49 protein-coding genes and 1 pseudogene (1 of these 50 running past the window's edge) are annotated in these 57,671 nt (G+C 60.1%); 21 read left to right on the top strand and 29 right to left on the bottom strand.

All coding sequences use genetic code 11. The features are described 5' to 3' along the window. Positions 1-703, top strand: partial view of an anhydro-N-acetylmuramic acid kinase gene (locus K6U75_08740; protein ID MCL6475122.1) — the 3' portion only. Its footprint begins 476 nt before the window's first position; only the last 703 of its 1,179 coding nucleotides appear in the window; its start codon lies off the left edge, out of view; its stop codon occupies positions 701-703. Positions 704-708: 5 nt separating this feature from the next. On the opposite strand, the gene K6U75_08735 is transcribed toward K6U75_08740, so the two are convergent. From K6U75_08735 to K6U75_08670, 14 genes are all read right to left on the bottom strand, one after another. Then, positions 709-1,398, bottom strand: a complete 690-nt coding sequence (locus K6U75_08735) for a flagellar biosynthetic protein FliO (protein ID MCL6475121.1) — start codon at positions 1,396-1,398, stop codon at positions 709-711. Beyond that, the gene (gene fliN, locus K6U75_08730; protein ID MCL6475120.1) at positions 1,395-2,363 is read right to left on the bottom strand and encodes a flagellar motor switch protein FliN; all 969 of its coding nucleotides are present in this window, start codon (positions 2,361-2,363) and stop codon (positions 1,395-1,397) included. The genes K6U75_08735 and fliN overlap by 4 nt, the downstream gene beginning before the upstream one ends. 16 nt (positions 2,364-2,379) lie before the next feature. Further along, positions 2,380-3,441, bottom strand: coding sequence for a flagellar motor switch protein FliM (gene fliM, locus K6U75_08725; protein ID MCL6475119.1), 1,062 nt, complete (start codon positions 3,439-3,441; stop codon positions 2,380-2,382). A gap of 24 nt (positions 3,442-3,465) precedes the next feature. Next, the gene (locus K6U75_08720; GenBank protein MCL6475118.1) at positions 3,466-3,954 is read right to left on the bottom strand and encodes a flagellar basal body-associated FliL family protein; all 489 of its coding nucleotides are present in this window, start codon (positions 3,952-3,954) and stop codon (positions 3,466-3,468) included. A gap of 52 nt (positions 3,955-4,006) precedes the next feature. Then, complete coding sequence (locus tag K6U75_08715; protein ID MCL6475117.1) at positions 4,007-4,714, bottom strand: OmpA family protein; 708 nt, start codon at positions 4,712-4,714, stop codon at positions 4,007-4,009. Then, positions 4,680-5,498, bottom strand: coding sequence for a flagellar motor protein (locus K6U75_08710; GenBank protein MCL6475116.1), 819 nt, complete (start codon positions 5,496-5,498; stop codon positions 4,680-4,682). The genes K6U75_08715 and K6U75_08710 overlap by 35 nt, the downstream gene beginning before the upstream one ends. A gap of 16 nt (positions 5,499-5,514) precedes the next feature. After that, positions 5,515-5,709 carry a flagellar FlbD family protein gene (locus tag K6U75_08705; GenBank protein ID MCL6475115.1) on the bottom strand — a complete coding sequence of 65 codons (195 nt, stop codon included), beginning with the start codon at positions 5,707-5,709 and terminating at the stop codon, positions 5,515-5,517. Positions 5,710-5,793: 84 nt separating this feature from the next. After that, positions 5,794-7,035, bottom strand: a complete 1,242-nt coding sequence (locus K6U75_08700) for a flagellar hook protein FlgE (protein MCL6475114.1) — start codon at positions 7,033-7,035, stop codon at positions 5,794-5,796. Positions 7,036-7,152: 117 nt separating this feature from the next. Next, positions 7,153-7,518 (bottom strand): hypothetical protein, encoded by a 366-nt coding sequence (locus tag K6U75_08695; protein MCL6475113.1) that lies wholly within the window; start codon positions 7,516-7,518, stop codon positions 7,153-7,155. 16 nt (positions 7,519-7,534) lie between these two features. After that, entirely contained in the window at positions 7,535-7,939 is a 405-nt protein-coding gene (locus tag K6U75_08690) for a hypothetical protein (GenBank protein MCL6475112.1), read from the bottom strand. Positions 7,940-7,960: 21 nt separating this feature from the next. Further along, positions 7,961-9,313, bottom strand: a complete 1,353-nt coding sequence (locus K6U75_08685) for a flagellar hook-length control protein FliK (protein MCL6475111.1) — start codon at positions 9,311-9,313, stop codon at positions 7,961-7,963. A gap of 160 nt (positions 9,314-9,473) precedes the next feature. Continuing rightward, positions 9,474-10,118, bottom strand: a complete 645-nt coding sequence (locus tag K6U75_08680) for a ThuA domain-containing protein (GenBank protein MCL6475110.1) — start codon at positions 10,116-10,118, stop codon at positions 9,474-9,476. A gap of 15 nt (positions 10,119-10,133) precedes the next feature. Next, positions 10,134-11,237, bottom strand: coding sequence for a Gfo/Idh/MocA family oxidoreductase (locus K6U75_08675; GenBank protein MCL6475109.1), 1,104 nt, complete (start codon positions 11,235-11,237; stop codon positions 10,134-10,136). 77 nt (positions 11,238-11,314) lie between these two features. Then, complete coding sequence (locus K6U75_08670) at positions 11,315-13,057, bottom strand: ABC transporter ATP-binding protein/permease (protein MCL6475108.1); 1,743 nt, start codon at positions 13,055-13,057, stop codon at positions 11,315-11,317. A 195-nt stretch (positions 13,058-13,252) separates the two neighbouring features. Here K6U75_08670 and K6U75_08665 point away from each other — a divergent pair, with 195 nt between their 5' ends. Continuing rightward, on the top strand, positions 13,253-14,812 hold the full coding sequence (locus K6U75_08665) for a hypothetical protein (GenBank protein MCL6475107.1): 1,560 nt from the start codon (positions 13,253-13,255) through the stop codon (positions 14,810-14,812). Between the two features lie 45 nt (positions 14,813-14,857). Here K6U75_08665 and K6U75_08660 read toward each other — a convergent pair whose 3' ends face one another. After that, a complete protein-coding gene (locus K6U75_08660) occupies positions 14,858-16,048 on the bottom strand; it encodes a hypothetical protein (protein MCL6475106.1) in 1,191 nt (396 codons plus the stop codon). A 353-nt stretch (positions 16,049-16,401) separates the two neighbouring features. Here K6U75_08660 and K6U75_08655 point away from each other — a divergent pair, with 353 nt between their 5' ends. The 3 genes from K6U75_08655 (at position 16,402) to rpmB (ending at position 24,436) form a co-directional block, all read left to right on the top strand. After that, positions 16,402-19,584, top strand: coding sequence for an Ig-like domain repeat protein (locus K6U75_08655; protein ID MCL6475105.1), 3,183 nt, complete (start codon positions 16,402-16,404; stop codon positions 19,582-19,584). Positions 19,585-20,103: 519 nt separating this feature from the next. Beyond that, a complete protein-coding gene (locus tag K6U75_08650) occupies positions 20,104-24,093 on the top strand; it encodes a S8 family serine peptidase (protein MCL6475104.1) in 3,990 nt (1,329 codons plus the stop codon). A gap of 127 nt (positions 24,094-24,220) precedes the next feature. After that, positions 24,221-24,436 carry a 50S ribosomal protein L28 gene (gene rpmB, locus K6U75_08645; protein MCL6475103.1) on the top strand — a complete coding sequence of 72 codons (216 nt, stop codon included), beginning with the start codon at positions 24,221-24,223 and terminating at the stop codon, positions 24,434-24,436. Positions 24,437-24,524: 88 nt separating this feature from the next. On the opposite strand, the gene K6U75_08640 is transcribed toward rpmB, so the two are convergent. Further along, entirely contained in the window at positions 24,525-25,025 is a 501-nt protein-coding gene (locus K6U75_08640; protein MCL6475102.1) for an Hsp20/alpha crystallin family protein, read from the bottom strand. 208 nt (positions 25,026-25,233) lie between these two features. Here K6U75_08640 and K6U75_08635 point away from each other — a divergent pair, with 208 nt between their 5' ends. From K6U75_08635 to K6U75_08625, 3 genes are all read left to right on the top strand, one after another. Further along, the gene (locus K6U75_08635) at positions 25,234-26,070 is read left to right on the top strand and encodes a YqiJ family protein (protein MCL6475101.1); all 837 of its coding nucleotides are present in this window, start codon (positions 25,234-25,236) and stop codon (positions 26,068-26,070) included. After that, positions 26,067-27,938 (top strand): hypothetical protein, encoded by a 1,872-nt coding sequence (locus K6U75_08630; GenBank protein ID MCL6475100.1) that lies wholly within the window; start codon positions 26,067-26,069, stop codon positions 27,936-27,938. The genes K6U75_08635 and K6U75_08630 overlap by 4 nt, the downstream gene beginning before the upstream one ends. Positions 27,939-28,157: 219 nt before the next feature. After that, complete coding sequence (locus K6U75_08625; GenBank protein ID MCL6475099.1) at positions 28,158-30,029, top strand: hypothetical protein; 1,872 nt, start codon at positions 28,158-28,160, stop codon at positions 30,027-30,029. Between the two features lie 17 nt (positions 30,030-30,046). Here K6U75_08625 and K6U75_08620 read toward each other — a convergent pair whose 3' ends face one another. The 7 genes from K6U75_08620 to K6U75_08590 all read right to left on the bottom strand — a co-directional run bounded on the left by K6U75_08620 (position 30,047) and on the right by K6U75_08590 (position 36,154). Next, positions 30,047-30,412, bottom strand: a complete 366-nt coding sequence (locus K6U75_08620; protein MCL6475098.1) for a nucleotidyltransferase domain-containing protein — start codon at positions 30,410-30,412, stop codon at positions 30,047-30,049. 5 nt (positions 30,413-30,417) lie between these two features. Then, complete coding sequence (locus K6U75_08615) at positions 30,418-31,419, bottom strand: TIGR03790 family protein (GenBank protein ID MCL6475097.1); 1,002 nt, start codon at positions 31,417-31,419, stop codon at positions 30,418-30,420. An 11-nt stretch (positions 31,420-31,430) separates the two neighbouring features. Continuing rightward, complete coding sequence (locus K6U75_08610; protein ID MCL6475096.1) at positions 31,431-32,561, bottom strand: type IV pilus twitching motility protein PilT; 1,131 nt, start codon at positions 32,559-32,561, stop codon at positions 31,431-31,433. Beyond that, the gene (locus tag K6U75_08605; GenBank protein ID MCL6475095.1) at positions 32,558-33,196 is read right to left on the bottom strand and encodes a hypothetical protein; all 639 of its coding nucleotides are present in this window, start codon (positions 33,194-33,196) and stop codon (positions 32,558-32,560) included. Before K6U75_08605 ends, K6U75_08610 begins: the two co-directional genes overlap by 4 nt. Before the next feature lies 1 nt (position 33,197). Then, positions 33,198-34,274, bottom strand: coding sequence for a type IV pilus twitching motility protein PilT (locus K6U75_08600; protein MCL6475094.1), 1,077 nt, complete (start codon positions 34,272-34,274; stop codon positions 33,198-33,200). An 81-nt stretch (positions 34,275-34,355) separates the two neighbouring features. Next, positions 34,356-35,414: a type IV pilus twitching motility protein PilT gene (locus K6U75_08595; protein MCL6475093.1), complete on the bottom strand. Its 1,059-nt coding sequence runs from the start codon at positions 35,412-35,414 to the stop codon at positions 34,356-34,358. A gap of 5 nt (positions 35,415-35,419) precedes the next feature. Beyond that, positions 35,420-36,154: a hypothetical protein gene (locus K6U75_08590; protein ID MCL6475092.1), complete on the bottom strand. Its 735-nt coding sequence runs from the start codon at positions 36,152-36,154 to the stop codon at positions 35,420-35,422. Between the two features lie 314 nt (positions 36,155-36,468). Between K6U75_08590 and K6U75_08585 the strand changes: the two genes are divergently transcribed. The 10 genes from K6U75_08585 to K6U75_08540 are packed head-to-tail and all read left to right on the top strand — an operon-like array spanning position 36,469 to position 44,878. Further along, positions 36,469-37,614, top strand: coding sequence for an acetate kinase (locus tag K6U75_08585; GenBank protein ID MCL6475091.1), 1,146 nt, complete (start codon positions 36,469-36,471; stop codon positions 37,612-37,614). A gap of 30 nt (positions 37,615-37,644) precedes the next feature. Continuing rightward, positions 37,645-38,181 carry a DUF177 domain-containing protein gene (locus K6U75_08580; protein ID MCL6475090.1) on the top strand — a complete coding sequence of 179 codons (537 nt, stop codon included), beginning with the start codon at positions 37,645-37,647 and terminating at the stop codon, positions 38,179-38,181. A gap of 47 nt (positions 38,182-38,228) precedes the next feature. After that, entirely contained in the window at positions 38,229-38,447 is a 219-nt protein-coding gene (rpmF, locus tag K6U75_08575) for a 50S ribosomal protein L32 (protein ID MCL6475089.1), read from the top strand. Between the two features lie 32 nt (positions 38,448-38,479). Then, positions 38,480-39,526, top strand: coding sequence for a phosphate acyltransferase PlsX (gene plsX / locus K6U75_08570; GenBank protein ID MCL6475088.1), 1,047 nt, complete (start codon positions 38,480-38,482; stop codon positions 39,524-39,526). Position 39,527: 1 nt separating this feature from the next. Then, positions 39,528-40,511, top strand: a complete 984-nt coding sequence (locus K6U75_08565; GenBank protein ID MCL6475087.1) for a ketoacyl-ACP synthase III — start codon at positions 39,528-39,530, stop codon at positions 40,509-40,511. A gap of 4 nt (positions 40,512-40,515) precedes the next feature. Beyond that, positions 40,516-41,457 (top strand): ACP S-malonyltransferase, encoded by a 942-nt coding sequence (fabD, locus tag K6U75_08560; protein ID MCL6475086.1) that lies wholly within the window; start codon positions 40,516-40,518, stop codon positions 41,455-41,457. A 44-nt stretch (positions 41,458-41,501) separates the two neighbouring features. Next, entirely contained in the window at positions 41,502-42,254 is a 753-nt protein-coding gene (fabG, locus tag K6U75_08555) for a 3-oxoacyl-[acyl-carrier-protein] reductase (GenBank protein MCL6475085.1), read from the top strand. Between the two features lie 55 nt (positions 42,255-42,309). Then, positions 42,310-42,549 carry an acyl carrier protein gene (locus K6U75_08550; protein ID MCL6475084.1) on the top strand — a complete coding sequence of 80 codons (240 nt, stop codon included), beginning with the start codon at positions 42,310-42,312 and terminating at the stop codon, positions 42,547-42,549. A 15-nt stretch (positions 42,550-42,564) separates the two neighbouring features. Next, a complete protein-coding gene (gene fabF / locus K6U75_08545; GenBank protein MCL6475083.1) occupies positions 42,565-43,806 on the top strand; it encodes a beta-ketoacyl-ACP synthase II in 1,242 nt (413 codons plus the stop codon). Between the two features lies 1 nt (position 43,807). Beyond that, on the top strand, positions 43,808-44,878 hold the full coding sequence (locus tag K6U75_08540; GenBank protein MCL6475082.1) for a hypothetical protein: 1,071 nt from the start codon (positions 43,808-43,810) through the stop codon (positions 44,876-44,878). Positions 44,879-44,899: 21 nt separating this feature from the next. Here the strand turns inward: K6U75_08540 and K6U75_08535 are convergent, their stop codons facing one another. The 3 genes from K6U75_08535 to K6U75_08525 are packed head-to-tail and all read right to left on the bottom strand — an operon-like array spanning position 44,900 to position 49,652. Continuing rightward, on the bottom strand, positions 44,900-45,841 hold the full coding sequence (locus tag K6U75_08535) for a COX15/CtaA family protein (protein MCL6475081.1): 942 nt from the start codon (positions 45,839-45,841) through the stop codon (positions 44,900-44,902). A 17-nt stretch (positions 45,842-45,858) separates the two neighbouring features. Then, positions 45,859-47,742, bottom strand: coding sequence for a hypothetical protein (locus K6U75_08530; GenBank protein ID MCL6475080.1), 1,884 nt, complete (start codon positions 47,740-47,742; stop codon positions 45,859-45,861). Next, on the bottom strand, positions 47,730-49,652 hold the full coding sequence (locus K6U75_08525) for an acetylxylan esterase (protein ID MCL6475079.1): 1,923 nt from the start codon (positions 49,650-49,652) through the stop codon (positions 47,730-47,732). Before K6U75_08525 ends, K6U75_08530 begins: the two co-directional genes overlap by 13 nt. 120 nt (positions 49,653-49,772) lie before the next feature. Here K6U75_08525 and K6U75_08520 point away from each other — a divergent pair, with 120 nt between their 5' ends. Continuing rightward, positions 49,773-50,288, top strand: coding sequence for a hypothetical protein (locus K6U75_08520; GenBank protein ID MCL6475078.1), 516 nt, complete (start codon positions 49,773-49,775; stop codon positions 50,286-50,288). A gap of 39 nt (positions 50,289-50,327) precedes the next feature. Here K6U75_08520 and K6U75_08515 read toward each other — a convergent pair whose 3' ends face one another. After that, positions 50,328-51,095, bottom strand: coding sequence for a DUF1559 domain-containing protein (locus K6U75_08515; protein ID MCL6475077.1), 768 nt, complete (start codon positions 51,093-51,095; stop codon positions 50,328-50,330). Positions 51,096-51,252: 157 nt separating this feature from the next. Here K6U75_08515 and K6U75_08510 point away from each other — a divergent pair, with 157 nt between their 5' ends. Further along, on the top strand, positions 51,253-51,765 hold the full coding sequence (locus K6U75_08510) for a nucleotidyltransferase domain-containing protein (GenBank protein ID MCL6475076.1): 513 nt from the start codon (positions 51,253-51,255) through the stop codon (positions 51,763-51,765). 88 nt (positions 51,766-51,853) lie between these two features. On the opposite strand, the gene K6U75_08505 is transcribed toward K6U75_08510, so the two are convergent. Beyond that, positions 51,854-52,696, bottom strand: a complete 843-nt coding sequence (locus tag K6U75_08505; protein ID MCL6475075.1) for a phytanoyl-CoA dioxygenase family protein — start codon at positions 52,694-52,696, stop codon at positions 51,854-51,856. 380 nt (positions 52,697-53,076) lie between these two features. On the opposite strand from K6U75_08505, the gene K6U75_08500 reads away from it, so the two are divergent. Continuing rightward, on the top strand, positions 53,077-55,650 hold the full coding sequence (locus tag K6U75_08500; GenBank protein ID MCL6475074.1) for a hypothetical protein: 2,574 nt from the start codon (positions 53,077-53,079) through the stop codon (positions 55,648-55,650). 404 nt (positions 55,651-56,054) lie between these two features. On the opposite strand, the pseudogene K6U75_08495 reads toward K6U75_08500, so the two are convergent. Further along, a pseudogene (locus K6U75_08495) lies at positions 56,055-57,425 on the bottom strand (methylcrotonoyl-CoA carboxylase). Positions 57,426-57,671 lie beyond the last annotated feature (246 nt).

The following is a 57,671-nucleotide window of genomic DNA, read 5'->3' as shown; positions in this document are numbered from 1 at the left end:
TCTGGTTCCGTATGTGGATTATCTGCTCTTTCGTCACCCTGAAGAGGGGCGCATTCTGCTGAATATCGGCGGCATTGCCAACCTCACCGCCATCGCTGCGAACGCCTCGCCGGAGCAGGTGGTTGCCTTCGACACAGGACCCGGCAACGCATTGATTAACGTGGCGATGGAGATTGCCAGTGGGGGCAAATACCGATACGACCCCGAAGGCTCCTTCGCGCAGAGGCACCCGGTGCGCGAGGAGTGGCTGAACGAACTGTTGCGGCATCCTTACTTTGCGCAACCACCACCGAAGTCTACCGGACGCGAGACCTTCGGCGAGGCAATGGTGCGCAAACTGCTGCGCCGCTACAAGACTGCTAACGCCGAACTGCTGGTGCCCGTTCTTACCGAACTCACCGCCCGCAGCATCGCCGACGCCGTCCGCCGATTCGTTTTCGTGAAGATGCCAGCCAGTCGGCTGATAGTCTCCGGGGGTGGCGTGCACAACCGCACACTCATGAAGCGATTGCGCGAACTGTTGCCTGAACTGCAGGTCGAGACCAGCGACCGCTACGGCATCCATCCCGATGCGAAGGAGGCGGTGGCTTTTGCGGTGTTAGGCTACCAGCGGATGCGGGGACGGACGAATAATCTGCCTGCAGCAACGGGGGCGCAACGTGCCGTCATCATGGGCAAACTCTGCCTGCCCTCCCCGAAATAGCGCGGTTACCCCTCCAGTCGCTGACGTGCCTGCTGCAATCGCTGTTGAACGTCGCGGAGCACCTGTCGGGTCTCATCGGTTTCGTCGGCAAGCGTTGGCTCCGGCGTGAAAGGTCTGGACTGGGCAAGCACCTTGTCAAACGCGGACGCGGAGTCCGGCTGTTCGGTGAGGTCCATCAACAGGTTCACCTGCTGCGCTGTGGAGCCGATAAGCAGCGTTCTTCCCCGCACAGTGATGAGATGCACCGCTCCCGCTCCTAAGAAGCGGGTATCCAGCACGGTAATAGTGCCTTCGCTTTTCGGAGGGGCAAGGCGGGTAAACCACTGCACAATCTGCCCTTTGTTACCGCCGTTGAGGGCGCGTGGTAGCCCCCATTTGATGAGAGCCAGCGCAACCGCCAGCCCAACCAGCCAGCGCCACGCCTGGCTGGTCGGAGACCCTACCGGTTCAGGCAGGGTTTCGCGTCGCAGGGCATCCCAGCCGTCGCGGGAGTTTTGCGCACCCTGTGGGCGAGGCGAAGCGAGCGCGGCATCGTTGGGTCGCGTCTCCGGGTGCGCTGTTGCCAGCGGCGACGATGTGAGGTGCAGGCTGGGAACGCCGGAGGCGGGGGGCGGAGAGAAAAGCGCCTCAGGGGGCGAAGCCACCCCCTGCCTCACCACGACCGTCAGGACGAAGATGAGATATACTCTCCTCATGCCACCGCTCTCCGGCTAATCTCGACTAACTGCTCCTGCGGGTTGATAATCTCGGTGATGCGGATGCCGAAGTTGTCCTCGATAACCACCACCTCCCCGCGTGCCATGATGCGTCCGTTCACCAGAACATCCACCGGCTCGCCCGCTATCCTGTCGAGTTCCACAATGGAGCCGATGGTCAGCTCCAGCACTTCCTTGATAAACATCCGTTTGCGCCCCAGCTCGACGGTGAGCTCGAGGGGAACGTCCAGTATCAGTTCAATGCCTGCGGGCAGCGTCTGGGAAGCCGCTTGAGCCAGCGGCACAAAAGGCTGAGAGGATGCGGTTGTTGCCTCATCCAATGTCTGGAAGGGGCTGGCTCCGGCAACGGCATCTGCCTGTGCCGACGGCGAGTCGGTCTCTTCGCCTGCCAGCCACAGGGCGAACCGCTCATCGCCAAGCACAGCCATCGCGCCGATAGGGCTGCCGTCGATGTGTAACACCGCGTCCAGACGCACCAGATTGTCCTGAGTGAGCCACTCCACAGGCGGCTCAACAGGCTCATAGCGACACTCTACCTGCAATATGTTACATTCATTGTTTGTCAGATTAGCGAATGACTGTGCCAAACCGTTCGCAATCACAAACAGCACCTGTTGCAGGATCTGCAGACCGCCTTCATCGATCTCCTGCGGCGGGCTGGAACCGTCCCCTCCGGCAGCGATGTCCGCCAGCAACTCAGCAGAAGAAGTCTCCAAAACGATGAGCAGAGTGTAGGCACTGGTGGTCTGCAAAGTGGCTACGCCGTAGACGCGCTTGCCTGCAAAAGCGTTTTCTAACTCTGAAACCGGAAGCAGGGTGGTGAGAGGGGACGAAAGGGTCGCCTGTCGGTTAATCGCTTCCGACAGTGCTATCGACACCGTCCCCCACAGGCTATCCTGCTTGCCGGTGATTGTGTTGATATGTTCCAGGTTCAAAGATGCCATCTGCTACCCTTCCTCCTCAGGCGGATGAAGCTGCTGTCTTCGTTTTTTCAGCGGTGTGGTTCGCCACGATGCTTTCTATCTGCACAACGACTTGTTTGCCGCGCAAGCCCGGACGTGCCCGAAACTTCACCCTGTTGCCCACCATCACGTCAATCGGCTCGTTGGTGCGCCGGGTGAGCAGTATCACGTCGCCTTCCTTCAGGTCTAGCACCTGTCTCAGCATCAGACGAGTGCTTCCGAGTACCGCCACCAGCGGCACGCGCGTGTGTTGAATCTGCTGAGCGATCAGAGCCGTATGTTGCGAAGAGGAACGTTTACTGCCCGAGAACCATCGCTGTGCGCTGAGCTTGGACAGGATGGGTTTGAGCAGCAGGTAGGGAATGCACAGGCTCATGGCGCCGTGTGTTTCCCCGACGCGGATTTCAAACAGGATGGAGACCACAATATCGTTCGGAGGCACAATCTGCACAAACTGCGCACTGGTTTCCATGCCCTCGCGCACGGGTGTGAAGCTGACAATCCCTTCCCAGGCGGTGCGCAGGGAACCCAGCGCACGGTCCACCACACTTTCCACCAGCGGTCGCTCAATATCGGTGAGAGCGGGCTGAGGACGCTTGACCACCGTGCCGGGCCCTCCCAGCAAGCGGTCAATCATACTGATAACCACATCGAACTCGATTTCCAGCAACGCCTGTCCGGACAGGGGTTGCATACTGAAAATATTGATGAGGCTGCTGGTAATCGCCCGGATGTACTCGTCGTAAGGGATTTGCTCTACCGAGATGAGGTCGATATGCACCGGTGCGCGCAGGTGAGCGGCAAGCGTGGAGGAGAACAGCCGCGCGAAGGTCTCGTGTAGCATCTGCATGGTGCGCAGCTGGTCCTTGGAGAACTTGTCCGGGCGGCGGAAATCGTACACCTCGTAGGCAATCGGAGTACGACGGTCCGCCTTCCCTGCGCCGACAGGCGAGACAGCAGCCCCCGGCGTGCTGGCAGGGGCAGCCGCTGCAGTCTCTTCGGAGCTGGTCAGCAATGCCAGAAGAGCCTCTATCTCCTCTTGCGACAGTATCTCCACCATTTCCGCTTACACCTGCTACCTGCGCTACTGCAACGTGAGTGCGGTAAAGTAGACCTCCTTTACCACCTCTTTACCCAGCAACTCGTTCAACTTCTCCTTGAGCTCCTCTTTGAGCTTCGCCTTGCCCTCACTGCTGACCAGCTGTTCCATGCTCTTGCTGGACAGCACCGTGATGACCGTATCCCGGATAGGCGCAAGTATCTTTGCGTCCAGTTTGCCGTGTTCACCGCCGCCTTCCATCGGCTTCTCCAGACCCAGCGCGATGGACACCTTTGCGTAATGCGAGCCGTCGGCGAGGTTCACCACAAACTCGTCCAGCTCAATGGTGTGTTCGGGCAGGGTTTTCTCCTCTTTCTTTTCCCCTTTGTTTTTGCCCAGAATCATCGTGCTCGCCCCGAACGCTACTACTGCTCCGAGCACAACGCCGATGACCAGGAAGATAATCGTCTTGCTCTTTCCGCCACCAGAAGCACCTTCCGCGCCTGCTTTCTTTGCTGCCATAACGACCTCCATGTCAGAAGTTATCACGAGAATAATGAGCGTCTCCCCGTATCCTATTGTCGGCTCAGCGCGAACCGAATCTTAGAGCGTTCTGCGAGGTTTTGAGGATGGCGATATCCACGCGACGGTTCTGCGCACGGTTCGCCGGCGAGTTGTTCGGCACCAGAGGACGTGTGTCGGCATAGCCTGCGGCAATCAGACGCTGTGAGGGGATGCCCCCTTTCTGCACCAGATAGCGCAGCACCCGTGCGGCGCGTGCCGCCGAAAGCTCCCAGTTGGACGGATATTGCGCGGTGCGGATGGGCAGGTTGTCGCTGTGCCCTTCAATCAGCACAGGGTTCGGCACCGCGCGAAGCACCTGAGCCACCCGATCCAGCACCTGACGGGCAGATGGCTTCAGCTCTGCACTGCCGAGGTCAAACAGAGTGCCGTCGCTGAGCAACGAGATGACCAGCCCGCGCTCCTCATGCCGGACGCGCACCTGCGTTTGCAGACCGGTATCCTCCAGAAATCGTTGCAGTTGCGATGCCTGCTGCTCCAGAGGGCCCACAATCTGCCCTGTGCCGATAATCTTGCCCCCGTTGTGTTCGGGCAGCGCCTGAAACTCGCGCCGCATGGACTGAGCCAGCGCGCCGAACTTTTCCTGATTCACCGCCGACATCGCGTACAGCATAATGAATAGCGCCACGAGCAGGGTAATCATATCGGCGTAGGTAATGAGCCAGCGGTCGACGTTTTCATGCCGCCTTGTGCTCCTGCGTGCTCTGGTCATCGTGTATATGCCACCTCAACGCGGGTAGGGCACGCTTCTGACGTTGTGAGAGAAACGCCCGTAAGCGTTGTTCCACAATACGCGGGTTTTCTCCCGATTGAATCGCCAGAACGCCTTCCACGATGACCTCACGCAAAAGCACCTCTTCGGCGTGGCGTGTGCGCAGCTTGTTCGCGATGGGCAGGAACAGCAGGTTGGCGGAGCTCACTCCGTAGAGTGTGGCGACGAACGCCGTGGCGATAGCGGGGCCCATCTGGCTGGGGTTTTCAATGCGAGACATCATGTGTATCAGCCCCATCACCGTGCCCAGCACGCCCATGGTGGGAGCATAACCGCCCATGCTGGTGAAGACCTGTTCGCCCTGGCGGTGTCGTTCTTCCAGAAAGGTAATCTCCAGTTGCAGGATGTCGCGTACCAGTTCCGGGTCTGTGCCGTCTATCGCCAGTTGCAGGGCGCGTTTGAGGAACTCGTCGGAAGCGGCGTTCGCGTCGGCTTCCAGCGCAAGCAGTCCGTCGCGGCGCGCTTTTTCCGATAGCGTTACCAGCCAGCGGATGGTCTGCGGGATGTCTATAGATGGTCTAACCAGAGCCTGACGCAAAATATGGGGCAGGTCGCGCAACTGCTGAACGCTCAAGCCGATGAGGGTGGCTCCAAATGTGCCGCCCAGCACGATTAACGCGGCAGGCAGGTTCACCAGCTGCTGTAGATGCCCTCCTTCCAGCCAGAGGGCAGCGACCAAACAGCCAACGCCAATGACCAGCCCGCCGACAGTGGTGCTGTCCATCCTGGAACCGGCGGCACTATTCCTGCTGCGCCCTATAAGCATGACGACGATACTCCATGACCCGGCGGATGATTTCGTCCACGTCCTCGCTGACTACCAGCTTCTTACCGCTGGTCAGCGTGATGACGGTGTCTGGCGTTGCCTCCACGGTCTCTATCAACTCCGCGTTGACCACAAGCTCCGAATGGTCAAACCTGGTCACTTTAATCATGGCTTTTCAGCGTCCTTTTTGTATGTCCCTCACCCCCGGCCCCTCTCCCACAAAGTGGGAGAGGGGGTAGAGGTAGGTTGGGACTTACCGTTTCATCTGCAGCACGTCCTGCAGCATCTCGTCCACCGTGCTGACGATGCGCGTGTTCGCCTGGAAACCACGCTGGGTCACTATCAGGTTGGTGAACTCGTTACCGATGTCCGCATTAGACATCTCCAGATAGCCCGAGCTGATGGAACCACGTCCACCCGTCTGTGCGGTGCCGATGTTGGCAACTCCCGAGTTCACCGACTCGCGGAACAGGTTGTTGCCCGCACGCTCCAGACCGCCGGGGTTGTTGAATACCGCCATGGCCACGCGGGCGACGGGCAGGTTCAAGCCGTTACTGAAGACGCCATTGATGGTTCCATCGGGCGAGACGGTCAGCTGCTCCAGCGTGCCCGGCGGATAGCCGTTCTGCGCGATAGGCTCCACAGTGGAACTGGTTGCCAGCTGGGTGATGCGCGACAGGTCAATGGATACCGTCATGTCAGGTGCACCGGAGTCCGGCGGTGTAAAGATGATGGTCTGGCTCGCGCCTCGGACAATACGCCCGTACTGGTCGAACTCTACGGCATCAGCCGTTGGCACCCAGGTCCTGCCCCCATCTACCGAGTAGCTCAGCGTCCACGGGGTAGATGGTGGTTCGCTGGTGTTCCGCGAGAACCTCAGTCTGAGGTCTACCGGTGCGCCTACCGCGTCGTAGAGCATCACGCTGGTTGTCCAGCTGGTACCATCCAGTGCGAGGTTGCCTTTGAAGCTGGCGCTGGTGGAGGCTTGACCGGCAATGGTCTTCCCTACGGGAATGACTATCACCGAGCTGGCATCCAGCGGCTCCGTGATGTCGATATTGCCGTCGGCGTTGGGCATCCAGCCAACCAGTTTCTCACCGGTAGCTTTGTGCACCAGCGTGCCATTGGCATCGATGTCGAAATTACCGTCTCGTGTGAAGGCGACTCGCTTGCCGTTGCTCACCACAAAGAAGCCGTTGCCCTGAATCGCCAGGTCGGTGACGCGGTTGGTAGCCTGCAGGCTTCCCTGCTCCAGGATGGTGTCGATGCTACCCACCTGAGTGCCCAGCCCGACCTGCATAGGGTTGGTACCACCCAGACCGCCTTCGGTAGGGCGGCTGGCTCCTCGCAGCGTTTGAGACAGCATCTCCTGAAAAGTGACTCTTCCCGACTTGAAACCAGTGGTATTGATGTTGGCGATATTGTTGCCAACCACACCCATACGCACCTGATGTGCCTTGATGCTGGAGATGCTTGAGAACATCGCCTGAAACATATCTGTGACCTCCTCCTCGCGTTTTTGATGTCATGGTAACGGTTGGCTCCGTCGGTCGCTCAGGAGCCTGGGGGCGTCCCCGTCACGCGGAGGGGGTCCCGCCCCGGCGGGTGCCCGTTACAGCACCACTGCGCTGTCGATGTTGGTGAAAACGTTCTCCTTCAGGTTCTCCTTGTCGATGGCGGTGATGACCGTGCGGTTACGCACGCTCACAATCAGCGCGATGTCGTCCATCAGCAGCAGAGACTCGCGCGAGCCTTTCTCTGCCGCTTTGTTCACCGCGTTCTCCACCCGGCGCAGAGCCTCCGCATCCAGTTCGATGTGACGTGATTGCAGTCTCGCCTGCGCATGCGCGGAGAAACGCACACCTCCCTGCGCCTGTTGAAGCGCGGCGCGGAAGGCTTCCCCGTCCTGTGCTGTCCGTTGTGGCGGTTTGACGCCTGAGGGGGAAGGAACGTTCGTTATCTGGCGAACCTCTGGCATGTTGCACCTCCCAAAACTAACCGTTTACCTGCAGCACGTTCTGCACGCTGACCTGTTTGCCATTGACCATCAGCCACACGCCCTCGGCGGTGAAGCGCACCGCGCTCACTTTGCCCTCCGTCGGCGTCGCCTCGCCCTCTGGCAGAGCGATAACCTGCTTACCCAGCAGGGCTGTGGCTTGCGTAGAGGTGACCAGCATCTGCAGCTTTTGCAGGGTATGCGTCATCTCTTCGGCGTTTTCCACCTGCGTGAACTGTGCCAGCTGCATCAGGAAGTCCCGATCCTGCATCGGCTCTAACGGGTTCTGGTTCTGCAGCTGCGTCAGGAACAGCTTCAGGAACTGGTCTCTGGTTGTCTTTGGGGTGGCGCTCACGGCTGCTGTGAACGTGTTACCCGCGCCACCACCTGGCGTTACGGTCATCGATGCACACCTCCTTCGTGGCTACGCCAGCAGGTTGATCCCTCCCGGCGTTGCGCGCACGAAACTTGCTTCGTTTGCCGCGCGTATCGCTGCATCTGATTCCAGCCAGCCGCCCCTCGGCGGTGGGGTATAGGGCTGGTGCAACAGGAACTGACGTCCGTCACCCTGCACGGAGACCTGCAGTGCGCCCAGTTGCAGACCGCGTTGCTGCAACGCCTGCTGCAGCAGGCTGGAGTTGCTTTCCAGCATCTGTCTTACCACGTGGTTGTCCGCCACGATGTGGGTATGGATAGCGCCATCGTTCAGTGAGATGGTCACACGTAGCCTGCCCAGATGCTCTGGCTCCAGCTGCAGGGTCACACTGCTGGTACCACGCTGGCTCGTTAAGGTTTCTATCTGCCGTGCAACCTGCCGAACCACCTCTACCGGCGACACCTCCGGCTGCGGTGGAGCATTCTCTGCTACTCGGGATACCGCTGCAGTCGCCTCCCCCGTCTGATGACCATGTGGGTGCATCTCGTTCACGTGCATGGAGAACGGTCTCTCGGCTGGCTTGATCCGGGAGCGTGTACCCACACGCACTGTCAATGCAGGCTCCCTGTGTTCCTCCCTGCCGTCACCCTGCGATGCGCCCGCGTTACCCGACGGTGTGGCAGGCGCAGCCGGGTTCTGGACACCCGATACGTTTAGCAGGTCATCGGTTGGTGGACGCACGCTGGTGGCGTCACCGGCACGGGTTTCCGCAGCACGAGATGTCGGGTGCGGCGCAGGGGATGTCTCCAGCGCAGGCGGCGAGATCGCATCCCTGACACGTGGCATCGCCTTGTCCACCGGTAGCGAGACCTCCGCAGACGGTGTGTCCCCAGCTCGGTCGGCGGGTGGCTGGAAGGCCATGCCCTCGAAAGCCGAAGGCTGTTCGGGCTTACTTTCCACGTTTGTGGGAGACGGCATAGCCGCAGCCGTTCGCTCACGGGCTGGCGCCGCTTCTCCGGTTGCGGGTGGTGGTACGGAGATGGGCATGCCGTTTGCCGTCTCCCGCTGGATAACGTGTACTGCCGAATCAGCCGCCACACTCTCATCCGGCGGCTGCGCCGGCGCGGGCACGTTCCCCCAGAAGACTGGCGGCGCCAGCAACACGGCGACCTGTGTCATTTCCAGAGGTTTGGGGGCTTTTTCGCTTTCGGGAGGGGCATCCGGGTGTACCTCTGCCGGCACCGGCATGTCCACCCCAGCAGGAGCCTGCAGCATCGCCAGCAGCTGCGCGAACCACGACACCTCTCCCTCAGCGACAGGCACAGCTGCCTGCGCTGACGTGGGCACACTGCCCACTTGCGGGGAACCTGTGAAAATCTCTGCCTGTACCGCTTGCGTCACTCTCTCACCTCCTTTCTCGCGCCGTGTTCATGCGCGAAGCCGGTAATATTGTCGGCTTATGTGAGGGTGAATCCTAGAGCGATAGTTGAGGTTGCATGGGGGGGAGAAAACAGGGGCAGACCGCGCGTCTGCCCCGTACAATGTGCCAACAGGCTGCTGGCTATGTGGATGCCCACAACATGCCGCGCTTCATAATCTCCAGCGCTTCGGGCACCTCGAAGTCCTTCGCCACATGCCCCAGCGAGCTGTAGAACACGCGCCCCTTCCCGTAGCGACGTTTCCACACCACGGGCATCACCGTGCCCGCAATCCACTCACAGTATTCGCCGCTGAAGGTAGTGGTCGCGAGTACCTCGTTGGAGGGGTCCACATGCATGTAGTACTGTTCCGAATGCATCTTGAAGTCGCTCAAGCCCGCCACGATGGGGTCGTCGGGCTTGATGATGTTCACTTCGTATTCGATGATGTTGCCCGGGTGAGCAACCCACTGCCCACCAACCATGAACTGATATTCGGTGTTGTTGCGGAATGAGTCGCCCATGCCCCCGTGCCATCCGGCGATGCCCACGCCACTGCGCACGGCGTCCAGAAGCCCCGCTTCCTGCTCGGGGGTGATGGTACCCATTGTCCATATCGGCACAATCAGGTTCAGCGACTGCATCAGGTCTTTGTCGGTGTAGGTGTCCAGCGTATGGGAAACGATGACCTCGTAGCCCTGCGATTGCAGCCAGGGCGCGAAAATCTCGGCGCACTGCTTGGGTTCATGTCCCTCCCAGCCGCCCCAGACGATTAACGCGCGTTTCATACTCTGTTCCTCCTGTTAAGCGTCGATCTGTCCGTGTCGTAATCCCAGTGGCAAAGGCTTCGGGCGTTCACAGGTGCTTTCGATGGCGATGGTTCTGCCAGCCTCCGCAGCGTCCAAGAACGCCTGCATCACATCCAGCACATGATAGGCAAGGTCGCCACTGGCGCGGTGCGGTCTGCCCGTCTGGATGGCTGCCGCCATGTCCGCCACTCCCAGCCCACGACTGTTCTCTGTGTAGCCGTGGGTCAGCGGTATCTCCATCCAGTCGCGGTTGCCCGGCCGGTACAGGCGCACGGGACCGCCGAAGGTATTGGGGTCGGGCACGCTGAGGGTTCCCTCCGTGCCGTATATCTCGATGCGTGGCAGCTGCGCCGCCCACACATCAAAGCTCATCACCACCGTGCCAATCGTGCCGTTCGCAAACTCCATCGTGCCCGCGATGTGTGTTGGCGTCTCCACTTTCACGACCTTACCGTATTTTGGCTGGCTGGTGATAAGCCGCTCGGGGAAGGTGATGCGCGCCATCCCACTGACCTGCCGTACGGGACCGATGAGGTTCACCAGCGCGGTGAGATAGTAGGGACCCATGTCGAACATCGGTCCCCCGCCCACCTCGTAGTAGAACTCGGGTGAGGGGTGCCAGCTCTCGTGACCGTGACAGGTCATGAAGGCGGTAGCACCCACAGGTTCGCCGATCCAGCCGTCATCGATGAGTTTGCGACAGGTCTGGATACCACCTCCCAGAAAGGTATCTGGAGCGGAACCGACACGTACCCCCTTTGCACGAGCGGCTTGCACGGTTTTGCGCCCGTCCTCGCGGTTGGTCGCCAGGGGTTTCTCGGTGTAAATATGCTTGCCTGCGTCAATCGCCTTCAGGTTGATTTCGGCGTGTGCTTTCGGCACGGTGAGGTTCAGCACAATCTCCACTTCGGGGTCGGCAAGCAATTCCTCGGGCGTCAAAACCTTGGGAACACCGAATTCGGCAGCACGAGCACGCGCCCTTTCCATGTCGATATCGGCGCATCCCACGATGTCTATAGATTCAAACACTCTACCCGCCTGCAGGTAGATGGGGCTGATGTTGCCACAGCCGATCACGCCCACTTTCATGCGGCGCATGAACGTTTCTCCTTTCGATGCGTGTTGGTGAGTCACGATTCGCACAGGGAAAAGGCAGCTCCTGCGCGTGTCATCCCTCAATCCATCAGCTCCTCCACCAGCGCGCCGCCCTCCATCTGCAGGCGGTACATACGCGCGTACCAGCCGTTTTTCTCCATGAGCTGCTCGTGCCTGCCCGATTCGATCACGCGCCCTTCGTCTATCACCAGAATACGGTCGCAGTCGCGCACCAGCGAGAGGCGGTGCGTGACGATAATGGTGGTGCGTTCCTGCATCAGCCTTTCCAGCGCAGCCTGTATCACTGCCTCTGACTCGGGTTCTACCGACGCAGTGGCTTCGTCCAGCAGCAGCACTTTAGGGTTTGCGAGGAAGGCACGGGCGATGCAGATGCGCTGTTTCTGCCCGCCAGACAGTTTAACGCCTCGCTCGCCAACCAGTGTGTCGTATCCCTGCGGCAGGTCCATGATGAACTCGTGAGCGTTCGCGAGGCGAGCAGCGGTTTCGATTTCCTCATCGGTGGCGTCCAGCCGACCGAACAGAATGTTCTGGCGCACGGTGTCGTTGAACAGGAACGGCTCCTGTGTGACCAGCGCGATATGACGGCGGAAAGCCTGCTGTTGCAACTGGCGCAGGGGTATGCCATCCAGATAGATGACGCCTTCCTGCGGGTCGTACAGGCGCAGTATCAGGTTGAGGATGGTGGTCTTTCCGGTGCCGCTGGGACCCACGATGCCGATGCGCTGCCCCGGCAAAACCTCGAACGAGACCTCCTGCAGGACAGGTCGCTCGGAGGTGTAGGCAAAGCTCACCCTGTCGAAGCGGATGTGCCCCTGCACCGTATCGGGAGCGATGGCGTCGGGGGCGTCGGTGACCTCTTCGGGCGCGTCCAGCACCTCGAACACGCGCGAGGCAGCCGCGATCGCACGCTGAATCATCTCGTTCACCTGCGCCAGCGAGAACACAGGCGCAAACAGCTGCCACCAGTAGCCCCGATACGCCACCAGCCCGCCGATGGTGAACTCTCCCCTTAACACGAAATAGGCTCCTGCGCCGATCATGGCGATATTACTCAAAAAGCCCACTGTCATCACGCCGGGGAAGTACACCGAGCGCACCTTCACGCCCTTGAGGCTGGTCGTGGTATAATCCGCGTTGACCTGCTGGAAACGCTCCTGCTCGTACGCCTCTCGTGCGAAGGCTTTGATGATGAGCATCCCCAGCAGGTTCTCCTGCAGCTTGGCGGAGAGGTCGCCGAGACGGTCGCGGATGGCGCGATACAGCCCCTTCACGCGCAGGTTGAAAAACCACACCATCACCGCCACCACCACCAGCGGCAACAGCGTGAGTGTACCCACCTTCCAGTTCAACCACACGATGATGCCTGCTACCCACACAAGGCTCAGCGCGTTGCCCAGGATGTTGTCTACCCCGTTGATGACCACTTCCTGCAGGGTGTCCACATCACCGATCACACGCGCCATCAGGTCTCCGCTTTTGCGGTCGTGGTGGTAACGCACCGACTGGCGCATCAACTTGTCGTGCAGGCGGTTGCGCAGGTCGGCGACGAAGCGTTGACCTGCCACCCCCAGCAAGTAGGTGCGTGCCGCCGACAGCCCCATTCCCACCAGATGCACCGCCAGCATCACTAGCATCGCGGGCAGCAGGTGGTCTACCTTGCGGTTCATGATAACCTCGTCTACCACATACTTCCACACCAGCGGGGGAAACATCTGCGCGGGCGTCGCCAGCAACAGACAGATAAAGCCAATCACAATGGGCAGGGTGTAGGGACGCATCAGGCTCAGCAGACGCCAGAACATGCCGTTTCAAACCCTCCTGAAAAGCTTTACACAGGCTATAATACCCTATCGGGTGGGCACACGGGAACAGTGGGCGGTGTCAGAACGGTTCTTTGAGAAAAGTTGCCTCCCCCGCAAAATACTGGACATCTTTTGCAGGTTGCGCTATAATAAAGATGCTAATCATTATATAACGCTGAAAGGAGGTTTTTTTCGATGAGACGGTTGGCGCTTCTCGCGGCGCTGCTAGGTATCGTCTGCCTTGCGCTGTCCGCACAGGCACAGGTGCAGCTCAAGCTCCTGCGCAGCTTCAACATTTCTGGTATCTTTGATGGCACCCCAAGCAGTTGTGGCGAGGGTGCTATCGACGTCGCTTTCGACGGAGTAAACGCCTACGTGATTGGGTTCCGGGCATCAAGCGGCAATGGAACTGTCGGTATCGTGCGCATCGATGATGTGCTGAACCTTCCCAGCGGCAACCTGACGTATGGTGCAGGCGTCAGTCGCATCCTGTCGTGGACGGCGGCGGGTGTCTCACGCGATTCGCGGCTGGTGTACCACAACGGAGTGCTGTATGCAGGCTTCGGTCTTGGACACGGTACCAGCCCCGAGACGGCAATTGTCCGCTTAGACACCTTTGGGAACGTCGATGCGTTGTGGGCAGTCGACGGGATTTTGTCGCCGGCTGAAATCGGCGTTACGCGCTACGAAGCTATCGCGGTAGATCCAGGATACGCTGGCACGGGCAGCGCGCTGGCGGTAGGGTCGCTGGGCACGCGCACGATTCGCCGTGTGTCGTTCACAGCGGGAACGCTACTTGGCAACAGCAACAACTTCGCGCCAGACTTCCTGCGCGACATCGCCTTCGCGCCCAACGGTGATGTATACATTCACCGTGCCTCCGGCGACGTCAACGACGGCATCTTCAAGGCAGTGCGAACCGGCGTGGACAGCTATGGCACCCTCGTGCGCATCGTCCCGTTTGACGCGGGCAACTTCCAGCAATGCACGGTGAATTATGTGCCCGTGTCCGCAGTGTACCCCACGCTCACCGATTTCATCGCCTACAACCTGCGTACGCCGACGATAGACCCCACCACCCACAAGCTGTATCTTGCCGACCCCAACGGCAACCCGCTGGGCGAATGGGATGGCAGTGGAGAGACGCTGGACGGTGTGAGCGTCAGCGCCTTCCGGCACAACCTGATTAACGCCACCCACTTTATCACCCCCGATGGCAGACTGTTGCTGCTGGTGGTCAGTGGGCATGTGCCGGCTTCGCCCGCGGGCACGATTGACCGCCTCGATGTACTCGAGGTCTTGCCAGCGATTGAAGTAGGGGGCAGCGTGGTATTGAGAGACTTCGGCGGCGACGTCAGTACTGTGCCGGTGACGATAGAAATCCGCAACCCGGGCGAGACCACCCCGCTGGAGACCTACAATGTGGATTTGGACAGCACCGGTGCCTATCGTCTGGTCACCTCGCTGTATGGCACGTTTGACGTCGCGGCGAAGGCGTCGCACTGGCTGCGCCAGGTCATCCCGAACGTGAACCTGACCGCGCCGGTCACGCTGAACTTCAGCCTCATCAACGGCGACATCGACGGCGATAATGAGGTCACGTTGCTCGACTTCGGCGCGCTGGTGGCGGCGTTTGGTTCCATGCCGGGCGATAGCAACTGGAACCCCAACGCCGACCTAGACGGAGACGATGAGGTCACTCTGTTGGACTTCGGCGTGCTGGTGCGAAACTTCGGCTTGCTGGGGGATGAGTAATCCCTGAATGAGACGGGCGGGCGTCACGCCCGCCCGTTCTTGTGCTCAGTCTCCAACTTCCCCAAAGCTCTGCACGAGGATACCAAAATCGAACAGGGTCACTTCGTTATCCCCGTCCAGGTCGCCGGAGATGAGGAAGAAATCCTCCACCACCGGCGTCGCCGGAGAAGAGGCGGTTACCGTTTTGGCGCGCACCAGATAGGGCGGCCCCATCACGATACGCACGTCGTGCTCCACATTTGGTGTCAACGGCAGGGTGAACACTCGGGCGTTCTGTTGGGGCGCAAGCGTTTCTGCAGGCAGCGAAAGCAGCGGCACGGTCACGGGATGCCCGTTTATCTGCACTTTCGCTTCGGTCATGTCCACATTGGCGTTGTTAGACACGACACCCACGAAGTTGTACGAGCCGAACACGCTGATAGACCAGTTGCCCAGCGGGCTTCCTCCCCACCAGAAGGCGTTCGCTCCCTCGCGCCACACGTTATCGCTGGTACCAGTGAAGTAGCGCTCCATATGGAAGCGGTTGCCCACGTCGTCCCAGAACTTGCCTGCCCCTAGCGGGTAGAGCGAGGGCAGGGTCTGTCCCAGTCCCCCGTCGTTGCGCAATCCCAGCGAGTTCGCCCCGTTGGCAATGAAGAGCAACGGCGGTGTCGTCGTGCCTGTGAAGCTGATTTGCACCAGCAGGTCGTGCGCAAACGGTTTGCCCTGAGCGTCCACGCCAGCGTTATAAACCGTTCCACCCAAATCGAGGCTCAGCAGGTAGGTGCTGCCATCGTTGGGGATGGGCTGGTTCACGAGCGAATAGAGTAGTGGGAAACCTTGTGAGACGGGGTCATCGCCAACAAAGCCAGAACGGCAGCCGTAGACCCGCACTGTCATGTTCGCTGTGCTGCCTGCTGCCCCTCCCCCAACGTACAGGATTTCCAGTGTGTCGAGCCGCGCCGGTCCCAGCAGAGGAATCTGCTCCTGCAGGATAGTGCCCACTGCCCAGGTATCTAGATAGGCACTGGTTCCGTCGAAGGCAATCTGTTCAGGCGAGGTGGCATCGTACAGTGGCAGCGAAACCGACTGCGCGGAGTTCTGGGGGCGCAACCCCACCGGAGACAGGGTTATCCGCTTTACCGCACCCAGCAATGCCGGATGCTTCGGTTGAGGGCGCGACGGAGTGAGCAGCGCCTGTGCCCACGCGCCTGCCATGGCGGTGCCTAGCAGCACCGTACAGACAAACGCTTTCATCTTCTTCCTCTCCTTTCTTGGTGAATGTACACGGCATTGTACCGTATTGTCCTGAGATCGGTCAACAGTGGGAGGGAGGTTTTCGTAGAAGAACAAAGGTCAGCGTGCGCCTGTGGCTTTGCGGAATCGTCCCCGCGGTAACGAGTGGGAAAAACAATCTCTTTACACAGAACAGTTTGACCGCTGTGATGTGTTTTGCTATACTAAATATGGTGACGAAGCAGGCACGTCCAGTGGCGCATGGCACCATGTCGTGGAATGAGTTGAGCCGAAATCATACCACATTTGCCCCTCGGATGCCACCAACCTGCTCCGCCAACCCAAGCTCAATTCAAACATGGGAGGGATTTCATATGAAGCGGCTCTTCTTGCTAGTCGCCCTGTGGATGAGCCTCTCGTGTGTTGCCCTTGCACAGGAGCAGGACGCATGGGGCTTGTCCAAACCATGGAAACGACTGGAGTGGTTCTACAGTCTGCGCGCCTTTCCGTTCAAGGATGTGCCTGCGGGGGCTTGGCTGCGGGCGTACGAACAGGCACAACAGATGCCCATCTATCAAGCGAACGGGCTGCAGGCGCAGGCGCTGAACTGGGAGTATCACGGACCCGTCAGCACAAGGCAGAACTGGCTCGCCCGCGTCAACGCCATTGCCGTACACCCGACCAACCGCAACATCATCTACATCGGTATTGCCAAAGGAGGGGTGTGGCGCAGTCACGACGGCGGCAGCACCTGGCGCAACCTCACCGACTTCCTCGCGGCGCAATATGTGGGCTGCTTGACCCTCGACCCAGTAGACCCCAACATCATCTATCTGGGGACAGGTGAGGAGTACTTCGCGGTTCGGACGCTGGGCGGAGTGGGCATCTACCGCTCGACCGACGGCGGCAATACATGGAGGCTTTTCGGCAGCAGCGTCTTCGACGGGCAGCGCATCAATGAGATTGTCATCGACCCGACCAACCGCAACAAGTGGATTGTCAGCGCGAATCGGGGAATCTACATCACCACCAATGGGGGCAGCGACTTCACCCTCAGGCTGAGCGGCTTGGCGTCAGCGCTACGGATGCACCCCACCAATTCCAATATCCTGTGGGCGGCGTTAGGCAATTTTGTGGGCGCTGGTGGCAACGGCGTCTATCGTTCCACCGACGGCGGCACGACGTGGACACGTATCAGCGCGTTGCCCAACGGCACGAGCATTGGGCGCATTGAACTGGACATCTGCCGCAGCAACCCCAACGTGGTCTGGGTCATTTTTTCCAGACAGTTCGTTCCTGGCGTCAGCGACGGCATCCATAGCGTGTGGAGAACGACCAACGGCGGCACCAGCTGGACGCAGGTGACCACCCCAACCGGCCGCACCGGGCAAACATGGTATAACCTTGTGATGCGCGTCGACCCGAACAACCCCAACATCGCCTACGCGGGCGCGGTCGACCTGTGGCGCACCACCGACGGAGGCCAAACGTGGACGACAATCAACCCGCAAGACACCGTGGGGCACGTCGACCAGCACGCGCTGGCGTTCGACCCGTTCGACTCGACGCGAATCTACATCGGCAGCGACGGGGGACTGTTCTACTCTGCCAATCGTGGGACGACGCTGACCCCTTTAAACAACGGCAGAGGCACGATGGAGTTCTACGCGTTCGATGTGCATCCCACCGATGCGAACCAACTGCTGGCGGGGTCGCAGGACAACGGCACGCAGCTGCGCACCGACTCGCCCACCTTCGATGTCACGCTGGGCGGGGATGGTATGTGGGCTTCGTATAAGCGCACCGACCCCAGTATCGCGCTGGGGCAGACCCAACAAGCCGTCGTCTGGCGTTCCACCGATGGAGGGCGAACCTGGAGTCCGAATCCTGTGCTGAACGCCAGCGGCGACCATCAAGGGTTGTGGTGCGCCCCGCTGGTCAACGACACCCGCACACCCGGCAGGTTCTATCTGGGCACCAACTTCCTGTACCGTTCCACCGACGACGGACGGACGTGGTCGCGCATTAGCGGCGATTTGACCGACGGCGGTGTGCTGAACGTGATTGCTGTCGCCCCGTCCGATTCGAACGTCATCTACACGGGGTCTACCGACGGCGTGGTGTTTGTCAGCACAGACGGCGGAGCCACATGGACGAGGCGCACGGATGGGCTGCCTCGGCGAGCAGTCGGTGGTCTGACAGTAGACCCCAATAATGCAGGCACGGTGTATGTGGGGTTCATGGGCTTTGGCGCACAACGTGTCGTTCGAAGCACCGATCTTGGCAGAACGTGGACGGACATCTCGGGCAACCTGCCCGACACGCCCGTGAACTTCCTGATAGTCAACCCGATTGCGCCCAACATGCTGATTGCCGCTACCGACACGGGGGTGTTCGTCACCACCGACCTCGGTCGCAACTGGGCAAGGCTGGGGCTGGGGTTGCCCAGCACGCCGTGTCTGCACCTGCGCGCCAACGCAACCACCAGCCATCTTTACGTGGGCACCTACGGACGCGGTATCGGGCGGATGCCTCTGCCTACCGCCGCTTTCGTAACCACACGAATCGAAGTACCATGGCGTCCGGGGCAACTGGGGGGCATCGCCAACCTCAGGGCAACCTTACAACGCACCGACTCGGGGGCAGGCGTCGCAGGCAAGCGACTGCAGTTTGAGGTAGACGATAGGACCGTAGGCAGTGCGGTGACCGGCTCGGATGGCTCCGCGACGCTCGCCTACACGATTCCGCTGGACGCTGCGCTGGGAAATCGCACCATCACCGCGACCTTCGATGGCGACTCCGCCTTCAACCCCTCCTCGGGCACGGGCATCCTTTCGGTCTCGCGTGCGTATACGGTTGTCATCATCCGAGACCAGTCGGTGCCCTACGGCTCGACCGCGTTGCTGAAAGCGCGCCTGACCCGACAGGATGATGGACGACCGATTTCGGGCAAACTGCTGCGCTTCTCGGTAGGTGGCACCGAGGTGGGCACGGCGACCACCGATGCCGAAGGCGAAGCGTCTGTCTCGTATAGTGGGCGACATCTCGGAGACCTGCCGATGTCGGCGGCGTTCGACGGAGACTCTACTTACGTCAGTTCCGCAGCATATGCGACCCTGAGTGGATACGTCGAAGTGGAAGCGCTCGTCAACCTGCGCGACTACGTCGGTCCCGTGATGAACTTGCCCGCGGATGTGGCGATTGACCGCGACGGCAAGCTGGAGCGGCTCAAGGAAGTGCTGGACGGCAAGGGGGCGTTCCGGCTGAGGCTGACCGGCAGCGCAGACCTTCTGGTGAAGGTAACGCACTGGCTGCGGCAGCGGGTTCACGTTAAACTGCCCGGCACGGCACAGGTGGCTTTCAGCCTCGTCAACGGAGACGTCGACGAGGATAACGAGGTCACGCTGTTCGATTTCGGTATGCTCGTTGCCGCTTTCGGCTCTGGGCCCAACGACAAGAACTGGAACCCCAATGCCGACCTCGACGGCGATGAGGAGGTCACCCTGTTCGACTTCGGCATCCTCGTCAAGAACTTCGGAAAAATCGGCGATGAGTAGTTTCGCTGGCACCGGGCGGGGCGTTGCCCCGCCCAGTGTTCGTAGCTTCCTCAACCCACTTTGGGGCGGACCGTCTCCTCGCGTGCCGAAGGACACGGAGCCTTACGCTCCACCGCCCCACAAGGTGGGTTCGCAGGAATAACGTCATGCGGAACACTGGGGGGCTTCCCAGAAAGGGGTTTTATACCAACTAAACGTTGGGGGCGACCTAAAACGAAACCTGCTCTGCCCGTGACTTTCAGTCGCTGGGGCACCGTTGAGCGGGCTTTTCACCCCAGGAACACTTGACAAAAATGTTTCGTCGTGATAAACTATACAACAGTAGTTACTTAGTGGCGAGGGACATCTGGCGAGTCATGGGATATGCTGAGCGCAAGCAAAGCATCCTGAGCCGTAAATCAGATTCTTCGCTTCGCCCAGCATGTTAGCGGATGTTGCTTTATCCCCCAAGCTCGCAAAGAGTCTTACAACTGCGTAGCTTCCCAAAACATAAACCTGCTCGGAAAGGAGAGGTACGAGATGCTATCCACTCTGAAACGCTTTGCTCTGCTGACAGGGATTACCACACTTTTGCTGTGGGGTTCCGTCGTGGCGCAGACCGTGCCATCCAGCCCGAACAAGGGTAAGTCGGTGAGAGCGCCCAGTCGGGTATCGGTCAGCACGCCAACGCAACCACCAGTGCCTCCAGAACAGAAGCCATCTCTGCGCTACGAAACCTCGATTGCCCATACCCGCCCTGAGTTAGCCAATCAGGCGACCTCCATAGCTGAGCCGAACCTTCAGGAGGCACAGATGCTAGGTGAGGAGGGAGTAACCGACGCTGGAACGTATGTTTTGCCGTTTGGTAGCAAGGGCGAGAAGGTGGCGATTGCCTTCGGGATGGGCGATTATGTACCGTCAGAAGGCGAGAAGCTGCAACCGTTGCTGCTGCGGCTGGCGCAACACCGAGCAGCCCAACTACGCACTCAAAGCACAGACGCGCAGCCAACGGTTTACTGCTTCATCCTGCTGGATGGCAGGCTGGACGATGCTTTGCGTGAATGGCTCGAGCAGCACGGCGTGCAGCTGCTCGGCTTTTATCCGTACACAGCGTATCAGGCGCGTGTTCCCGTGTCGCAGTTAAGCACGGTAGCTGCCCATCCGCAGGTTCGCTGGGTTGGTCAGCCTTATCCGCTTCAGAAACTGCACCCCGAACTATGGACGTTCGTTGGCAGCGGCTCGGCGGAGCGCAGATGGGTTTTCGTATCCCTCTTCGGACACGATGAGGCAGCGCGCGACGCCCTGATGGCTATCGCCGACCAGACAGGCAGGTATGACCCCGACTTAGCCATCCTTCCGATGCTGGCTGATGCCGCCACGATAAACCGGCTGCTCGACTGGGACGCCGTGCTGTTTATCGAGCCAGTACACGCCTGCAAGCCAGCGGACTTCGAGTCGCAACCCGCTATCGATGCTGACCTGCTGTGGTACTTTGGCAAAGATGGCCGCCCATTGCACGGTCAGTCGGTGAAGATCGGGGTGCTTGACTCAGGTTTCTTCATACGACACGACGACTTTGCCCATATCAGGGACGGCGTTATCGGTCGCGACTATACGGATAGCAGGGGCAATGCACTGATAGACGGTAACGGTCACGGCACTGCTGTGTTGGGTATTCTGCTCGGCGCAGGTGCTGCAGACCGTCGATATCGGGGCACTGCCTCAGGTGTAAGCGCCTTGGCAGCGGATGACATCGTGCTGGCGAAGGTCTTCGTGAACACGTTTGAGGGAGGGACCAGTGTCGGGTCGAGCGTTTCGGACGCGCTCAGTGACATGCGGGGATGGTTCGATCGGCAAAGGTGGAGGAGCGTTGCCAAACGGGATGTGGTGAACTTGAGCGGGGGCGCGCCAACTCGGTACGCACGAGGAACGGATGCGCTATCGCGACAGGTCGACAGATTGTTTCGCGAAGACATCTTGGTCGTGGCTGCCGCAGGTAACGAGGGCAAACAAGGAGAAGGAACAATCGGTATCCCAGGCGATGCCAAAGGGGCGCTGACAGTGGGTGGCGTGTATGATGAGGGATACAACGTAGACAAAGTAGTTGAGTCATCATCACGAGGCCCTACGGGGGATGGTCGGGTGAAACCCGATGTGGTCGCGCCAAGCCACTGGATTATGGCACCTGCCCGTTGGAACCGTCGAGAATACTTCCCTGTCAAGGGAACATCCTTTGCCGCCCCCCATGTGGCTGGGCTCGCAGTGGGGTTGATGGCAGCGTATCGTCGGCCGGACGGCGGTGCCTCGAACCCGCCAGCCTGGGTCATTAAAAGCATGATTATCGCAAACGCCCTCGACCTCGGCTACGACCTCCACGCGGCAGGAAGAGGTAAAGTCGACGGCTTTTTGTGCCATTTCGAGGGAGACGGCTTCTTGAAAGTATGGTGGGGGACAAACAGACGCACCGGCTCGCTAAAGACCATGGATTTTGACCTCTCCCAGCCTGCGAGTCTGCTGCGCATTGCGCTGGTATACCCCGATGAACCAGCTTCTGCATGGGCCAGCCAGGCTCTGGTGAACGACCTCGACTTATACCTCGATGCTGAACCGTTTACTGAAGGGCCGAACGGCGGCTGGTGGTCAGCCTCCCGTGTAGACAACGTGGAGTTCATCACCATCCGCAACGCGCGAGCAGGCAAATATCGCATCAAGGTACACTCCTACAGCCATTCGTGGTTTTCTGGTAGTCAGGCATGGGCGGTGACGGTGCGTGCCGTTTTTGGACCTACCGAGCCCAACCTGAGATTGACCCTGACTGCGCCCGTGGCTGTGCAGCCCAACACTGAGTTTGAGGTGATGGGTTCAGTGCGACCGGACTCCTACGTCGTCTCTGGAGTGTCGGCTACGATGTTGGAAGACCCACCGCGTGGTTCTCTTCTGAGTTACGTCAGTGACCTCGAGGTGATACGGTATGCTCCGAACGGTGACCAAGAGCGTTTTAATCTTAGCTCCGCATTAAACGTCCCGCTCGGTAGTATTCCAGCGGGTTTCACCCGGAAGTTGGCAAGAAGGTTGCGTGGGGATAGGGAGGGGCTCGGCACTATCCTGTTGAAGGTTAAGTCCACGAACGGCGGCGAGGCAGAAGTACGTCGCACCGTCATCATCGACGGCACCCCACCTAACGATTGGCAGGCCTTTACAGTGAACGAAGGCAACCAAGAGCTCGCACCAACCTGTCAAGTTGCGGTAAGAGACCTTCTTTCTGGCTTGTCGCCCTCGGCAAACGCATGGTACCGCTTCTCTACCGATGGTGGGACAACATGGAGTCAATGGAAACCGACGAGCCTCTCCGGAGAGGAGGGGAGCCTCGAATGGGAGGTGGTAGTAGCCCAAAACGTGCCGTTTCACCGTGCTGGCGACAGGAACCGAATCCAGTTCAGGGTGCAGGACGTCGCAGGCAATTGGGGATACAGTCCCATCTATCCCGTGTCCCTACGAATTAGAACCCGCCTCTCAGGCGACAACCTCTCTGCTGAGCGCGGCAGCACCGCCCTGTTGCGGGCGACGCTCGTTCGAGCCTCCGACTCATCACCGCTTGCCAACAAAACGGTGCGGTTCCTTGTGGATGGCAACCCGGTCGGTTCCGCGGTTACCAATGCGGCGGGCGTAGCGACCCTGCCGTGGACGGTGACACTACTCGGTGAGCGCGAGTACCGGGTCGTGTTTGAGGGAGACTCTGAGTATCAAGCCTCCGAAGCAACTGCCCACTTGAATTTGACAGCCAAGACGGAGGTCATCGTGGAAGACGTCATAGCTCGGCGGGGCACGACGGTGATTCTGACCGCTTCGCTGAAAGAGCTGGACGTTGGCGGTTGGGTTTCAGCACCGCAGGGACTCACGCTACACTTCAAGGTTGACGGTACAGTCGTGGGAACAGTGGAAACGGATGCGCAGGGGAACGCACAAGTTGCATATAGTATCCCTCCCCACATGCCACTCGGCATCCGTTGGATCGATGTGGTCTTCGAAGGCGCAGAATCACGACAACCCTCCACAGGAAACGCTACCCTTCGGGTAGCACGAACCGTCCTGCGCGGCAAGGTGCTGCTGGGCGACTTCGTCGGCAATCCTGAGATGGCACAGGTTACTTTGGAACTGCGCGACCCGGACAGCAGGTCCGCCAGAGAGACGCATAACCTCTTCCTCAACAGCCAATCCGAATACATTATCGGTACGAATTTGGACGGCGTCTACGATGTCGCTGTCAAAGGCTCCCACTGGCTGCGCGATAAGCATCAACGGGTTCGCGTCACCGGTGATGTTGTCCTCAATTTCTCCCAGATCAATGGCGATGTCGACGGGGACAATACGGTGACCCTACAGGATTTTGGTATGTTGCTCCTGGCGTTTGGCAGCGTAGCGGGTGACGAAAACTGGAACTGGGACGCCGACCTGGACGGCGACTTGGAGGTCACATTGTTCGACTTTGGCATCCTCGTCAGGCATTTCGGCTTTGTCGGGGAGCAGTAGTTCCTTAACACTGGGCGGGGCAACGCCCCGCCCTTTTTGCTTATGGGGGGTGGTCAGCGGCGTGTTTGCGGAGACCGAGCCTTATCTGGTATAATAGCCCGCGGTGATGATGCAGGAGGTTATCCCAATGGCTCACGTCTGTGACATTTGCGGCAAAGGCGTTATGCACGGTCAAAATATTCGGCATGTGCACTCGGGAGCGTGGGCACTGCGCGCGCCGCGCACCAAGCGGGTATGGTACCCCAACCTGCAGCCCGTGCGCGCGATGGTGAACGGCAGCGTCCGCCGCATCAAGGTATGCACCCGATGCCTGAAAGCAGGTAAGGTCAAACGCGCCTTGTAGGTCGCATATAGAGCAATGGAAGGTGTGGAAACAGCACATCCCCGCCGTCTGGCGGGGATGCGCACTGCTGGAGGTTGAGAGGGGCAGGCTATTCGACCTGAACCTTCACCGCTTTCGCTTTCGCGGACTCCACTTTGGGCAACCGCACCTCCAGGATACCGTTGCGGAGCGTCGCCTTCACCTTGTTCGGGTTAATCTCGACCGGCAGGTCATAGCGCGCCTCGAAGGTGCCATGCCCGCCCCACGCGCTGCGGTAGTGTACCGTCACGTTCTCATCGCTGATGAGTGGCTTGCGCTCACCGCGGAGTATCAGCGTGTCCGGTGTCGCCTCCACGTGGATGTCTTTCATCTCCACGCCGGGCAAGGTGGCGAACACCACCAGCTCCTCATTGGTCTCGTAGATATCCACGGCAGGTTCAAAGCCCACTTCTATGTCCGAACTCCAGCGGGTGAGCGGGCTGAACGGGAACAGCCGGTCGAACCAGCGGTCCATCTCGCGATGCAGGCGCTCCATCTCCGCAAACGGATCCCAGCGGCGGATGCCACCGTTGGTCTCACGACGAGCCAGCGTCACTTCACGGCGTGCCATAGCTCTCACCTCCTTTGACCTGTGTGTTTCTCAGGCAATTAACTTGAGTATTACTCACTCAATTCCACTTATATTATACCACGAAATTTGCAAGAGTCAAGGGGGTCCTCCCCAAAAATTGACACACGCAGAAGGGCGTGCTAAGATAGGAGCACCGCAACTTTCGTCGTGCTGGTGTGTCAATGTCACTGGAGGGCAGGTGACAGCAATGAGTAACCTGCACAACTTACTGCAATGGTGGAACCTCCTTTTCGCGCTGCCGCTGGTGGTGGGGATGCTCTTCTCCCTGATAACCGCGCTTGGTTTCGCCTCCACAGGTCACGCAGCAGCGGAACGCGGTGACATCGACCAGGGGGATACCGCGCACGAAATGGATACAGGGGACGGCGACTCAGAGCACGGGGATATCGGGCAGGATACAGACCTCCACGCCGAACACGACCACGCCATTGATTCAACATCCGCGGAGGTGGCTGTTGGCGAGGCAGGGCATGACGCTGCCGCCGAACACGCTGATGAAACCACACACGACCACCACGAGTCGGTATTGACACAGATTCTGGAGGCGTTCGGCATCGGGCGGGGTGTGCCCATCTCGGTGATGCTGCCTTTCTGCATGATGTTATGGGGGGTGCTGGGACTGGTGAGCAATCAGGCGCTGCATCCGCTGCTGCGCTTTCCGGCGGTTTACGTATGGATTAGCGTGCTGGTAAGCCTGCTGGGCACCTCGCTGCTGGCACGCGGGCTGTCGGGGGTGGTGGCGCGTTACCTGCAGATGGGGCAGGTTGCCAACATGTCGCGCGAACGGCTCATCGGGGCGACGGGTATCGCGGTGTTCACCATTGACGAACGAGGTGGGGTGGCGGATGTGCATGACCGGGTGGGCACGATACACCGCATCCCGTGCCGGGTGCGCGAGCGCGGAACCCCGCTGCCTGCGGGGACGCCTGTGGTCGTGGCGGACTATGAGAGCGAAACGGGAACCTACCTGGTGGAGGAGAACCCGTTTGCCGATAGTATCACGCATCAGGAGGTACGAACATGACTGCGCTGCTGTTTGTGCTGATTGGAGCGTTACTCGTTTTCGCGCCCTTCTACCTGGGCTGGGAGTGGACGCAAACGCTGGTTTCGTCCATCGTGGGCGTGGTGGTGATGTTTTTCTCCGCGCTCGCGCTGGCGATAAAGCGTTTTTACCTCAAGCCATCGGCGAACCTCGCCTATGTGCGCACAGGTTGGGGAGGCACACATGTGCTGATTGACGGCGGCTCGCTGGTGTTTCCCGTGGTGCACAAAATCGTGCCCGTCTCTCTGGAGACCATGAAGCTGGAGGTGGAGCGCAAGGGACCCGATGCGCTCATCACCAAGGACAACCTGCGCGTGGACGTGAAGGCGGAGTTCTACATCAAGGTGCGTGCCATCAAAGAGGACGTGCTGAACGCCGCGCGGTCGCTGGGCGAGAAGTCGGTGGATGCGCATTCGGTGTCGTCGCTGGTGTTCGAGAAGCTGGTCTCCGCTCTGCGCAGCGTCGCCGCCACCAAGGACCTGGTGGAGATTCACGCGCAGCGGGATGCCTTTGCGAGCGCGGTGCACAATCTGGTGGTGGCGGACCTGCAGCAAAACGGCTTGACGCTGGAGTCGGTTACCATCTCGCGTTTAGACCAGACCTCGCAGGAGCTGCTGTCGGATAACAACATCTTCGACGCGCAGGGCAAGAAGAAGATTACTGAAATCACCCAGTCCGCACTGGTAGAGCGCAACCGTATCGAGCGCGATGCGCAGCGCGAGATGACCCTCAAGAACGTGCAGACCCGCAAGGAGGTGCTGGAGCTGGAGCGCCAGCAGGCGGAGGCAGAAGCGGAGCAAGCCACGCAGGTCGCCAAAATCCGCGCGGAGAAACAGCGGGAGGCACAAACCTACCAGATCGAGCAGGAACGCCAGGTGAAAGAGGCAGAAATCCAGCGCGACCTTGCCGTTCAAACCACCGCCATCGAGCGCGACAAGGCGCTGGTGCTCAAGGAGCAGGAGCTGCGCCAGACCGACATCGAGCGGCTGAAGGCGATAGAGGTCGCCGAGCGGGAGAAGCAAATCGCGGTTGCCAACAAAGAGAAAGAGCGGGCGCAGGCGGAGGAGGAAGCCCTTCAGGCGCAAGCCGAGCGCGAGCGGGCGAACCAGGACATCATTACCGTGCAGGTGACCGCACAGGCAGAGCGCGAGGCACAGACCAAGCTTATCGCCGCCAAGCAGCAGATCGAGCAGGAGCGCCTGAAGCGGCAGGTGGAGGCGGAGGTGCAGGCGTATGCCGAGGTGAAGCGTGCCGAGGCGCAGCAGAAAGCCGCCGAGCTGGAGGCGCAAGCCATCCTGCGCAAGGCGGACGCCGAAGCCCGTGCGAAAGAGCTGGTGGCTCAGGGCGAGCAGGCGTTGAAGATGGTAGATGTCAACATCGCCCGCGAGCAGGTGGAGGTGCAGAAGGCGCAGGTCGAAGTAGAGCGACAGGCGCTGGAGAACAAGCAGACCTTCAGCGACGCCGCCCTGCGCTTCGAACTGACCAAGCTGCAGATCGAAGCCAGCCGCGACATCCAGAAGGCGATTGCCGAGTCCATCGGACGGTTCATGAGCAACGGACAGTTCGTCATCTTCGGCGATCCGGGCATGATGGCGAACATGGTGCAACAGTACTTCAAGGGCATGGGCGTCGGCGCGTTCGTGGACGGGCTGATGAAAGGTTCTCCGCTCAGCGGAGACGGCAGTGTAGTGCCCCAGCTGGCGAATCAGGTGCTGAGCCTGGTACAGAGCCTGACGGGGAAGGCGGTCTCGCCCGAGGTGGCGCAACAGGTGAACGACCTGGTGCAGCAGGTAGTTGCCTCCGCGCAGAAGGAGAGCACGCCAGCAACGGAACAGCCTGCTCAGGAGTAGCAGGCGCATTGACAGGGGTTACGCGGTGGAAGGCTTCCCGGAAGTCCGGCGAGTCAAGCGACAAAAAACGTCATTCTGAGCGGACGAAGAATCTGAGACCCTTCGCTAACGCTGAGGGTGACAGGAAAAAGCCACTGCAATCGTCGGACAGGCGAAGCCTTCCCTGCTCCCACCTCAGCTGCGTAACTCCTGATAATATTCTTTGAAGGAGGCGAGGATATGCACGTCGCAGGTATTTTTGTTCTTATCTGGATGACTGGAGCGGTTTGGGCGATGGAAGTCAAATCTACGGCTCCGGGCAACCTGTTTGTTACCGGCAAACAGCTGCACTTTACCGTGACACAAGCGAAGGCTACTGTCCATTATCGTCTGATGGACTACTGGGGGCGACCTGTTGCTGAGGGGAAGGTACCGGTTCGCCACGGCAACGCGAACATCCGAATCAAAGCACAACCTCCGGGCTACTATATCCTTCGCTGTGACGATGGGGAAGGTAATGCAGCAGAGGTTGCGCTGGGGGTAGTCATGGATAGAAAAGGTGCCCCATTACCGCGTGAGGGGCGGGTCTGCGCCGATGCTGCCAGTGCCTGGCTGGTTCATGGCGAAGAACGCTGGCGTACGTTTGCGCATATCGTGCGTACGGCGGGCATCCCCTGGGTGCGGGAGCGTATCTCATGGGGACACGTCGCACCTGATAAGCGACAGCTGGACTGGAAGCATTACCAGTATGTGGCGGATGTGCTGGCGCAGCAGGGGGTGCATGTTTACCAGATATGGCATGATTCCCCGGCGTGGTCGCATCCCGATAACCCTTCCGCGCACTGCCCGGATGATCTGCGCACGGTATACCGTTTCGGGCGGGAGGCAGCCAGCCACTTTGCGGCACAGATTCAGGCATGGGAAGTCTGGAACGAGCCGGATATCGATTTCTGGCGGCATCTCAGTGACCGCTACGCAGGGTTGCTCAAGGCGGCTTATCTGGGGTTGAAAGACGGCAATCCGAATGCGCCTGTGCTGCAGGGTTCTCTCTGTGTCGGGGTACAGGCGTTTGCACGCCATCTGTTCGAAAACGGCATCGGGGAGTACTTCGACATCTTTAACTGGCATATCTACGACCTGCCCTCCAACTATCCCCGTACGCTGCAGGCATACCGGCAACTGCTTGCCGAACACGGTCTGGATGACCGTCTCGCCTGGTTAACGGAGGCGGGCATCCGTTTGCCGGGCACCGAGGGCGCGAACAAACGCATTCTCAGCGAGGAGAACCAGCGCAGACAGTGCCAGTTTGTGCCCGTATCTGTGGTCATGTCGCTCGCAGCGGGCAACGACAAACACTTCTTCTTCGTGCTACCTGACTATCTGGAGAGCGGCATGCAGTTCGGTGCGTTGCGCCCCGATATGAGCCCCTATCCTTCGCTGGTAGCTCTCTCCGCGTGCGCCCAACTGCTTGGAATAAGCCGGTATATGGGGGAGTACCCCACCGGTGTGGAGGGGGCTTCGGCGCATCTTTTCTCCACCCCGCGTGGCAATGTGCTGGTCGCATGGTCGGAGAAGCCGGTCACCATCCGCGTGCCTACCGACAGGCGTACAGTGCGTGTTGCCAACATTTTCGGTGCGGAGAGCACGCTGAAGGTGGAGGATGGCAGGGTGCAGGTTCAGCTGACACCGGAGGTCGTGTATCTGGTGAACGTGGGGAAAGCGATAGAGAAAAGTGTCCAGCCCGCGCCGCCTCGTGTCGGACGCCTGCCCACGAACAAGCCGTCGCGGGTGGTGGTAGTTGGCTACACCAATCTGCCTGTCGATAAGGGACGCGACTGCTATCTCTTCCGCCCGGGCGAGAGCTTCGAATACACCGTGGAGGTATATCACTTCGGGGGGAGAGCAGTGAGCGGCACCGTGAGCCTGTCGCTCTCCGGTGCTTCCGCGCAACCTCCGCAGCAGGCAGTGCAGGTGCGGGCGATGGGCAGGCAGGTGTTGTCTTTCCGCATCACGCCCGATGAGAATGCCGAGGAGATACGCATTGAGGTGCGTGGCAACTTCGGTGCAGAGCAAGCATCGCCGAGCGTCAGTTACCTGTTAAGGCAGAGGTGAAAGCCGCCGGGTTGCTGTCACAGCAGGTCGTGGAGGGAGTTGCGTACGCAATAGAGAACCTCTCCCTCCACGAGTGCCGCCGGCATCACTCCCCAGCCCTCTCTCACGCTCTGTCTCGCCTCCTGCAGGGTGTAGGGAAACACGTCGACGCTGACGCCGATACGCCGGGGTCGGTAGAGGGGGATTCGCTCATCGAACCGCAGGTTCGATTCGCGCAGGAGGATGAGCACATCCGCATCACTGGCAGCGGTGTAATCGCCACGCGCGAAGGAGCCGAACAGCACCACCGCCAGCACGTTGCTATCCGCCTCGCCCAGCGCCTGCGCCCACTGGCGCAGGCGCACACGCACGCCTTCACCGTCCACCCGAAAGATGCGAATCACACCACTTAGCTCCCTCCCGCATACGGGGCGCAAACGGGGTCGCCCACCACCATGTCCTTCCAGAACAGGTATGGTGTGGACATCCAGAAGCTCTCAGCAAGGGTATAGCCGTCGGTGTAACGGTCGAACAGGATGTCGGCGCGGCAGAGGGCGTCGGCATACGGTTCGGAGACGTAGCCTTTCACGCCTGTCACGCCGACCTTAATCAGGTCGGCGATGAGCGATTGCCCCTTATCGGTGGGCAGGAAGGTGCGTGCGCTGGTGGAGACGGCGGTCTCCGCAATCGCGCCCGGGAGGAAGGTGTTGCTGAGGTAAAGTTCTCTTTTGAACTGCGGGTCGTTGCTACCCCATGAGTAGTAACCCATCAACCCCTTCTGGTTACCAATGAACTCTCTGGTATCGTCCAGCAACACGCGCAGTTTTTTGCGTTGCAGCAGCTGCGCCGCGCGCCGCATCGATTCGTTCACCTCGCCGTATGCGCTGCGCTGGTGCGACGGGCTGATGTCCAGCAAAAACAGTCCATCCGCACGCCGTGCCCTGAGGGCGCGCTCGAGCAGGGCATTGGCATCGGCGAAGGTGTAGCCGTCCAGCCGTGAGACCAGATAAAGCCCACCATAACGCTCGGACGAAAAGGCTTCCCGTTTGCCGAAGTAGGGGTTGCGGCTGCGAGGCGATACCGCCACGTTCATGCACATCAGCAGGCTGTCGACGGAGTAGCCCCGCTGAGCGGTCTTGATGGGCACACCTTTGACGATGAGCAGGAAGTCTACCTTCTCGACGAGTTTGCGTTCACGCAATGCCTTGCGCACCGGTGCCTGAATGTCGGTGAGGTAATCGCCCTCGGGGATGGTCTCAGAAGCGGTGCATTGCAACAGGATGAGATGGTCCTCCGGCACCGCCCGGTCGCGACAGTATTGCCGCGCCAGCTTTTCCGATTCAGGCTGGACACGGTTGGCAATGACCGCGACTTTTCGGCCGGGCGGGTTTGCCAGAGGCTGGAATCGCATCGTACATCTCCTCAGCTTCCCATTGCGCGCGCTCCTGCCATCGTCGGTGCCCCTGCAGGACGTTGCGCCTGAGGCTGGTCCATGCCCAGCAGGGCGTTGAACTCCTTGATGTCTTTCGCTTTCGCCAACGCCTCCTCGTAGGTCACGATGCCGCGCTTCACCAGCGACGCCAGCGACTGGTCCAGCGTCATCATGCCCTGCTTGGTACCGGTCTGGATGATCGAGGTGAGCTGGTAGGTTTTTGCCTCGCGGATGAGGTTACACACAGCGGATGTTCCCACCAGCACCTCAAACGCCGCCACGCGCCCCTTGCCGTCCGCCCGCTTGCACAGCGTCTGCGAAATCACGCCCACCAGGTTCACCGACAGCTGCATGCGGATTTGCTGCTGCTGGTAAAGTGGGAACACGTCGATCACGCGGTCTACCGTCTGCACCGCATCAGGTGTGTGCAGGGTGCCGAACACCAGGTGTCCCGTTTCGGCAGCGGTGATGGCGAGGTGGATGGTCTCCAAATCGCGCATCTCGCCCACCAGAATCACGTCGGGGTCCTGGCGCAGAACGAACTTCAGCGCGTTGGCGAAGGAGTGGGTGTCGGTATCCAGCTCGCGCTGATTGACCAGCGCGACTTTCGGCTCATGCACGAACTCTATCGGGTCTTCAACGGTGACGATGTGTACCGGGAAGTTCTGGTTGATGTAATGGAGCATCGCCGCCTGCGTGGTGGACTTGCCCGAACCGGCGGGACCGGTCACCAGCACCAGCCCACGCGGTCGCTCGGCGAAGTAACGGCACACGGGCGGCAGGTGCAGCTCCTCCATCGTCTGGATGCGGTACGGGATAACGCGGAACGCTGCTTGCACGTTGCTGCGCTGCTGGTAGATATTGCCGCGGAAGCGCGACAAGCCGGGCACCTCGTAGGCGAAGTCCAGCTCCAGCTCCTTTTCAAATCGCTCGCGCTGCGCAGGTGAAATGACGCTGAAGCACAGGTCGCGCACCTGTTCCGGGGTGAGTTTGCCGTACTCCTCCATCGGATACAGGTCGCCGTAGATGCGCACCATGGGATATTGATTTGCCTTCAGATGCAGGTCGGAACCGTCTCGTTGCACCACTTTGGTCAAAAGTTCATCTACTGTCACCGTCATGGTTCATCTCCCTGTGTTTGCTCGGTGTTTGGGATAGACAGCAGTTTTCGTGAAACCGCTCGCGCGGGTGTGAAGTGCGGGTTCACTCGCTGTCGGTAGTAGGTGGCGATGGCGTTCACACAGATGCCGGTAGCCACCGCAACGTTCAGCGAAGTGGTAGCACCGTAAAGCGGTATCGCCACACACTGCTCGCATTCCGCCAGCACATCGGGGGGTACGCCGTGCAGCTCCTCACCGATGACCAGTGCTACCGGGAATCGCCATTCCATGCACTCCAGCGGGACGGACTGTTCGTCCAGGTGCAGCGCCACGATGCTGTAGCCTTTCGCCCGCAAAGAGCGGATTTCTTCCTGCGGATAGCCCCAGCGGTGCGGCTGCCATTTTTCGGCTCCGACCGCGCCCGCATAGCTTTTCTCACGCCCGTCGCATCGGCTGAAAACCACTTCCTGCACGCGAAACGCTTCGGCGATGCGCAGGATGTTGCCATGGTTGATTTCCTTGTCCAGATAGCTGCACACAATCACCAGCGGCAGCCGCGGCAGGTGAGGTAACCGCTCCCGCAGTCCGGGGTCGGTTTCCGGACGTCCGCTGGCTTCCCACTCTCGCCGGATGTGTTCGGGTATGGTGATGCTCATCTTATACCTGAACACCTGCCATCATGCGCTGCGCGCGCTGCTCGAAGTCGCGCGGATTGGATGACTTCGCGATGGCGTCTTCGAAGTCCACCAGCCCTTTGCGCACGAGGTTGAGCAGGCAGCTATCGAGTGTCTGCATACCAAACTCCGCACCGGTCTGGATGTCCATGTAGAGCTGGTGCGTCTTGCCTTCGCGAATCAGGTTGCGCACGGAAGGGGTCGCCACCATCAGCTCAAAGGCTGCCACCCGCCCGGTGCCCTGTGCATTCGGCAGCAGGGTCTGCGAGAGCACGCCCACCAGCACCACCGACAGCTGCATCCGTATCTGCTGTTGCTGCTCCGGCGGGAACACGTCCACGATGCGGTCGATGGTCTGCGGAGCGTCCTGCGTGTGCACGGTGGACATCACCAGGTGCCCCGTTTCGGCGGCGGTGATGGCGAGGTGGATGGTCTCCAGATCCCGCATCTCGCCCACCAGGATGACGTCGGGGTTCTGTCGCATCACGTGGCGCAGCGCATCGGCGAAGGAGTGTGTGTCCACGCCCAGCTCGCGCTGGTTGATAATGGACAGCTTGTCGTGATGCATGTATTCGATGGGGTCCTCGATGGTCATGATATGGCAGCGTTTGTGGGTGTTGATGTGGTCGATCATCGCTGCCAGCGACGTGGACTTGCCGGAGCCGGTGGGACCGGTCACCAACAGCAGTCCGCGTGGGCGCATACAGAGGTCCTTGACGGCTGGCGGCATGAGCAGCTCGTCGATAGTGCGGATGCGGAAGGGGATTAACCGCAGTGCCGCGCCCACACACCGCTGCTGCCAGAACATGTTGACGCGGAACCGGGCCAACCCTGGCACCTCGTAGGAGAGGTCGAGCTCTTTGTCGCGCTCAAAGCGTTGTTTGCGCTCCTCGTTGAGGATAGCGTACAACAGGTTTTTGACATCTTCGGCGGTGAGGCGGGGCAGGTCGGTGCGCTTCAGGTCACCGTGAATGCGCAGGATAGGAGGCTCTCCGGCGCGCAGGTGCAGGTCAGAAGCGTCGCGTTGCACCACCATCCGCAACAGGTCATCTATGTGCATATGGTCTGTCTTCCTCCCAGATTCAACAGGTACTTCTTACTGCTGCTACGTGATGTCTATGGCTTTCCGTTTTTGCGGGTTTTACCGCCGCAGCATCTGGCGCAACTCGGTCAGGTTGCCTGCGTACGCCAGTGCATCCTCCTCGGTGATCAGCCCCTGCTTGTAGTATTTGTACAGGCACTGGTTCATCGTCTGCATGCCCCAGAACTGTCCTTCCTCAATCGCGCTGTAGATTTGTCCTACGCGCCCTTCCTCGATCAGTTTGGCGATGGTGGGCGTGGAAATCATCACTTCCACTGCGGCGATGCGTCCGCTGCCGTCCTTCAGAGGCACCAGCTTCTGCGAGACGATGCCTCGCAGCGAGTTGGACAGACGCATACAAATCTGGGGCTTGTCATGCGGGGGGAACATGTTGATGATTCGGTCCATCGTCTCCGCCGCGCTGGGCGTGTGCACGGTGGAGAAGACCAGGTGCCCGGTTTCCGCAGCCTGCAGGGCGACGTGCATGGTCTCGATATCGCGCATCTCGCCGATAAGGATGACGTCCGGGCTTTCGCGCACCACGTATTTGAGCGCATCGCTGAAACTGTCGGTATCGATGCCCACCTCACGCTGGCTGACTATCGCCTGTTTGTCGGGATGCACGAACTCGATGGGGTCTTCGATGGTCACGATGTGGCAGCGTCGGGTTTCGTTGATGAGGTCAATCATCGCTGCCAGCGTGGTCGATTTTCCACATCCGGTGGGACCCGTGACCAGCACCAACCCCTGCCGTTGTTTGGCGAGCTCCGCAACCGCTGGCGGCATTTTCAGCTCTTCCAGCGTGTAGATGTTCAGCGGGATGAGGCGACACACCATCGCGATACTGCCGCGCTGTTGATAGATGTTGGCGCGCACGCGGGTAATGCCCTCAATCGTAAACGCGAGGTCGAGCTCATGACGGTGTTCGAACCGCCCGATTTGCTCGTGGGTCATGACGCTATATGCCAGATTGCGCGTGTCATCCGCAGTGAGCGGGGGCATGTCCATCGGCTGAATCCTGCCGTGCACGCGCAACGTCGGCGGAGTGTTCTCTTTAATGAACAGGTCCGACGCCTTGACCGACGCTCCATAGCGCAGTAACTCGCTCAGTTCCAACATCGGCGCTATCCCTCTCTCGTGGATTCATGATGTTGTGCAGATACCGGTATGCGGGAAGAATGGCGAATTGCCCAACGCATCACCAGATATGCCAGCCCTCCCAGCGCCAGAGAGACCAGTGCCCAGCCAGCGATTCGCCAGCCCGGCGCAGTTTCCTTTCGCTCTTGCTGAACAGGCTGTTCTTCTTGCACCGGCTGATGAAATGGCACTCGCAGATCGACATCCGCCCCATGCCTCAAGATACGCACCTGATACCGGTAGACGCCCGGAGTGTAGATGAGCTTCACCTGCAGGTCGCGTGTTGTCCATTCGCGCAAGCCCTGAAAGGGCATGTCTCCCTGCACCAGAAAGTATATCTCGAAAAGCTCATAGTCCGAAAAGGCTCGCAGGAACGGTTCTACAGGTAAACCGCCACTGTTGCGGTCTACAACGTTTCGGGCGCGCCCAATGACGTCGGTCATGGGGGGCAACGTGTTGCCCTCGATACTGCGGGGAGCCTCGGTGCGCACTTTCAGCAGTTTTCCCTGCCAGCCTCCGTAGCGCAGAAGACGTTCGAATCGCTCCGCCGCCTCTTTTTCGGGAACGGTGGTGCTGTAGGCGAAGTTCAGATGGTCTTCCCCTGTGCCGGTGGAGATAACCACGATGGTAACTTGCGGGGCAACACTCTGTTGCGCCGTGACAGCCCCTGTGAACAAACCGAGCAGCAGAGCTAACAGCGTAAGACGCATTGGCGTATGCATAGAACCTCGTTTCTGATATTCGCTTCTGACCACGGCGCAACCGCTCATGACGCTCCCTGCAGAGCGTTTGTGATGATACCTGCCCAGGACACACACTGATTGTATCAAACCTGAGGGCGAAAGGTCAAGGGATGTCGGGCTATCTGCACAATGCGCCGCAATCGGTATCACTGCGGGACTACGCAGGCAGGTGCGCCCTGCATCACATGCACAGGCTTTTCTTGCTTGCAGGAGAACGCCTCCTCGCACTACAAATATACAAGTACGCAAGCGGTTAACGGTAGTTGCGCGCTGGTAACCGGAGGGGCATTTCGGTGAACATACTGGTAGTGAACTGTGGTAGTTCGTCGGTGAAATACCGACTGTTCAGCGATTCGCAAGAGCGGGCGCGAGGATTGATCGAGCGCGTGGGCAGCGCAGAAACCCCCAATCACACGGTAGCGGTACAGCAGATGTTTAAGCAGCTCAGCGAGATGGAAGGGGGGCTGCCGATAGAGGAGATACACGCCATCGGACACCGCGTTGTGCATGGCGGTGAAAAGTTCACAGGAGCGGTAATTATCACGCCGGAGGTCATCGAAGCGGTGGAAGAGTGCGCCAGCCTTGCGCCTCTGCATAATCCGCCCAACCTGCTGGGTATTCGTGCGTGCATGGAGCAGGCGCCGCAGGCGATACAGGTGGCGGTGTTCGATACCGCCTTCCACCATACCCTGCCAGGACATGCCTATCTGTATGCCCTGCCCTATGAACTGCGTGAAAAATACGGCATCCGCCGATACGGCTTTCACGGCACCTCGCACCGCTACGTTTCGGAGCGGGTGATACAACTGCTGAGGCAGGAGAACGCCCTGCACACACCCAGCAAGATCATCTGTTGTCATCTGGGCAACGGCTGTAGCATCGCCGCGGTGCTGGATGGCAAGAGCGTGGACACCAGCATGGGCATGACCCCCGCCGAAGGACTGGTGATGGGAACCCGCTCGGGTGACCTCGACCCGGCGATACTCCTGCACTTACAGCGCACCCTCGGCTGGGATGCTGACCGCGTGGACCGCCTGATTAACAAGGAGGGCGGTTTACTGGCGCTGGCTGGTGTATCGGATATGCGCGATGTGGAAGCGCGAGCCGCTGCCGGAGATAGTCAAGCGCAGACCGCTTTCGAGGTATTCTGTTATCGAATCATTAAGTACATCGGCGCGTATGCCGCCGCGATGAACGGGGTTCATGCCATCGCGTTCACGGCGGGCATCGGCGAGAACAGTCCGGCGGTGCGCAGCAAGGTGTGCGCTTCGCTGGGATACCTCGGGGTGGAGATCGACGAAGACGCGAACCGTGCCGGCAAAGGGGAAAGGTGTATCAGTACGCCCGGCTCGCGTGTCAAAGTATATGTCGTACCGACCGACGAGGAGCGTGTCATTGCCGAGGAGACCCGCAGGCTGGCGCAAAGAGTACGCCACTAAACTCTGTCACATAGAGAGGGGGAGTTCCCCGTGAGACTGGATTTGACCGAGATTGCCCAGCATGTCGGTAAGCAGATGTCTTACGATGTAGACGAACCGGCGAGCTCGATTACCGACCTGCAGGTGCTCAGTCCCGTTCGAGGCACTTTGCGCTTCACCAACACCGGAGACCTGTTGCTGGTGCGCGGCATCCTGCATACCACTGTGGAGCTGGAGTGCAGTCGATGCCTGCGTCTTTTCGAAATGCCTCTTCGGTGCGAGGTCGAGGAACAGGTAGAACTGCGGGCTATCGCCGCGCGTCCCTTCGAGCATCCGCAGGTGACCATCGTGCCGGAGGAGGGCGATACCCTCTTTCTGGACGGTAATATCCTGGACCTGACGGAGCTGATACGGCAGATGCTGCTGGTTTCTCTACCCATCAAGCCTCTGCATGACGAGGAGTGCAAAGGCCTGTGCCCGACGTGTGGCGCCGACCTGAACGAAGGAGAATGTTCTTGCGAACGTCCGGTCGGGCATCCTGCTTTCGCCGCGCTGGCACGGCTGCTTGCGCAGATGGAAGAGGCGTGACTCGTGATATAATATATCGGCGATTTTTATCGGAAAGAGGTGAGACTGTGGCTTTACCAAAGCGACGACATTCTCATGCGCGAACCGCAAAGCGGCGCACTCACTATACCCTGAACGCGGCAACAGTGGTGAAAATCGGACGGTGCCCGACGAATAACCCGAATTGTCCGGGCGCACACCTGTCGCACACCGCCTGCCCTGTCTGTGGCTACTACAAGGGACGGCAGGCAGTGCTGATTAAGCAGAAGCGACGCCGCGAAAGATAGTCTCTGGCTATATGGCGTTCCCCGACTCAGCCATACGTATTGCGGTCGATGCCATGGGGGGCGACCATGCCCCGCAGGAGGTAGTCCGCGGCTGTTTGACCGTCGCCCGCGAGATGCCCTTTGTGGACATCACTCTGGTGGGTGACGAACAGCGTGTTTCCGCAGAACTGCGGGCAGTGTCTTTGCCCTCCAATCTGCATCTTCGACATGCCCCGCAGGTCATCGAGATGGGGGAAAGCCCTGTACAGGGTGTCAAGCGCAAGCGCGACGCCTCTATCGTGGTTTGCGCACGGATGGTGCAGGAGGGGGAGGCGGATGCTTTCTTCTCTGCGGGTAACAGTGGGGCAGCTATGGCGGTTGCTGCCCTGCAAATCGGACGTATCCCCGGCATAGACCGCCCTGCCATCGCCGCGGCGATACCCAGTAAGAAGGGACGTTTCGTGCTGATTGACGCAGGGGCAAATGTGGACTGTGACCCGTCGCACCTGCTGGAGTTCGCCATTATGGGCTCGGTGTATGCTCAGCTCATTCTGGGTATCCCCAGCCCGACCGTCGGACTACTGAGCAACGGTGAGGAAGAGAGCAAAGGCAATCAGGTGGTGAAGACGGCGCACAAACTATTGCGCCAGAGTGGGCTTCCCTTCGTCGGCAACATCGAAGGCAAGGACGTCTTTGAAGGAAAGGCGGACGTGGTGGTGTGCGACGGGTTCGTGGGCAACGTTGCGCTCAAAATCGGCGAAGGCACTGCCAGCTTCATGGTCAGCCTCATCGAAGAAGAGGTGCGACGCAATCCGCTGTTGATGCTACCTCTCAGCCTGATGAAAGGGGTTATCCGCCGCCTGAAACAGCGCACCGACTATGCAGAGTACGGCGGCGCGCATCTGCTGGGTGTGAGGAAGGTGTGCGTCATCGGGCATGGACGGTCGCACGCCAGCGCCATTGCCAACGGTGTGAGGCTCACCGTGCGGTCGGTGCAGGAACGGATGGCGGAGCGCATCGAAAGCGCGATGCTTCAGCAAACTGCCCTGCTGAGCTCATTGCCTCTGTTGCTACAGGAGAACGAAGCCGATGCGCGGTAGCATACGGGCTGGCATTGTGGGCGTGGGTGTGGGCATTCCCGACAGGGTTGTTACGAATCATGAGCTCGAACGGCGCATCGACACCACTGACGAGTGGATTGTTACCCGTACCGGCATCCGCGAACGGCGCATCGCTCCCCCGGAGATAGCCACTTCTGACCTGGCGGCGCAGGCAGCGGTTCAGGCGTTGCGGAATGCAGGCAAGAGCGCGGAAGAGGTCGACCTTATCGTGGTGGCGACCGCCACTCCCGATATGCCCTGGCCTTCCACCGCTTGCCTGGTGCAAGCGAAGATTGGAGCGATGAAGGCGGCGGCGTTCGACCTGAACGCGGTATGCTCGGGCTTTGTGTATGCATTGTGGATGGCAGCGCAGGCGGTGGAAACAGGCGCTTATCGGTGCGTGCTGGTGATTGGTGCGGATGTGCTGTCGCGGCAGGTGAACTGGGAAGACCGCTCGACCTGTGTGCTGTTCGGCGACGGCGCAGGAGCAGTGGTGCTAACCCCTGTGGAGGAGCCTTACGGTGTGCTATCGGGTGTGCTGGGTGCGGATGGTACGGGCGCGCCGTTGCTGCAGGTGCCTGCAGGTGGCACCCGAGAGCCAATCAGTCCAGAGGTCATGGCGCAGAAACGCCATACCATCCACATGCGCGGGCGCGAGGTTTTCAAGTTCGCCGTCACTATCATGGGCGAGGCGTCGGTGCAGGCGCTGGAGAAGGCGGGCGTTCGGCCCGAAGAGGTGGACCTTTTCATCCCGCATCAGGCGAACATCCGTATCATTCAGGCGGCGGCAGAGCGGCTGAACCTGCCGATGGAACGGGTGTTTGTGAACGTCGACCGCTACGGAAATACCTCGGCAGCGTCCATACCTATCGCACTGTATGAGGCGTGGGCGCAAGGATGCTTGAAGAAGGGCGACGTGGCGGTCGTGGTGGGTTTCGGTGCAGGACTGACGTGGGGTGCATGCGTCATCCGATGGGCTTACTGAGGAGGTGGCAGTGTACGCACTGGTTTTTCCGGGACAGGGTTCGCAATCGCCGGGCATGGGCAAGGAGATAGCCGAAGCGTTTGCCCCGGCGCGGAAGATTTATGAGGAGGCAGATGACATTCTGGGCTACCGCCTGAGCGCGCTGTGTTTTGAGGGCAGTGAGGAGGAGCTGCGTCAGACGGTTCACGCCCAGCCTGCGCTGTTCGTGACCGGCGTGGCGACATGGTACGCCCTGAACGAGATGGTGGAGGTGAACCCTGTTTGCGTGGCAGGGCACAGCGTAGGCGAGTATGCCGCGCTGGTGGCGGCAGGTGTGCTGGAGTGGCAGGACGGATTGAGATTGGTGCGTGCGCGCGCGGAAGCGATGCAGGAGGCAGCGGAAAGGTCGCCGGGCACGATGGCGGCGGTGTTGGGTCTGGATGCGGACGCGGTGGAATCTGCCTGTGCAGAGGCGTCCTCTGCGGGCGTGGTCTGCGTGGCAAACCGCAACTGCCCCGGACAGGTGGTTATCTCGGGCGAGGCGGAGGCGGTAGCCAAAGCGGGGGAACTGTGTAAAGCAAAAGGCGCGAAACGGGTCATCCCCCTGCGCGTGAGTGGGGCGTTCCATTCGCCACTGATGCAACCTGCTGCCGAGCGGTTTCGCGCAGCACTGCAACAGGTAACCTTCCGCCCGCCGAGGGTTCCGGTGGTTGCCAACCGCACCGCCGACGTGCTGAACGCAGAGGCCGACTTCGTGGCTTTGCTGACCGAACAGCTGCTGCATTCGGTGCGCTGGGAGGAAAGCGTGCGTCGGATGTGGGAAATGGGAGCGAGGCTGTTTGTGGAGCTGGGGCCCGGCGACGTGCTCAGCGGTCTGGTCAAGCGAACGATGGCAGACGCGCAAACATGCACGGTGCGCAACGCTGAGGAATTACACCGTGCAGCCGAGTTGTTGCGGGGTGGATGACTCGTCTGACACACTGAACACGACAAACAGAGCGGGAGGGTGGATTGCGACTGGAAGGCAAAATCGCACTGGTGACCGGTGCGGGGAAAGACATCCGGGGTATCGGGCACGGCATCGCGGTTGCGCTGGCGCGCGAGGGTGCAGACGTGGCGGTTGCGTCACACACTTTGGCAAATGCTCTCCGGGTTGCCGACGCGGTGCAGGAGATAGGCAGGCGTGCGCTGGCGATAGAGATGGATGTGTCGCAAGCGGAATCGGTGGAGGCGGGTATCGCCGAGGCTATCGAGGCGTTCGGCAGGATAGATATTCTGGTGAACAACGCAGGCATCACGCGCGACGCCCTGCTGGTGCGGATGCGTGAGGAAGACTGGGACGCGGTGCTGGACGTGAATCTAAAAGGAGCGTTTCTGTGCAGCCGTGCCGTGGCGAAAGTCATGATGAAACAGCGTTCCGGATGCATTGTCAACATCACCTCCATCATGGGGTTGACGGGCAATGCCGGGCAGGCGAACTACGCCTCTGCCAAAGCGGGTTTAATCGGTTTCACCAAATCGCTGGCAAGGGAGCTGGGCTCGCGCAACATCCGTGTGAACGCCGTCGCTCCCGGCTGGATAGACACCGCCATGACCGACAGCCTGCCCGAATCGGTGCGCGAAGCCATCCTGAAGCAAATCCCGCTGGGGCGGCTGGGCAAAGCCGAAGACGTGGCAGGCGCGGTGGTCTTCCTTTGCAGCGAGGAGGCATCCTATATCACCGGGCAGGTCTTGACGGTAGACGGCGGTCTCGTTATGATATAGAAAGCCATTGCTGTGATCTGTCAACGGACAACACTTCACAAGAACGGAGGGTAGCATGAACACGTTTGACCGCATCAAGAAAGTGATTGTGGACAAGCTGGAAGTGGATGAGAACGAGGTAACGCCGGAAGCTTCCTTTGCGGAGGACCTCGGTGCGGACTCGCTCGATGTCGTGGAGCTGATTATGGCTCTGGAAGAAGAGTTCAACATCGAGATACCCGACGAGGATGCCGAGGGCATTCGTACAGTACAGGATGCGGTGAATTACATCGACCAGAAGCTCGCTTCAGGTTAAACGACAATGGCGGAAATGTGGCGACGGGTAGTGGTGACCGGCATGGGCGCCATCACCCCGTTGGGCCTGGATGTTCCTTCCTTCTGGGAGGGACTGAAGAGCGGACGCAACGGGGTGGCGACTATTACTTCTTTTGACCCTTCGGGACAGCCGGTGCGTTTTGCGGCAGAAGTCAAGGGGTTCGTCGCGGAGAACTATATGGAGCGCAAGGAAGCGCGTCGCATGGACCGCTTTACGCAGTTTGCTATCGCGGCGACCCGAGAGGCGCTGGCGAGTTCGGGACTGGAAATCACCGACGAGAACCGCACACGCATCGGCACGTTGATTGCCAGCGGCATCGGCGGATTGCAGACTCTGGAAGAGCAACACAGGGTGTTTTTGGAGCGCGGACCCGATAGGGTAAGCCCCTTCCTGATACCGATGATGATTGCAAACATGGCGTCGGGACAGGTTGCTATTCAGTTCGGGTTGCAAGGTCCCTGCACCACTGTGGTAACCGCCTGTGCCGCTGGCACAAACGCGATTGGGGACGCCTGGGAGATCATTCGCCGGGGAGACGCAGACGTGATGATAGCAGGTGGCACTGAGGCAGCAATCACCGCCCTGGCATTAGCCAGCTTCGCCAACGCGCGTGCGCTTTCCACCCGTAACGACGACCCCGAACACGCCAGCCGTCCCTTCGACGCCGAGCGGGATGGCTTCGTGATGGGCGAAGGATCGGGCGTGATGGTGCTGGAGGAACTGGAACACGCCTTGCAACGCAACGCGCCCATACTTGCCGAACTCATTGGCTACGCCATGAACGCGGATGCCTATCATATCACCGCCCCCGACCCAGAAGGGGAAGGCGCAAAACGGGTGATGGAGCTGGCGATGCGCAAAGCAGGCATCACTCCCGAGCAGGTAGACTATATCAACGCACACGGCACCTCTACCCCCGCCAACGACCGACTGGAGACACTGGCTATCAAACGCGCTTTCGGTGAACATGCCTATCGCCTGGCAGTGAGCTCCACCAAATCGATGACGGGACACCTGCTTGGCGCGGCGGGAGCGGTAGAAGCCATTGCGACCGTGCTTGCCATCCAGCATCAGCTTGCCCCGCCCACCATCAACTATCAAACGCCAGACCCGGAGTGCGACCTGGACTACGTGCCCAATGAGGCGCGTCCCATGAAGATAGACATCGCGCTGTCTAACTCCTTCGGCTTCGGTGGGCACAACGCGACACTGGTGTTTAAACGCTGGGAGGGTTGAGATGGCTGAACTGACCACGCACGAGCGCGTGAAACGGATGTACGAACACCGTGAGGCGGACCGCGTGCCGATTACCGATAGCCCTTGGGCTGCCACCATCGAACGCTGGCACCGAGAGGGCATGCCGTCCGATGCGGATTTTGCGGAGTTCTTCGAACTGGACAAGTTTACCGCTATCCACCTGGACAACAGTCCGCGTTACCCGGTGAAGGTGATAGAAGAAACCGAAGAGTATGTGATTTCCACTTCTCCTTGGGGAGCGACCTTTAAGAACTGGAAGCATCGCGGCGGAGTGCCCGAGTTTCTGGATTTCACCATCGTGGACCGGGATAGCTGGCAGGAAGCAAAAGCGCGGATGACGCCCACGCCTGACCGCATCCCATGGGACCACCTGAAGCAGAACTACCGTCGCTGGCGCGAGGAGGGCTACTGGATTAGCGCGGGATTGTGGTTCGGATTCGACGTCACGCATTCGTGGGCGGTGGGTACCGAGCGGGTGTTGCTTGCCATCGTGGAAGACCCAGAGTGGCTGATGGACATGTTCAATCACTTTCTGGATGTCGACCTTGCCCTGCTGGACATGCTGTGGGAGGCAGGCTACACCTTCGACGAAATCACATGGCCCGACGACATGGGCTATAAGGGGCACCAGTTCTTCTCCGTCAGGACCTATCGCGAGCTGCTGAAGCCGGTGCATCGCCGGGCATGTGAATGGGCGCAGGCGCATGGGGTGTATGTCCGTTTGCACTCGTGTGGTGATGTGCGTCCGTTCATCCCCGAGTTCATCGAAATCGGCGTGCAAATGCTCAACCCGATCGAGGTGAAGGCGGGAATGGAACCGACCGAGCTGAAAAAGCAGTACGGCGACCGACTGGGCTTTCACGGTGGGCTGAACGCCGTGCTTTTCTACGACATGGAGGCGATGTTCGCGGAGATGGAGCGGGTCATTCCCGTGATGAAGCAGGGCGGCGGCTATATCATCAGCTCCGACCACTCCGTGCCCGATAGCGTCAGCCTCGAGCAGTTCCGCGAGTTCGTGCGCAAGGCGAAGGAGCTGGGACGATACGATTAAGCGTTCAGGTCGCCACGTCGCTCACTTTATCGGAGAAGCAGAGGGGATGGGTTGTGGCGTAGACGCGGGAGCCTGTTCTGCTGCCAGCGCAGCTGCCGAAAGCAACACCAGCACCACCCACAACACGTCCGACAGTAGCAGATGCACCAGCTGCATCCACACCGGCGCCTTCAACACGACATTTACCGCCCCCGCCACCAGCTGAACCACATACAGCATCATCAACGTCATCACCAGACGCCCTACCGCCGGATGCGGACGCTGATTCAGCACCCAGATGCCTGCCGCCGAGAGATACACTCCAGCCAGCACCGCCACCACCGGATGAATCGGGCGGATGGCAATCAGCGTGCGCACCAGCGGCGATTCTTCGGGCTGAACGCCCAGACCCAGAAAGAGCGTGTCTCCCAGCGCGATGACCGCTCCTGTCATGCCGACGACCAGCACCGCCAGCAATCCCCCAACCAGCACGTGCAGGAGCCTGCCCTGCCCGCGCAACCGGAACACCGCCCCGCCCGACGCCCACCACGCGGTCAACGTCAGCGCAGCCAGCAACAGGAAGGTATTCAGCAGGTGCAGGGGCATCGATATCGCCCGCGCGACCGACGTATTGTGCGCCACCCACTCGAAGAGCACCAGCCCCGCGCCCAACAGTGCCTCGGTGATGATGAAAAACAGCGACAGCGACGCTCCCAAACGAACGATGTGCTTGCGCGGATGCGTTCGAAAAGCCCACACGAACATCGCCAGCACCGCCAGCAGGGCTAACCCGCTGGTAGCTCGATGTGTGAACTCAATCAGCGTTTCTACCGATTGGGGGCGCGGGATAATCTCGCCGTTGCAGGTGGGCCAGTGGCTGCCACAACCTGCGCCGCTGCCCGTGGCCCGCACAAACGCTCCCCAGAGAATGACCAGCACGTTGTAACCCAGCACGCCCCAACAGAACCTAGCGAATCGGCTCATGGCAGTTACCCCGCAGATTATTTAGCCTGATTATACCCCAGATGGGTCAGAACCATCGGACGGGGGCGTATCTCCAGCACCACGACCTGACGCTCGCGGAACCGCTCGACCAAAGCACCCTTTGCGACGGCATCCAGCAGTAACCGACGCCAGTGCTCGCGCTCCGCCCCGGGCGGCACAAATGCCAGATTCTGCAGCACATACTGGTATCCCATGCGGTGCAAAGTGTGCGCCAGCATGTCGCCGTCGGTCAGCGAGTCGTAGTCAATCAGGGTATGGTGCCCAGGGTTGCCCCACAGGTAGCGTCGTTGCAGGTAGAAGCCGCGCGTCTCGTCATAGAGTATCACGCCTGCTTCGCGCGGGGTGTTCTGATTGACCCACTGGCAGGCTTGCCACACACCGGGCAAAGCACGTTCCAGATATGCCGTTGAACCCTCGCGCCATACCGTCAGCGTCCTGCCCCACAGGGGGAACATGCCCATCACGCACCACAGCACCTGCAGGGCAATCGCTAGCTGCATCGCTCGCGCTGTGAGGCGATGGTCTTTTTGCACCGCCAGCCAGCCGCACCACAACGACACCAGCGGGAAGATGGTCATCAGGTAGCGCACCTGCTGCATCAGCACAAACCACAACGCCAGCGATACCAGCGAGAAGAGTATCCACCAACGTGCCGCGTCGGGCAGCCTGCGCACCAACAGCAGCGGTATCAGCCCTGCCAGATACGCGAATCCGACCGACCCCACAAACGGCAGGGGGTCGAAGAAGCGGTTCCAGTAGAAGGTCAGGTTGAACGGCGCCATCAGCAGCTGGTAGGGCTCGCGTCCCAGCCCAAACGCCAGCTGCGCCTCGCGGTAGATGCGGGCGTTTTCCGCTGTCCAGTTGCGCCCACCGAATATCTCGTAAAAAAAGGGATACACGGGATTGCCCGTGTAAATGTAGGTCTTGAGATACCACGGCGCGCCCACCAGCACCGCGAGAACGACGCAACCTGCAATCTCGGCGAACCGCACTTGCCGCCGGCGCATCATCTCCCACAGCAACAACAACGCCAGCAACCCTACACTGCCCAGCGCGGTCATCTTGGTTCCCAGCGCAAGGCCTCCCATCAAACCCGCCAGTACCAGCCATCTGCGGCGAATGGAGACATCCTCCTCGGCGGCGGCGTTCCATGCGGCAAGCAGGCAAAGCAGGGTGTAGGCAGTGGTGGCAAGGTCGGCATAAGCGACGGTGGACTCCCACAGCACGACGGGCACCGCGACGAAGCTGGCTGCTGCCCATGTCCCTGCAAAGCCTGCGCGTCGCGCAAAAGCCAGTATTCCCCACAGCGTGATCAGCAGGGTTGCCCAGTGAAACACCTTCGCCCCGCCTGCGCCCATGCCCACTCCTATCGCCCACAGGTATTGCATCTCTATCACGAACGGGAAGTTCGAGTGGTGCATGAAGGGGATGTAACCGATACGCCCTTCCCGTAGCCAGATGGCTGGGGCGGCAAGGTGATAGGATAGCCCATCCCAGTCGGTGGCGGCAGGGGGAGACGCCACCATCGGCAACGACCACCAGGCAATCAGTGCGGGCAGGACCCAGTGCTGCCACGGCAGGGATAGGGCGGGTTCTGCGGCACCCCGCATCCGTCCCCACGCAATGATGCCCAGCAACAACACGAACCCGAACGCGCCCCACAGCACGTTCGGGCGCAGCCCACCCAGCAGTCCTAACGCCAGCACGAGATAGGACAACAAGCCCGTGCTGAGTGCCAGCCCAAAAGCAAGGCGCTCCCCCGCATCTGTAAACGGTAACCTCCACTGGCGACACCACTGCCAGCCTGTCCACGCCAGCAGGGCAACCGCCAGCAGCGCGGGCATCCATCCCCATACCGCGTACAGCGTTACGCTGTCCACCGCAATATCTCCTCATCCCGTATGGGTGCAGGCGATACGCTGATCACTGGTGCAAAGCCCGTTAGAGAAACCCTTCGCGCCTCCTCGACACTGAGGTGGTGAATCAGCACACGGGCAGGCAGAGCCAGCACGGCTGCTGTTGCCCAATCGCCCAGCCTGCGGATGCCGGGTACCCACACGTTCTGCAGGAAGAAACGGTTGCTGCCATCGCACCCGTTCAGGTCAGCCACCACCGAGTGCAGTTTGCGGTCGCACGACGCCGCCAGTAGTGCCCACCACCCCGCGTTGCTCATGCCGACGGCGCAGGTCTGTCTCACTCCACGCCGCGAACGCAGCAGCGCCAGCGCGGTCAAAGTATCCTGTATCTGCCCCTGTGCGTCTGTGCGATTAAAGGTCTCCGGAAAGTTGCCCTGCAGGTTGCGCGCGCCGAAACGACGTAAATGTTCCCCTGTGCCGAAGGCGTCCAGCGTCATGACGAGATAACCGGCGTCCAGGAAGCGATGAAGCAGGCTTTCTCGGCGCACCCATGCTTCCGTACCTTCCGGATGTAGCAGCAGTACCGCCTTGCCCGGAGACTGTTTCGCTGGCTGGAACAGCGCGCCCAGCACGACTTCACCCGTCCCTCGGCGGCGGAAGGCGATACGGCGATGAGGCAGGGTGGTGGTGTGTTCCTGCTCGTCCAGCACCTCTGTCTGTGCGGGCGTCACTGTCTCTACAGCTAGGGTGTGCATCCAGGCACTGCCCACCCATCGCCGAAACGCAGGAACCTGCTGAGGGGTGCGTGGGAAGCGTCTGCGTAACTGCTCAGCGTCCATCTGGCGCAAAGCCTCCAGTACCGCATCTCCTCGCGGGTAGCCTGCGGGCAGCACCCCGTCGGGGAAGACCCGCACCTTCTCCGGAGGGTCTACTGTGAAGGGTGGTTCGCGGTCGGGTGCAGGGATACCCAGCCATTTACCGAAGAAGGCGTAAACCGCCTCGCGACTGGCGCGGTTGTAGTTGTGGTCTGCCTCGTAGCAAACTGCAGAGATGCGCGACTCCGCCCCCAGCAGGGCGTATATCGCCCTGGCGGCAGGGTATTCCTCCTCCATGGTGTTCTTTGTCCAGTCGCCGGTCGCCGCCACCAGCAACAGCGGGCGCGGTGCCGCCAGCGCGGCGATTTCCACGTTGTTGGTATCCAGGCGTAAGCCGGGCGCGTTTTCGCAGAAGCAGCCGCCCTGATAATGCGCAGACACCATACACACCGGCGCGGCAGCAGCCACGCGCGGTTCCACCGCTGTCAACAGGAAGGTCTGCGTGCCTCCGCCAGATGACCCCGTGCAGCCAATACGGCGTGTGTCGACCTCTTTCAGGGTGTGTAGCAGGTCCATCGCCCGCAGGCTGTTCCACAACTGCAGGCGCAACAGATGGATTCCCCACAGCTCCCACTCTTTCGAGACGCGCTGATGAGGCAGTTGAAGGCTATCGTTGTAGCCCACCATGTCATAGCTGAACGCGATATAACCCTGCTTCGCCAGATTCACACAAAGTCCCACATAGGAGGTGTCGCTGTTGTCATTGGGGTTGTCTTCCAACCTGCCCCCGTGGGCGTGACCATGCGGACACAAGATGGCTGGAAAGGGCGGCTTTTTACCCACCGGTCGGTACAGGTTCCCCGTGCACAGGAAACCCGGAAAGCTTTCGAAGTATACTTTCTCCACGCTGTAGTCTTCATGCTCGATTCGCCCGAAGAATCGGGCTTTCAAAGGCGTGCGTGGCGGCAGGGGCAGTAGTCCTGCGCTGTTCAAAATGTGTTCTCGCAACCACCTCGCCCGTGCCTCCCATTGCTGGCGGGATGCATAAGCGGGCGTCGGCAAATGCATCTCGCCGTGCCTCACGTGGCTCACGCGCTCATCGCGGGAAGGGACTTCCATCTTGCGCCCTCCGATTTGCTGGTGACGTTTCTCATAAACTCTACGCCAGCGAAACCGCCGTTCCTGCAAAACGTCTGGAATGCTGGTAGAATATCCTCAGCACCACACAGGAGGTTTCCGATGAACAAACTGCTGGTGTTGCTGCTTCTGTTCGTGGCTTCGCTGGCGTGGGCGGAAGGCGAAAACAGTCCCTGTGCAAAGCTGTTGCCATCCGCCGAACTGATGGGCTGGAAAGAGGTGCAGGGGTCGTACCTGTACGGCAAAGGTAATGGGTTAACCAGCATCTACAACGGCGGTTACCAGACCTACACGAAGGCAGGGGTGCTGGAAGCCGCGCAAAAGCTCTACCAGCAGGGCGATTGGTATGTAACCGTTACCACCCACACGATGAAGGACGCTACCGCCGCCCGTCGGTTCGTCGAGTACTGGCGCAACGCACATCGCAAGCAGAAGCCGCAGTCTCTCAAGCTGACCGGGGTCGGCTTTCAGGTACAGGTGGACGGCGCGACCACCTTCTACTGGGCGGGAGGGCGATTCTTTGTGACGGTGATGGTGACACGGGATAACCGTCAGGCAGCAGATGAAGGACTGACCGTGCTACGCGCGGTGGTGGCACGTGCCTCTAAAGTCAAGTAAGCGGGGCACGCCAGCGAGGCTGGCGTGCCCATGGCACACTTACGTATCGGGGGTACCCCCGGGAATGCCTGACAGGTCACAGGGCAGTGTGTACGTAGGAACGGTTCCTGATGAAGTGGGCGAGGTGCCGGGGATGTTACCTCGGCGCGGATAGTACTTCGCGTGCCCATCCACAAAGTTCACGTTAAAACCATCGGAGTGGCGGGGGTGTGCGGGGAAGTTATCCCAACCGAAGGGACCATTCGGCGCGGGACAACCCGGGTCTACCTGCGGCGTGCCGAGCGCAATATATGTGGAATCGTAAAACATGGTGGTGTTGGCAGGCTCCCCGACGGCACCCAGGCTCACCACGGGGTCTCTGTCGAACAGTCCCGGGGGTAGTGCCGGGTCCTGGAACAGGGCAAAGTTCATGGCGTAGGAGGCATAGCGGAAGGTTCCACTCCCGCGCAGTCCTAATCGCTGCAGGATAGTCACGAAATCGATGCCCGGCCGCTGCGACGGGCATACCATAATGTCTACGTTTTTCACATAAGGCATCGTGGCATCGTACACGGTGAACACCCGGTCTCCGGAGCCCGGCACCAGGATTGGATTGTCCATGCTGTACACGCTCTGGGGGAACATCTCATCGTAATCCTGCACGTAGGCAAGGGTTGCCAGCGCGTACTGGCGCATGTTGCTCAGACAGGAAGCCGAGCGTGCTTTCTCACGCGCCTGCGAGAAAACGGGGAACAAAATGGCCGCCAGTATCGCGATAATCGCGATAACGACTAACAATTCGATCAGGGTGAAAGCGTGGCGCTTCATGAGTCAACCTCCTCGAAGGATTTTGCCTTGCTTAGTATAGAGGCAGTACAACTGCGAGTCAAGCAGTGGAGGCAGATTTTGGATTAAGAGATGTTTAACGTTTGCTGTTTGCCTTTTCTCGGTTTTGGCATTAGAATACATCTGGTGAACAGTGGAGATGCCGGAAATATCCACGCCAAACTGGAGTGCGGCGCTTCAGCGGCTGGCACGAAGCTACGCCCGTGTCGCGCGTAAGGTGCTCGGGGACAACCTGACCTCGGTCGTGCTGTACGGCTCGGTGGCGCGCGGTGAGGCACATGCGGAGTCGGACGTTGACCTGCTCATCATTTGCAAGCAGCTGCCACACGGCATCTTCGAGCGAAACCGGCTAATGGACCCCGTGCGGGAGCAGGTCGAACCCCGTTTGCGTCGGCTCTGGGCGCGAGGCTATCGAGGCGACTTCAGCGAGGTTCTGAAAACCGAAGCTGAGGCGCAACACGTCGTGCCGCCCTATCTGGACATGACAGAAGACGCCATTCTGCTGGTAGACCGTGGACGATTCTTCGCGCAAGTGCTGGAGAGGGTGCGCGAACGCCTGAGAGAGCTTGGCGCGCAACGCAAGCAGCTGGGCACCGTGCGCTACTGGGACCTTAAGCCGGACTTCCGCCCGGGAGAGGTGATAGAGATATGAACAATCACCGCACCGCGCGTTAATACAACAGGCACGCTTCGCTCTCGAAGCGTGCCGCAATCTGATGGAGCGCACCGAATAGAGTGGCTCATTCGTGGTCGGGAACAGGTCTCTTCTGCTGCGGCTCCACCATTTCCACTACTGGTCTGCCGTCGCGTTCCACCCACACTCCGCAGGGTCCACCACCCTCGCTCACTTCGATGGTGACTTCGGTACCGTCCATGCGCAGTAACGGCTGGTAGAACTGTGCGATTTTCTGGGCGTCTCCCACCGCATAATGCCCAATGAGCGAGCGGCGGAACCGGTTCGTGGAGCGGTTGGGATAGCTGCCGTGTATCAGCGAACCGTTGAAGAACAGCACGTCGCCCGGCTCCATCACCGCAGGCACAATGGGCAGGTCTTTGGGCACAGGCACGGCAATGTTGGTGAAACTTTCGGTAGTGTCGGCGGGAATCGTGCAGAGGATAGGCAGGTTGTGCGTACCCGGAACCACCATCAGGCAACCGTTCTCTTCATCGCACGGATCCAGCGCCATCCACGCCGCCATGCACGTGCCCGGATGCACTCGCAGATAGAAGTTGTCCTGATGCAGTGCTTGTCCGCGCGCACCCGGCGGCTTGAAGTAGAGCATCGTCTGTGCCGCGTATGGCTCCTTACCCAGTAAGGCGGTCAGCCATGCATTGAGGCGAGGGTCAATCATCCATTTCAGGCTCACTTCGTCCCAGCGGTGCATGTGGATCATGCGCGGGTAGCGCTTGAGCGGGTCGTTGCTCGTAGGGTCTACCCCCGCAAAGTCACCCGGATAGGATCCCGCCTCCCGTAAGCGCATGTAGTGGTCGATATAGAAGTCAACTTCCTGCTTGCTGAACAATCCGCGAGCGATGACGTAACCTTCACGTTGAAACTGCTCGATGTGCTTTGCGGTAATCATGCAGCACCCTCTCTTCAGCCTTTAGTCTATCAAAATAATACCACAGCTGGGTTCGCTGCGTCAATGCGGCTCGTGGGTATTCCGTCAATCCGCCAGATGTCCAGCACGGTGGGAAAGGCTCCTTCCGAACCGTAAAAAAACTCCCCGCCCGCGAGGAGGTCGGGAGGAGTCGGCTCACCGCGAGGCACTGTTTGGTATCTTTTTCCAAAACCCAAAAACCCGTTGACAAGATATATTTTTCTATGCTAACATTCTCACAGTCAACCCGAAGTGACGGCGACCAAGAAGGGCGGAGAGACCCCCCTGCTACCCACCATCTGCCTTCCTGCAAGCCCTCACCTCTTGTTGACCATATTCTTTCCAAAAGGAGGGTTTCATCCATGCGTAGTGTGCGCACTGCGCTGGTGCTCTCTCTGCTTCTGTGCTGCAGCGGGAGCATCTTCGCGCAATCTTTCACCTATCAGGGAATGCTTAAGAGCACGGGCATCCCTGCTAGCGGCAACTATGACCTCCAGTTCAGCCTCTGGACGGCGGCTACTGGAGGCCTACAGGTTGGTTCCACCATCACGCGCATCGGTGTCAGCGTCAGCAACGGTGTGTTTACCACCGAATTGGACTTCGGCAACGTGTGGGACGGCAATGACCGCTTCCTGCAAATCGCCGTGCGTCCTTCGGGAAGCGGTTCCTATACGACCCTTTCTCCCCGTGTCAGGGTCCACCGTGTTCCCTACAGCCAACTGGCGTTCAGCGCGCTGAGCGTGCCCTGGTCGGGCATCAGCGGGATGCCTGCGGGCTTTGCGGACGGGGAGGACAACGACACCACCTACACGGCGGGTGGGGGTCTGGCGTTGACGGGTAACACGTTCTCCATCGCTACGGGTGGGGTGGTAACGAGCATGCTGGCGGACCTTGCGGTGACGACGGTGAAGCTGGCAGACAGCGCGGTGACAAGCGCGAAGATCGCGGACGGCACGATAGCGACGGCACACATCGCCAACGGTGCGGTGACGGATGCGAAGTTATCGGGCACGGGTGTTACCGCGGGCACGTATGGCTCGGCGACTCAGGTGGGCGTGTTCACGGTGAACGCCCAGGGTCGGCTCACTTCTGCGAGCAACGTGACCATCTCAGGAGTGACTCCCGGTGGTTCTGCGGGTGGCGACCTGTCTGGGACGTATCCGAACCCGACGGTTGCTCGTTTGCAGACTCGCCCTGTTTCGTCCACGGCTCCTGCGAGCGGTCAGGTGCTCAAGTGGACGGGCACGATGTGGGCTCCTTCTGCGGATGATGTGGGCGGTTTGACGCTTCCGTTTTCCGGGAGCGCGAATGTGGGCGGCGCGGCGTTCTCCGTCACGAATACCGCCTCCAGCGGTGTCACCTACGGCGTGTGGGGTGAGAGCGACAGCACGGGTGGGACTGGCGTGTATGGCAGGGCTTCTGCCACCAGCGGCCCGACCTCCGGCGTGGTGGGTGAGAGCGTCAGCACCTCTGGGTTTGGTGTGTTCGGCTTGGCTACCGCCACCAGCGGTGGCACCTTCGGCGGGTACTTCCAGAGCGACAGCACGAATGGTCGTGGCGTGTTCGGCTGGGCTACCGCCACCAGCGGTCTCAACTACGGCGGGTACTTCCAGAGCGACAGCACGAATGGTCGTGGCGTGCTCGGCTTGGCTACCGCCACCAGCGGTGGCACCTTCGGCGGGTACTTCCAGAGCGACAGCACGAATGGTCATGGCGTGCTCGGCTGGGCTACCGCCACCAGCGGTGTCACCATCGGCGTGTTGGGTCAGAGCAACAGCACCTCTGGGCGTGGTGTGTTCGGCTTGGCTACCGCCACCAGCGGTGCCACCTACGGCGTGTATGGTCAGAGCGTTAGCACAGACGGTCGTGGCGTGTTCGGCTTGGCTACCGCCACCAGCGGTAGCACCTTCGGCGGGTACTTCCAGAGCGACAGCACGAATGGTCGTGGCGTGTTCGGCTGGGCTTCCGCCAGCAGCGGTGTCAACTACGGCGGGTGGTTCCGGAGCGACAGCACGTCTGGAACTGGCGTGTACGGCTTGGCTCACGCCACCAGCGGTGTCACCTACGGCGTGGTGGGTCGGAGCGACAGCACCTCTGGGATCGGCGTGCTCGGCTTGGCTACCGCCACCAGCGGTGTCACCTACGGTGGGTGGTTCTGGAGCGGCAGCACGTCCGGGACTGGCGTGGTCGGCTATGCTTCCGCCTCCAGCGGCCGCGCATGGGGCGTGTGGGGTGATACCGATAGTCCTGCCTCCAGCGCCCATGGTGTGTTCGGCGAAGAGCCCTCTGGAGGCGCGGGGCACGCGGTCTACGCTCTCGGCTCCTTTGCCGCTACGGGCAGCAAGTCGTTCCAGATAGACCATCCGCTCTTTCCAGAAACCCACTACCTCAACCACTTCTGCTCGGAAGGTCCGGAGCCCTACAACATGTATCGGGGCAACGTGGTGACCGATGAGAAAGGCTACGCCACCATCCAGCTCCCCGACTACTTTGAGAGCATCAACCGCGACCCCACCTATCACCTCACGGTGATAGACAACAGCGATGACTTCATCCTGGCGAAGGTAGTGCGAGAGATCCAGAACAATCAGTTCGTCATCCGCACCAATAAGCCTCACGTGAAGGTCTCCTGGCGCGTGGAAGCGATCCGCAACGACCGCTACGTGCAGAAGTATGGCTTCCAGACGGTTCAGGAGAAGGAGGACTCCATCAAGGGCAAGTACGTGCACCCGGAACTCTACGGAATGCCCAAAGAGTACGGCATCCACTACCGCCCGGATAGGGAGCGTTCTGCCCCGGAACGAAGCGCTCCGCCCGCGCACCGCGAGCCCCCTCGCCCTCCAAAAATGGAGGAGCGAAAGGTCCCCACAACCCCTCCCACCCCCTCCGCTCGCCAGCGGGCATCCGAAAGGGAGCGCCCGAAGGCTCGGAAGTAGAAATGGGTTTGGCGGGTTTTCTGGCAGGGGCACGGCATGCCGTGTCCCTGCTGCCCCCACGTGCGGGAACGAAACCCACGTATGCGACGAAACCAATGTAAGGGCGACCGGCCGGTCGCCCCTACAAAGGGTCGTTTCCTTTTATCAAAAGCCACCGAAGAATTTTAGAAAAAATTGGGGTAGGGCCCCTCCGTCTTGAGCCTGTTGCCCAAACCCTGCGGTTGCCCCATACCAGGGCAGGCACGGGGGTTTGCCCCTACCATTAATTGGGGCTTTGTGAGGGAGGGCTAAAATGGGGTTATGACCATCTCACGCAGGAGAGATTGTTTACGCAAGTTCACTGAGTTTTGCGGGTTTTTGTGTGTCCCCTGGGCTGGCGGAAGACGTTGGGAGGGTGGGGTTTTTTACATTCGGAAGACGGGCCATTGAGGTTCCGGGATGGGGGCGTGGAGGGCGGCTTCCAGGCATTGGGCGACGACGGCGCGGGTTTCCGTGGGGGTGATGATGCCGTCATCCCACATTCGGGCGGTGGCGTAATAGGGCGAGCCTTCCTCTTCGTATTGTTGGCGTACCGGGTCTCCGATGGCGCGTTTTTCTTCTTCGGATAGGGGTCCTTTGGCTTCTTTGATGGTAATGAGGACCTGGGCGGCTTGTTCTGCCCCCATCACGGAGATGCGGGAGTTGGGCCAGGTGAAGAGGAAGCGGGGGTTGTAGGCACGTCCGCACATGGCGTAGTTTCCCGCTCCGTGGGAGGCGCCGATGATGACCGTGATTTTGGGCACGTTAGCACAGGAGACTGCCTGAACCATTTTGGCGCCGTCCTTGGTGATTCCTCCCTGCTCATATCTTTTTCCGACCATAAAGCCTGTGATGTTTTGGAGGAAGAGCAGGGGGATGCCTCGCTGACAGCAGAGTTGAATGAAGTGCGTGCCTTTGAGGGCGCTTTCACTGAAAAGGACTCCATTATTGGCGAGGATGCCAACGGGATAGCCCATCCATCGGGCGAATCCGCACACCAGAGTGGTCCCGTATTCCCTCTTGAATTCGTGGAAGCGGCTCCCATCTACCAGCCGGGCAAGGACCTCGCGGACTTCATAGGGCTCGGAAGGGTCGGGGGGAACGATGCCGTAAATTTCTTCTGGGGGATAGAGGGGGTCTTCAGGTTCGGCACAGGGTAAGGGATGGCGATAAGGGCGTCCGAGGTTTCTAACAATTCCCTGGCAAATCTCCAGCGCGTGTTCGTCATTTTCCGCGAGGTGATCTGTGACTCCGCTGATGCGGGAGTGCATTTCTCCGCCTCCCAGTTCTTCGGGGGAGACTTCTTCTCCCGTGGCGGCTTTCACCAGAGGGGGACCTCCGAGGTATATGGTTCCCACGTTTTTGACGATGATGTTTTCGTCGCTCATTGCGGGCACGTAGGCGCCCCCAGCGGTACACATTCCCATCACGACGGAGATCTGGGGAATCCCTTGGGAGGACATCTGCGCCTGATTGTAAAAGATCCTTCCGAAGTGTTCTTTATCCGGGAAGACTTCGGCTTGCATCGGGAGAAAGACCCCGCCGGAATCTACGAGGTAAATGATGGGGAGGCGATTTTGGAGGGCGATTTCCTGAGCTCGGAGGTGTTTTCGGATGGTGATGGGGTAATAGGTTCCTCATTTCACGGTGGCATCGTTTGCCACGATGACGCAAAGCCTCCCGCTGACGTAGCCTAATCCCACGATGATGCCGGCAGAGGGGACCTCATTCTCGTACATTCCGTAAGCGGCGAGCATCCCGATTTCCAGAAAGGGGCTATCGGGGTCCAGGAGCCGTTCTATTCTTTCCCGGGCGGTGAGTTTGCCTCGTTCGCGGTGGAGCTGGATATATTTTTCGGGGGCTCCTTTTCGGACTTCTGCCCGCCGGGCGAGGAGTTCCTGAACCAGCGTGGTGTAAGCCCGGGTGTTCGCCTGGAATTCGGGTGAGTCGCAACGGATGTGGCTCCGTAGGGTTTCCACAGGGGTGGTATACCCGTTTGGGGG

Source organism: Bacillota bacterium, assembly GCA_023511455.1.
Taxonomy (GTDB): Bacteria; Armatimonadota; HRBIN16; order HRBIN16; family HRBIN16; genus HRBIN16.
Note: the sequence above shows the minus strand (reverse complement) of the source record. Positions and strands in the feature narration are given on the sequence as shown.

Bases quoted from the DNA above. Each gene is read 5' to 3' on its own strand.
- K6U75_08625 (MCL6475099.1), top strand. From the start codon at position 28,158: ATGCACGTCGCAGGTATTTTTGTTCTTATCTGGATGACTGGAGCGGTT.
- K6U75_08535 (MCL6475081.1), bottom strand. From the start codon at position 45,841: ATGAGCCGATTCGCTAGGTTCTGTTGGGGCGTGCTGGGTTACAACGTG.
- K6U75_08680 (MCL6475110.1), bottom strand. From the start codon at position 10,118: ATGAAACGCGCGTTAATCGTCTGGGGCGGCTGGGAGGGACATGAACCC.
- K6U75_08665 (MCL6475107.1), top strand. From the start codon at position 13,253: ATGAGACGGTTGGCGCTTCTCGCGGCGCTGCTAGGTATCGTCTGCCTT.
- K6U75_08550 (MCL6475084.1), top strand. From the start codon at position 42,310: ATGAACACGTTTGACCGCATCAAGAAAGTGATTGTGGACAAGCTGGAA.
- K6U75_08700 (MCL6475114.1), bottom strand. From the start codon at position 7,035: ATGTTTCAGGCGATGTTCTCAAGCATCTCCAGCATCAAGGCACATCAG.
- K6U75_08670 (MCL6475108.1), bottom strand. From the start codon at position 13,057: ATGTTCTGGCGTCTGCTGAGCCTGATGCGTCCCTACACCCTGCCCATT.
- K6U75_08525 (MCL6475079.1), bottom strand. From the start codon at position 49,652: ATGGAAGTCCCTTCCCGCGATGAGCGCGTGAGCCACGTGAGGCACGGC.
- K6U75_08715 (MCL6475117.1), bottom strand. From the start codon at position 4,714: ATGACCAGAGCACGCAGGAGCACAAGGCGGCATGAAAACGTCGACCGC.
- K6U75_08615 (MCL6475097.1), bottom strand. From the start codon at position 31,419: ATGCGATTCCAGCCTCTGGCAAACCCGCCCGGCCGAAAAGTCGCGGTC.
- K6U75_08500 (MCL6475074.1), top strand. From the start codon at position 53,077: ATGCGTAGTGTGCGCACTGCGCTGGTGCTCTCTCTGCTTCTGTGCTGC.
- K6U75_08520 (MCL6475078.1), top strand. From the start codon at position 49,773: ATGAACAAACTGCTGGTGTTGCTGCTTCTGTTCGTGGCTTCGCTGGCG.
- K6U75_08510 (MCL6475076.1), top strand. From the start codon at position 51,253: ATGCCGGAAATATCCACGCCAAACTGGAGTGCGGCGCTTCAGCGGCTG.
- K6U75_08540 (MCL6475082.1), top strand. From the start codon at position 43,808: ATGGCTGAACTGACCACGCACGAGCGCGTGAAACGGATGTACGAACAC.
- K6U75_08595 (MCL6475093.1), bottom strand. From the start codon at position 35,414: ATGTTGGAACTGAGCGAGTTACTGCGCTATGGAGCGTCGGTCAAGGCG.
- K6U75_08705 (MCL6475115.1), bottom strand. From the start codon at position 5,709: ATGATTAAAGTGACCAGGTTTGACCATTCGGAGCTTGTGGTCAACGCG.
- K6U75_08505 (MCL6475075.1), bottom strand. From the start codon at position 52,696: ATGATTACCGCAAAGCACATCGAGCAGTTTCAACGTGAAGGTTACGTC.
- K6U75_08600 (MCL6475094.1), bottom strand. From the start codon at position 34,274: ATGCACATAGATGACCTGTTGCGGATGGTGGTGCAACGCGACGCTTCT.
- rpmB (MCL6475103.1), top strand. From the start codon at position 24,221: ATGGCTCACGTCTGTGACATTTGCGGCAAAGGCGTTATGCACGGTCAA.
- K6U75_08650 (MCL6475104.1), top strand. From the start codon at position 20,104: ATGCTATCCACTCTGAAACGCTTTGCTCTGCTGACAGGGATTACCACA.
- K6U75_08695 (MCL6475113.1), bottom strand. From the start codon at position 7,518: ATGCCAGAGGTTCGCCAGATAACGAACGTTCCTTCCCCCTCAGGCGTC.
- K6U75_08655 (MCL6475105.1), top strand. From the start codon at position 16,402: ATGAAGCGGCTCTTCTTGCTAGTCGCCCTGTGGATGAGCCTCTCGTGT.
- fliN (MCL6475120.1), bottom strand. From the start codon at position 2,363: ATGGCATCTTTGAACCTGGAACATATCAACACAATCACCGGCAAGCAG.
- K6U75_08675 (MCL6475109.1), bottom strand. From the start codon at position 11,237: ATGCGCCGCATGAAAGTGGGCGTGATCGGCTGTGGCAACATCAGCCCC.
- K6U75_08660 (MCL6475106.1), bottom strand. From the start codon at position 16,048: ATGAAAGCGTTTGTCTGTACGGTGCTGCTAGGCACCGCCATGGCAGGC.
- K6U75_08635 (MCL6475101.1), top strand. From the start codon at position 25,234: ATGAGTAACCTGCACAACTTACTGCAATGGTGGAACCTCCTTTTCGCG.
- K6U75_08640 (MCL6475102.1), bottom strand. From the start codon at position 25,025: ATGGCACGCCGTGAAGTGACGCTGGCTCGTCGTGAGACCAACGGTGGC.
- fliM (MCL6475119.1), bottom strand. From the start codon at position 3,441: ATGGTGGAGATACTGTCGCAAGAGGAGATAGAGGCTCTTCTGGCATTG.
- K6U75_08610 (MCL6475096.1), bottom strand. From the start codon at position 32,561: ATGACGGTGACAGTAGATGAACTTTTGACCAAAGTGGTGCAACGAGAC.
- K6U75_08515 (MCL6475077.1), bottom strand. From the start codon at position 51,095: ATGAAGCGCCACGCTTTCACCCTGATCGAATTGTTAGTCGTTATCGCG.
- K6U75_08630 (MCL6475100.1), top strand. From the start codon at position 26,067: ATGACTGCGCTGCTGTTTGTGCTGATTGGAGCGTTACTCGTTTTCGCG.
- K6U75_08735 (MCL6475121.1), bottom strand. From the start codon at position 1,398: ATGAGGAGAGTATATCTCATCTTCGTCCTGACGGTCGTGGTGAGGCAG.
- K6U75_08720 (MCL6475118.1), bottom strand. From the start codon at position 3,954: ATGGAGGTCGTTATGGCAGCAAAGAAAGCAGGCGCGGAAGGTGCTTCT.
- K6U75_08605 (MCL6475095.1), bottom strand. From the start codon at position 33,196: ATGAGCATCACCATACCCGAACACATCCGGCGAGAGTGGGAAGCCAGC.
- K6U75_08590 (MCL6475092.1), bottom strand. From the start codon at position 36,154: ATGCATACGCCAATGCGTCTTACGCTGTTAGCTCTGCTGCTCGGTTTG.
- fabF (MCL6475083.1), top strand. From the start codon at position 42,565: ATGTGGCGACGGGTAGTGGTGACCGGCATGGGCGCCATCACCCCGTTG.
- K6U75_08710 (MCL6475116.1), bottom strand. From the start codon at position 5,498: ATGGACAGCACCACTGTCGGCGGGCTGGTCATTGGCGTTGGCTGTTTG.
- K6U75_08690 (MCL6475112.1), bottom strand. From the start codon at position 7,939: ATGACCGTAACGCCAGGTGGTGGCGCGGGTAACACGTTCACAGCAGCC.